Raw genomic sequence first — 57,278 nt, forward strand, 5'->3', positions numbered from 1 at the left:
TCCGGGCCGGCATGCGGGCCTCGGTCGTCGTCCGGGCCGGAACGTGGGCCTCGGCTGTCGTCCGGGCCGGGACGCGGGCCTTGGCGGTCCTCCGGACCGGAACGCCGGCGCCGCCTCCCGGTCGCCGCCGTGCTGCTCTGTGTCGCCGGGGCCGCGGTCTCCGCGGGGTCGCACGGGGCCGATGTGCGGCGCGGGCCGGTGCCCGGGCTGGCGCGGCAGTACGCCTTTGTGACCGCCGAGGTCGAGATCACCTCCGACCCCCGGCTCACGCGGCCCCGGATCAGGGGCGACCGTGCCATGCCGCCCTCCGTGCTGATGGACGCGGAGGTACGGCGCGTGGAGGAGGCGGACGGGACAGCGGTGGTCACACGGGCGCCGGTGCTGGTGATCGTCGACGTGGGGACGCGGACGGGAACGTCCGCCGTGGGGCCGGGCGGCACCGGCCCGGTGAGCGCTGCCGAAAAGCCGTCACCCTGGCTCGAGTTGCTGCCCTCCACGCGCCTGCGCATCCACGCCCGATCGGCGCCCGCCGCCGTCGGTGGCGACCGGATCGCGGGGGTGCTGCGGGTGCGGGGGCAGGCCGTGCCGGAGGTGGTGGCAGGGCCGTCGGGGGTGCAGCGGTTCGCCGGCCGATTGCGGGCCGGGCTGCGGGAGGCCACGGACGGGCTGACCGCGGATGCGCGTGCGCTGCTGCCCGGACTGGTCGTCGGGGACACCTCGCGGATCACCCCGGAGCTGGACGCGGCCTTCAAGGAGACCGACCTGGCGCACCTGCTCGCGGTGTCCGGAAGCAACCTCACCATCATCCTCGCCCTGCTCATCGGGCCGCCGGGCATGGCCCAGCTGGTGGAGCGGCGGGGGCTGGCGCCCCGGCTCGGCATCCCGCTGCGGACGACCGCTGTGCTCGGCGGCGCGCTCACGCTCGGCTTCGTGGTCGTGTGCCGCCCCGATCCGAGTGTGCTGCGGGCCGCGGCCTGCGGCAGCGTCGTACTGCTGGCCCTGGCGACCGGCCGCCGCAGGTCGCTCGTCCCTGCCCTGGCGACCGCGGTCCTGCTGCTGGTGCTGTACGACCCCTGGCTGGCCCGGAGTTACGGCTTCCTGCTGTCCGTGCTGGCCACCGGTGCCCTGCTCACGCTCGCTCCGCGCTGGAGCGAGGCGCTGCGGCGGCGCCGGGTGCCGCCGAGGCTCGCCGAAGGGCTGGCCGCGGCCGCCGCCGCGCAGGTGCTGTGCGCGCCGGTCGTGGCCGTGCTGTCGGCCCGGGTGAGCCTGGTGGCGGTGCCGTGCAATCTGCTCGCGGAGCTCGCGGTGGCGCCGGCCACGGTGCTCGGATTCGCGTCGCTGGCGACGGCGCCGGTGCTGATGCCGTTGGCCAAAGTGTGCGCGTGGTGCGCGAGTTGGCCCGCGGGCTGGATCGCGGACATCGCCCGCACGGGGGCCGCGCTGCCGGGCGGGGGAGTGGACTGGCCGGGCAGCTGGACCGGGGCGGCGCTGCTCGCCCTCGTCACGCTGGTCGTCCTCACGGTCGGCCGGCGGCTGCTGAGACATCCCTGGCTGTGTGCGGTCTGCGGGGTGCTGCTGGTGCTCGTCGTCGTGCAGCCAGCGCCGCTGACCAGGGTGATCACGGGCTGGCCGCCTCCGGGGTGGCGGCTGGCGATGTGCGACGTGGGGCAGGGCGACGCGACCGTGCTCGCGGCGGGGGACGGCAGCGGCGTCGTGGTGGACGCCGGACCCGATCCGGCACTGGTCGACCACTGTCTGCGCACGCTCGGCATCACCAGGATCCCGCTGATCGTGCTGACCCACTTCCACGCCGACCATGTGGCCGGGCTGCCCGGTGTGCTGCGCGGGCGCTCGGTGGGGGCGATCGAGACCACGGGCTTCGAAGAGCCCGCGGACCAGGCGCAGTTCGTACGGAAGGAGGCTGCGGCCCGGCACATCCCGCTCACTCGGGCCACGGCGGGGGAGCAGCGGCGTACCGGCGCGCTGAGCTGGCGGGTGCTGTGGCCTCCGCCGCGTCCGGCACCGGATCCGGACGGGCCGAACGACGCCAGCGTCGCCCTGCTGGTCAGATCGGCAGGACTGCGGTTCCTGCTGCTCGGAGATCTCGAACCCCCGGCCCAGCAGGAGCTGTTGAGGTCGCCGCAGGGGGCGCTGCTGGCCGGAGTGGACGTGCTCAAGGTGGCCCATCACGGTTCGGCGTACCAGGACCCGGAGCTGATACGCAGGGTGGCGCCGCGGCTGGCGTTGATCTCCTGCGGGCAGGACAACCCGTACGGTCACCCGGCTCCGAGCACGGTCGCGGCGCTGCGGGCCGAGGGTGCGGTGGTGCTGCGGACCGACCGGGACGGAGCGCTCGCTGTCGCGGGAGCGGGCAAGGAGCTGCGAGTGGCGACAGACTGAGGGCATGCATATCCGAGAGATCGACGGCTACCTCCTCCGCCTGGGAATCGGGCCCGAAGGGTGGCCGACCGCGCCCACCACCGACGTACTCCGCGATCTGCATCTGCGCCATCTGCGGACCGTGCCCTTCGAGAACCTCTCGATCCACCTCGGCGAGGAGATCGTGCTGGAGGAGGACCGGCTGGTGGACAAGGTGGTGGGGGCGCGGCGGGGCGGGTTCTGCTACGAACTCAACGGCTTGTTCGCGGTGTTGCTCGGCGCGCTCGGCTTCGAGGTCACCCGGCTCGCCGCGCGGGTGCACGGGGACGGAGGCCGGCTCGGGATCCCGTACGACCATCTCGCGCTGCGGGTGCGGACGGCGGACGGGGCCGAGTGGCTGGCGGACGTGGGCTTCGGGGCACACAGCCACTATCCGCTGGCGTTCGCGGACCGGGGTGAGCAGAAGGACCCGGGCGGAGTGTTCCGGATCGTCGAGGCGGGACCGGACCTGGACGTGGTGCTGAACGGCAGGCCGCAGTACCGGCTGGAGCTGCGGCCGCGCGAGCTCGGCGACTTCGTGGCCGGGGCGTGGTGGCACAGCACCTCGCCCAGGTCGCACTTCGTGCAGTCGCTGGTGTGCTCAAGGGTGACGGAGGACGGAGGGAGGATCACGCTCAGCGGGCGGACCTTCAAGGTGACGGAGGCCGACGGGGCGCGGGAGGAGCGGGAGTTGGGCACCGACGAGGAGGTGCTCGGGGTGTACCGGGAGCGGTTCGGGATCGCGCTGGACCGTGTGCCGACCGCGCGAAATCCGCACAGGGACTCCTGATTCGGTTCACAGGGGGCCAGTTGTCGCTACTCGTGCGTAGGCATCCCGATTTGCCTCGAAAGCCGCAACGGTGATCGAATATTTCTTCGTAAACCAATGATGCCGAGGAGCACTTGGGGTGGCGTAGATGTTCGGCCGCTGGCTGGGAAACCGATCGAGCAGGGTGCAACGGACGAGTCCCCTGGCGGCGGTGACGACCCCGCCGAGTGCCGGCGTGCTGAGCTGCCGGGTGCTGGATTCGGTCAACGACCCGGTGCCGCATGCCGAGTTCACGGTCAGCGACGCCATGGGGCGCAAGGTGGTCGGCGGGGAGACGGATCCCTACGGGTCGTTCGTGACGACGGTGCCCGCGGGCCAGTACCGGCTCGCGGTGTCGGCCGAGGGCTTCACGCCCTACCGTGCCGGCGCGACCGTCGCGGAGGACACGCTCTCCTCGCTGGGCGATGTGATGCTCCAGGTCGCGCGGCCGCCGCAGCTGCCGCCGGCGGGTGACTGGGAGGTCGAGCCGACGCACTCCTCGATCGGGTTCACCGCGCGGCACATCGGGCTGGCGCGGATCCACGGCCGGTTCAACTCCTTCGCCGGGGCGGTGCGGATCAGCGAGCCGGTGGAGCAGTCGGCGATGCATGTGGTGATGGACGCGGCCTCCATCGACACGAACGTCAGGATGCGCGACGACCATCTGCGATCCGCGGACTTCCTGGACGTGGAGCGCTTTCCGACGCTGGAGTTCTACAGCGACCGGTTCGTGCACAGAGGCGGGAACCGGTGGGCGGTCACGGGGGCGCTGTCGCTGCACGGCGTGACGCGGACGGTCACGCTGGACATGGAGTACCTCGGGCTCGGCAACGGCATGGAGGGCGAGGTGCGGGCGGCCTGCCGGGCCACCACGGAGCTGCACCGGGACGACTTCACGGTCAGCTGGCAGACGATGCTGGCGCGGGGGATCGCGGTGGTCGGGCCGAGCATCCGCGTCGAACTCGACGTGCAGATCGTGCGCAAGGGCTGACCTGCGTCCTGCCTCCGGCGAGGGTGCCGGAGAATGAGCTCGTGAGCGATGTGAGACATGTGCTGGTGCTGCCCGACCGCGATGCCGCGGAAGAGGTGGCCGAGGCGCTGGGGGAGCGGTTCGGGGTCGCCGAGGAGCCGCAGCTGGTGCGGGACGCGCTGGCGGGCGAGGATGACGCCGAGGACGCGCAGTGGCTGGTCGTGCTCAGCGACGAGAACGGGCGGCTGGACCCCGTGGAGCTGGACGCGTTCGCGGGGGAGTGGGACGGCTGGCGCGAGGAGCCGTAGCTCTCCGAGGGGAGCGCCGCCCCGTGGGTGCGGCCGTGCCGGCCTTGTTGTCAGTGGGCCGTGCCATGCTTTACGCGATGGCCAGGAAGACTGCGAATGACGACCCTCTCGCCCCGGTGACGCTTGCCGTGGGCCAGGAGGACCTCCTGCTCGACCGTGCCGTGCAGGAGGTGGTGGCCGCCGCGAGGGCCGCCGACGCCGACACGGACGTACGTGACCTGACGTCGGACCAGTTGCAGCCCGGCACGCTCGCCGAGCTCACCAGTCCCTCGCTCTTCGCGGAGCGCAAAGTCGTGGTCGTACGGAACTCCCAGGATCTTTCGGCCGACACGGTCAAGGACGTGAAGGCGTATCTGGGGTCGCCCGCCGAGGAGATCACCCTCGTGCTGCTGCACGCGGGAGGAGCCAAGGGCAAGGGGCTGCTCGACGCCGCGCGCAAGGTGGGTGCCCGGGAGGTGGCCTGCCCGAAGATGACCAAGCCGGCGGACCGGCTGGCCTTCGTGCGCGGGGAGTTCCGGGCCGCCGGGCGGTCGGCCACGCCCGAGGCCTGCCAGTCGCTGGTCGACGCCATCGGCAGCGATCTGCGGGAGCTGGCGTCCGCCGTCTCCCAGCTGGTCGCCGACGTGGAGGGGACCATCGACGGCGCGGTCGTCGGGCGGTACTACACCGGCCGGGCCGAGGCGTCGAGCTTCGAGGTCGCCGACCGGGCGGTGGAGGGGCGGGCGGCCGAGGCGCTGGAGGCGCTGCGGTGGGCGCTGTCGACCGGCGTCGCGCCCGTGCTGATCACCAGTGCGCTCGCGCAGGGGGTGCGGGCGATCGGCAAGCTGTCCTCCGCCCGCGGAGGGCGGCCGGCGGATCTCGCGCGGGAGCTCGGGATGCCGCCGTGGAAGATCGACCGGGTGCGGCAGCAGATGCGGGGGTGGACGCCGGACGGGGTGTCCGTCGCGCTCCGGGCGGTGGCCGAGGCGGACGCGGGCGTCAAGGGCGGCGGCGACGACCCGGACTACGCCCTGGAGAAGGCGGTCGTGACGATCGCCCGCGCGGCCCGCTCACGAGGCCGCACCTGACCCCACCGCCCGACGCTCCACCCCACCGCCCTCGCCCACCCCACTTCAGGGGCCTGCCACCCCTTCGCCGCTGTCCGGGGGCACCGCCTCCCGGCGCGCCCGTACATGCCGAGGGCCTCCGCCACCCCACACGCCAAAAACCCCGGCCCCCGCCCTGGGGAAGGGCGGGACACCGGGGTCCTCGGGTTGCTCGTTCGAGCCCGTACCCGCGTGGCGAACGCAGGCCGCGTACAGGCTCTGGGGGGCCGGTCGGGAGCGGATGAGAGAGGGCCCGCTCTGGGTCCTTCCGGCGATCAGATCGGAGAGATGTCAGCCCTCGACGGACGCGACCTTCTGAGCAAGCGCCGACTTCTTGTTGGCGGCCTGGTTCTTGTGGATGACACCCTTGGAGACGGCCTTGTCGAGCTGGCGCGCGGCAGCGCGCTGGTACTCGACGGCCTTCTCGCGGTCACCCGCGGCAGCGGCCTCACGGGCCTTGCGGATCGCGGTCTTCAGGGAAGACTTGACGGCCTTGTTGCGCAGCCGGGCCTTCTCGTTGGTCTTGATCCGCTTGATCTGGGACTTGATGTTCGCCACTGATTGAGCCTTTTCAGGTTCAGGCACAGGACCGCACGCGGCCCGTGCCAGGTGATTTCTTGAGTGCGCCTCGCGCTGAGAGGGCATGAGGCACAGCCACCCAGGCTACCAGTGGCCCGGCCCGTGGCCCAAAACGGTCCCAGGTCCCCGCCCATGGGACGATGGAGCCTACGTAACGATCCGACCCGAGGCATAAGGCGCCTCAAGAGACAGGACCCTGCGTGCCCGCGACCCCTAACAATGTGCCCGAGCCGAGCCGTACCGACCCGGCTCTGATCCGCAATTTCTGCATCATCGCGCACATCGACCACGGCAAGTCCACGCTCGCCGACCGGATGCTCCAGCTGACCGGCGTCGTCGAGCAGCGGCAGATGCGTGCTCAGTACCTCGACCGGATGGACATCGAGCGCGAGCGCGGCATCACGATCAAGTCCCAGGCGGTGCGCCTGCCGTGGGCTCCCACCCACGACAAGAACCACACGCACATCCTCAACATGATCGACACCCCGGGGCACGTCGACTTCACGTACGAGGTCTCGCGGTCGCTGGCCGCCTGCGAGGGCACCGTCCTCCTCGTCGACGCGGCCCAGGGCATCGAGGCCCAGACTCTCGCCAACCTCTACCTGGCGATGGAGAACGACCTCACGATCATCCCCGTGCTGAACAAGATCGACCTGCCGGCCGCGCAGCCCGAGAAGTTCGCCGAGGAGCTCGCCAACCTGGTCGGCTGCGACCCCTCCGACGTGCTCCGGGTCTCCGCGAAGACCGGTGTCGGCGTCGACGCGCTGCTCGACAAGGTGGTGGCGGAGATCCCGGCGCCGGTCGGCGTCGCGGACGCCCCGGCCCGCGCGATGATCTTCGACTCCGTCTACGACTCCTACCGCGGCGTCGTCACGTACGTCCGTGTCATCGACGGCCAGCTCAACAGGCGCGAGCGCATCAAAATGATGTCGACCGGTGCCACCCACGAGCTGCTGGAGATCGGCACGAACTCGCCGGAGATGCTCTCCGCGGACGGGCTCGGGGTCGGCGAGGTGGGCTACCTCATCACCGGTGTGAAGGACGTCCGCCAGTCCAAGGTCGGTGACACCGTCACCAGCCAGCACAAGGGGGCCACCGAGGCGCTCGGCGGCTACAAGGACCCCAAGCCCATGGTCTTCTCCGGTCTGTATCCGCTGGACGGCTCCGACTACCCGGAGCTGCGCGAGGCCCTCGACAAGCTCCAGCTCAACGACGCCGCGCTGGTCTACGAGCCGGAGACCTCCGCCGCCCTCGGCTTCGGCTTCCGCGTCGGCTTCCTGGGCCTGCTCCACCTCGACGTGATCCGCGAGCGCCTGGAGCGCGAGTTCGGCCTCGACCTGATCGCCACCGCGCCCAACGTGGTCTACCGCGTGCTCATGGAGGACGGCAGCGAGCACACGGTCACCAACCCGAGCGAGTTCCCCGAGGGCAAGATCAACGACGTGTACGAGCCCGTCGTACGCGCCACGATCCTCGCGCCCACCGAGTTCATCGGGTCGATCATGGAGCTGTGCCAGACCCGGCGCGGCACCCTGCTCGGCATGGACTACCTCTCGGAGGACCGTGTCGAGATCCGCTACACGCTTCCGCTCGCGGAGATCGTCTTCGACTTCTTCGACCAGCTGAAGTCGAAGACGCGCGGCTACGCGTCGCTGGACTACGAGCCCACCGGCGAGCAGACCTCCAGCCTGGTCAAGGTCGACATCCTGCTGCACGGCGACAAGGTCGACGCCTTCTCCGCGATCACGCACAAGGACGCGGCCTACGCCTACGGTGTGCGGCTCGTCGCCAAGCTGCGCGAGCTCATTCCGCGGCAGGCCTTCGAGGTGCCCATCCAGGCCGCCATCGGCTCCCGGGTGATCGCCCGCGAGACCATCCGCGCCATCCGCAAGGATGTGCTCGCCAAGTGCTACGGCGGTGACATCTCCCGTAAGCGCAAGCTGCTCGAGAAGCAGAAGGAGGGCAAGAAGCGAATGAAGATGGTGGGTTCCGTGGAGGTTCCGCAGGAGGCGTTCATCGCGGTGCTCTCCAGCGATGACAGCGCGGGGTCGGGCAAGGCCAAGAAGTAACCAGAGGTAACGACCGGTCGCGTCGTCAAACCGGACACAACAGGGGCTCGTCGTACGAAAATGCGGCGGGCCCCTACGCGTGCGTAACGTCGCTCTCTGTACGAAGTGACAGGCCGCCGCCTCTTACGAACCGGCCGGTCGGGCTCTACTCTGATCTCTGCTCCATAGTTACTCGCGAGTTAAACAACCGCCGCGAGTGAAACCAGCCGCACTGAGCCAGCCGCACTGCCGCGGGCCCCGGAGGATGTCGTGAGCGACACACAGACACTGATCGAGAACCGTCCGCCGAGCGTGGCGACTCTCTTCCTGGAACGCGTTGCCGCCACACCGGACGCCGAGGCATACCGCTACCCGGTGGCACCGGTCTCCGGTGACGGCCCCGACGAGTGGAAGTCGCTGAGCTGGGCGCAGGCCGCCGAGCGGGTCTACGCGATCGCGGCCGGCCTGATCGAGCTGGGCGTGCTGCCCGAGCAGCGCGTCGCGCTCGCCTCCTCGACCCGGGTCGAGTGGCTCCTCGCCGACCTCGGCATCATGTGCGCCGGCGCGGCCACGACCACCATCTACCCGCAGACCAACTCCGACGAGTCGGCGTTCATCCTCGCCGACTCCGAGAGCCGGGTGCTGATCGCGGAGGACGCGGCCCAGGCCGCCAAGGCGGTCGACAAGCGCGGCGAGCTGCCCGCCCTCACGCACGTCGTGGTGATCGACCCGGCCGGTGTCGAGACGAGCGACTGGGTGCTGACCCTCTCCGAGCTCGAGGCCCGTGGCGCCGCCCGGCTGGAGAAGGACCCCGACCTGATCAGGGAGCGGGTCGGCGCGATCGGCAGGGACCAGCTCGCCACCCTCATCTACACCTCCGGCACGACCGGCCGCCCCAAGGGCGTGCGCCTGCCGCACGACAACTGGTCGTACATGGCGAAGGCGATCGCCGCGACCGGGCTGGTCGGTGCGGAGGACGTGCAGTACCTGTGGCTGCCGCTCGCGCACGTCTTCGGCAAGGTGCTCACCTCCGGCCAGATCGAGGTCGGCCACGTCACCGCCGTCGACGGCCGCGTGGACAAGATCATCGAGAATCTGCCGATCGTGCAGCCGACGTACATGGCGGCCGTCCCGCGCATCTTCGAGAAGGTCTACAACGGGGTCGCGGCCAAGGCGAAGGCCGGCGGCGGCGCCAAGTACAAGATCTTCCAGTGGGCCGCGGAGGTCGCCCGCGAGTACGCCAAGGCCTCCCAGGACAACTTCCGGCGCACCGGCACGGCGTCCGTCCCGTTCGGGCTCGCCGCCAAGCACAAGGTGGCCGACGCCCTCGTCTTCGCCAAGATCCGCGAGGCGTTCGGCGGGAACCTGCGCGCCTGCGTCTCCGGCTCGGCCGCGCTCGCCCCGGAGATCGGCTACTTCTTCGCCGGCGCCGGCATCCACATCCTGGAGGGCTACGGCCTCACGGAGTCCTCGGCCGCCTCCTTCGTGAACCCCGGCGAGGCGTACCGCACCGGCACGGTCGGCAAGCCGCTGCCCGGCACCGAGGTGCGCATCGCGGACGACGGCGAGATCCTGCTGCGCGGCCCCGGCATCATGGAGGGCTACCACGGGCTGCCCGAGAAGACCGCCGAGGTGCTGGAGTCGGACGGCTGGTTCCACACCGGCGACATCGGCGAGCTGTCCCCGGACGGCTACCTGCGCATCACCGACCGCAAGAAGGACCTCATCAAGACGTCCGGCGGAAAGTACATCGCGCCGGCCGAGGTCGAGGGCCAGTTCAAGGCCGTGTGCCCGTACGTGTCCAACATCCTGGTGCACGGCGCCGACCGGAACTTCTGCACGGCGCTGATCGCGCTGGACGAGCCGTCGCTTCTCGAGTGGGCCAAGGACAACGGGCTGGAGGGCAGGTCCTACGCCGAGATCGTCGCCGCGCCCGCCACGGTCGCGCTCATCGAGGGCTATGTGAAGGAGCTCAACGAGGGGCTCCAGCGCTGGCAGACCATCAAGAAGTTCCGGCTGCTGCCGCGGGACCTCGATGTGGAGCACGGTGAGATCACGCCGAGCCTGAAGCTGAAGCGGCCGGTCGTGGAGCGGGAGTACAAGCACCTGATCGACGAGATGTACGCCGGTACGCGGGAGGCGTAGCCGAGGAGCAGGGGTCAGCCCGGGCGTCCCCTGTTCACCAGCTGACGGATCTCCCGGATCCGGGCACGCACCGTGTCTTGGTCCGGGGGATCCTCGCCGTCCAGGTCCGCCTCCAGTTCCGCCAGTCTGGCCCCCACCCCCCCGTGGTCCGCCCTGGTGTCCGCCTGCTCCTGCGCGAGCAGACGCCCCAGCTGGAGGTTCTTGCGGTGGAGGTCGAGGAAGACGGTGACCTTCGCCCTGAGCACCCACGGGTCGAAGGGCTTGGTCAGATAGTCCGCGGCTCCCGTGGCGTAGCCGCGGAAGGCGTAGCCCGAGTCGTCGTCCGCGCCGGTCAGGAAGATGATCGGGACGTCCTTGGTCTGGTCGAGCCGCTTGATGTTCGCGGCCGTCTCGAATCCGTCCATGCCGGGCATGCGCACGTCGAGCAGGACGAGGGCGAAGTGCTGCCGCAGCAGCGCCTTCATCGCCTCTTCGCCCGAACGCGCGCGTACCAGCGGCTCGTTGAGGGACCCCAGGACGGCCTCCAGTGCGATCAGGTTGTCCTCCATGTCGTCCACGAGGAGGATGCTGGCGCGCTCGTCGGTCGTTGCCTCAGCGCTCATGGTGACTGTGCCTCATGATTCGGTCGTCGGCGGAACCGCGGCTTCCCCTATCGCGCCGGGTTCTGTTGCAACGGTCGCGATGGTGTCGTCCACGCCTTCTGGATCCAGCAGTGCGCACACGACCGTCAGCAGGAGATCGACGTCCACCGGCTTCGGTACGTAGTCGTTCGCGCCCCGTGCGATGGACTTCTCCCGGTCCCCGGGCATCGCCTTCGCGGTGAGGGCGACGATCGGCAGGCCGGTCCAGCGGGGGGTGCGGCGGATGGCGGCGATGGTCTCGTAGCCGTCCATCTCCGGCATCATGATGTCCATCAGGACGAGTTCGACATCCGGATTGCGTTCCAGGGTCTCGATGCCCTCGCGGCCGTTCTCCGCGTACAGGACGGGCATGCCGACCCGGCCGAGGACATGGGTGAGGGCGAAGACGTTGCGGATGTCGTCGTCGACGATCAACACCCTTCGTCCGGGCAGCACTTGACCGGCCCGGCCGGTCTTCCACGCCTCGAGTTTGGTGGGCGTCGGCCAGGAGTCGTCCGCGTCGTGCGAAGCGGTGAACGGCTCGGTCGACAGCTGCTGGGGCACCGGCAGCGAGCGCTCCTCGGCGACCGGACCGGTCGCCGCGTGGCCAGGGCTGACGACGGGCACGTACAGCGTGAACGTGGACCCCTTGCCCGGCTCGCTCTCGGCGACGATACGTCCGCCGAGCAGTCCCGCGATCTCCCGGCTGATGGACAGGCCGAGGCCGGTGCCGCCGTACTTGCGGTTGGTGGTGCCGTCGGCCTGCTGGAACGCCTCGAAGATCACCGGCAGCTTCTCGGCCGCGATGCCGATGCCCGTGTCGGAGACCGAGAAGGCGATCACGTCGTCCCCGTCGTGGACGCTGAGGTGCTCGACGTTCTTGATCCGGCTCACCCGCAGCTCGACGCGACCCGTCGCGGTGAACTTGATCGCGTTGGACAGCAGGTTGCGCAGGATCTGCTGGAGCCGCTGCTCGTCCGAGTACATCTCGCGCGGCACGTTCTCGCCGACCGTCACCTCGAAGGCGAGCCCCCGGTCGACGGTGAGCGGGCGGAAGGTGGCGTGGACGTAGTCGAGCAGTTTGATCAGCGGCAGCTTCTTCGGGCGTACGTCCATCCGGCCGGCCTCGATCTTCGACAGGTCCAGGATGTCGTTGATCAGCTGGAGCAGGTCCGAGCCCGAGCGGTGGATGGTGGTCGCGAACTGCACCTCCTGGTCGGTGAGATGGCCGTCCGGGTTGTCGGACAGCAGCCGGGCCAGGATGAGCAGCGAGTTGAGCGGGGTGCGCAGCTCGTGCGACATGTTCGCCAGGAACTCCGACTTGTACTGGGAGGACGTCGCCAGCAGGGCTGCCTTCTCCTCCAGTTCGGCGTTCGAGCGCTGCAACTCGGCCTGCTGCATCTGGAGTTCGTCGGAGCGTTCCTGGAGCTGCATGGCCAGCCGCTGGGACTCGCCGAGCAGGGACTCCGTACGGGAGTTGGCGATGATCGTGTTGATGGCGACGGCGATGGTGTTCACGAACTGGTCGAAGAACGCCAGGTGTACGTCGGAGAAGCGGGAGAAGGACGCCAGCTCGATCACACCGAGGAGCTTGTCCTCGAAGAGGATCGGGATGATGACGACACTCGCCGGCGCCGCCTCGCCGAGCCCGCTGTTGATCTTGATGTAGTCCGGCGGGGCCTCCTCCACGAGGATCCGCTTCTTCTCCCGGGCCGCCTGCTGCACCAGGCCGTGCACCGGGAGGCCGCCGGTCTCGACGGTCGCGCCCTGTGCCGAGCCGTACCCGGCGATGAACGCGAGCCCCTTCGCGGGCACCGAGGTGCGCAGCGAGGTGCTGTCCTCGCCCGGGTCGGCCAGGAAGAACGCGCCGTACTGGGCGTTCACCAGCGGGGTCAGCTCGCGCAGCAGCAGGTCGGCGACCTCCATCAGGTCGCGGTGACCCTGCATCAGGGCGGCGAGACGGGCCAGGTTGGATTCCAGCCAGTCCTTCGCGCGGGTCGTCTCACGGAGGTTGGACACCATCAGGTTGATGTTGTCCTTCAGCTCGGCGACCTCGCCGCGCGTCTCGACCGTGATCGAGCGGGACATGTCGCCCTGGGCCACGGCGGAGGCGACCTCGGCGATCGCGCGGACCTGGGTGGTCAGGTTCGACGCCAGCTCGTTCACGTTCGTCGTCAGGCGCTTCCAGGTGCCGTAGACACCCTCCACCCGTGCCTGGCCGCCGAGTTGGCCCTCGGAGCCGACCTCGCGGGCGACGCGGGTGACCTCGGAGGAGAAGGAGGAGAGCGTGTCGACCATGGTGTTGATGGCGGTCTTCAGCTCCAGGATCTCGCCGCGGGCGTCCACGTCGATCTTCTTGGAGAGGTCGCCGTTGGCGACGGCGGTGGTCACCTGGGCGATGTTGCGGACCTGCGACGTCAGGTTGTCCGCCATGTAGTTGACGTTGTCGGTCAGGTCGCTCCACACGCCGGAGACCCCGAGCACCTGGGCGCGACCACCCAGTCGTCCGTCGGTGCCGACCTCGCGGGCCACGCGGGTCACCTCGTCCGCGAACGCGCGCAGCTGCTCCACCATCGTGTTGACGGTGTCCTTGAGCTCCAGGATCTCGCCGCGCGCGTCGACGGTGATCTTCTTCGAGAGGTTGCCGTTGGCGACGGCCGTCGTCACCTGGGCGATATTGCGGACCTGCGACGTCAGGTTCAGCGCCATGAAGTTGACGTTGTCGGTGAGGTCCTTCCAGACGCCGGAGACGCCTCGCACCTGGGCCTGGCCGCCGAGGTTTCCCTCGGTGCCGACCTCGCGGGCGACGCGGGTGACCTCGTCGGCGAAGGCGGAGAGCTGGTCGACCATCGTGTTGATCGTCGACTTCAGCTCCAGGATCTCGCCCTTGGCCTCGACGGTGATCTTCTTGCCGAGGTCGCCCTGGGCGACCGCGGTGGAGACGAGCGCGATGTTGCGGACCTGCGAAGTGAGGTTGTCCGCCATGAAGTTGACGTTGTCGGTGAGGTCCTTCCAGACGCCGGAGACGCCCCGCACCTGGGCCCGGCCGCCGAGGTTTCCCTCGGTGCCGACCTCGCGGGCGACGCGGGTGACCTCGTCGGCGAAGGCGGAGAGCTGGTCGACCATCGTGTTGATCGTCGACTTCAGCTCCAGGATCTCGCCCTGGGCGTCGACGGTGATCTTCTGGCTCAGGTCGCCGTTGGCGACGGCGGTGGTCACCTGGGCGATGTTGCGGACCTGCGAAGTGAGGTTCGAGGCCATGAAGTTGACGTTGTCGGTGAGGTCCTTCCAGACGCCCGACACACCCCGCACCTGGGCCCGGCCGCCGAGCTGACCCTCGGTGCCCACCTCGCGCGCGACCCGGGTCACCTCGTCGGCGAAGGCGGAGAGCTGGTCGACCATCGTGTTCACGGTCAGCTTCAGTTCGAGCAGTTCACCGGTCGCCTCGACCGTGACCGTACGGGTCAGGTCGCCGCGGGCCACGGCCGTCGTCACCAGCGCGATGTCACGCACCTGGGCGGTCAGCCGGGACGCCATCGTGTTGACGGCCTCGGTCACGGCCCGCCAACTGCCGGAAAGTCCGGTCACCTTGGCCCGCCCGCCGAGCCGCCCCTCCGTGCCCACCTCCCGCGCGACCCGGGTCACCTCGCCCGTGAACAGCGACAGCTGGTCGACCATCTTGTTCACCGCACGGCCCAGCCGCCGCAGGTCACCGCGTAACTGCCGGCTGCCGTCGTGCAGGTCGACCCGCTGGGTGAGGTCGCCGCCGGCCACCGCGTCCAGCACCCGCGTGGCGTTGGCCGCCGGGGCCACCAGGGCATCGAGGATCTGGTTGACGTCGTCGACCCGGGACGTCCACGCGCCCAGGCCCGGACTGGCCGAGACCCGCTCGTCGAGCCGCCCGTAGCGCACCAACTCGCGCTTCACGCGCTGCACTTCCCCGTTGAAATGCGTGCTCCGGTCCGAGATCTGGTTGTAGACCGCCGTCAGTTCGGCCACGATGCCGTGGCCCGTCTCGGGAACCTTCGTGAAGTCACCGTCCCGGGCCGCGATCATCGCGGCGAGCAGCGGGCGCAGCTCCGAAGCTCGGACTTGTTCCGCTTTTTGTCCGTCTTCGAGCGCACGTGTAGCACTGTTCTCACTCATGGCGGCCCACTTCGGTAACTCGGCGCTTATGGGCGTGGCCAGTCTGTCACTCTGTCGGCATCGACTGAGGCGTATTCGTCCGAACCGCTCGGGGAGCAATCCATGGGGGCCATTCCGACGCAACGGGAGACCGCTCCCTGTGCCTGCGGGGCGCCGGCGCATGGGCGTTCGACCGTACCCGGGGGCGCGGAACCCAGCGCGCGGACGGGCACGACGCTCCCCGGAAGCCCCCTCGCGCCCGGGTCCGCCCGCGCGCTCGTCCGGGCCGCGGCCGCCGAATGGACCGAGGCCCGTCTGCCCGGCACCGACCACCTCACCGACCGTCTCGTCGACGACGCCGTGCTCGTCGTCAGCGAACTCGTCACCAACGCCGTCGTGCACGCGGGCACCGAGGTCGTGCTGGAGTGCCGGCTGGAACAGGACGGGCGGGCCCTGGTCGTGGAGGTCGCCGACCACCACCCCTCCCGCGCGCCCCGGGACTCCGAGGCCGAAGGGCCGTACGAGACACCGGAGTACGGCCGCGGACTGCGCCTCGTCGCCACGCTCGCGGAATCCTGGGGCGTCACCTTCCGCAAGGGCACCAAGACGGTGTGGGCACGGCTGACCGCCGAGGCGTGCACGGCCGCCGGTCCGGAGGCGTACGGCGGCCGGCTCGCCCTGGAGCGCGGACTGCGCGCCGCGGAGATCCTCGCGCCCGACCCGCAGCGCGCCGAGCGCGACCGGGACTGGCTGCACCGGGGCGCCCTGTCCTTCCTCGCCGAGGCCTCCGACCTGCTCGCCGGGCAGCTCGACGAGAACCTGGTCGCCGCGCTCACGGGGCAGCTCATCGTGCCGCGGCTCGCGGACTGGTGCGCGGTGTGGCTGGAGGACGAGGCCATGGGCCGCGGCTGGGCCGACGGCACGATCGGGGCCGGCCCCCGGCTCGCGCGGGTCTGGCACGGCAGCGAGAACCGTATGGAGGAGCTGCGCCGGGCGCTGGAGAAGGACCCGCCGCACCCGGCCGACACGTTACGGTCCGGGCCCGTGCCGCACCCCTGGCCCGGCGAGGCGCTCGGGGTGCGCGACGAGCACGGCACGGCGCTCGCCTACCGCCTGATCGCGGGCGGCCGACCGCTCGGCACGCTCGTCATCGGACGGGCCGGGCTGCTGCGCTTCCCCGACGAGGTCACCGGGCTGATCGAGGACCTCAGCCGCCGGGTGGCGCTCGCCATCGGCGCGGCACGGCAGTACGCCCGCCAGGCCACCATCAGCCAGGTGCTCCAGCGCGGGCTGCTGCCCGCCGCCGTCGCGGAGATCCCCGGCGTGCGCAGCGCCCTCGTCTACGAGCCGTGCGACAAAGGCGGCCCCAGCGGCGACTTCTACGACCTCTTCCCGGCCGGCGACGGCCGCTGGTGCTTCGCCGTCGGCGACGTCCAGGGCAAGGGCCCGGAGGCCGCCGTGGTCATCGGCCTGGCCCGCCCCTGGCTGCGCCTGCTCGCGCGCGAGGGCTACCGCGTCGCCGACGTCCTCGACCGCCTCAACCGGCTGCTCCTCGACGACGCCACGGAGGCCGCGGACGCCGCCGCCCGCGCCCTGGTCAGGCCGCCCGCCCCCGGCGACGGCCCGCAGACCCGTTTTCTGTCCCTCCTCTACGGCGAGCTGACGCCCTTCGACGGGGGCATCCGCTGCGACCTCGCCTCCGCAGGACATCCGCTCCCGCTGCTGCTCGGTGCGCAGGGGGACGTCCGTGCGGCCGCGCGCCCGCAGACCCTCCTCGGGGTCGTCGAGGACGAGACGTACACCAGCGAGACCTTCGAGCTGCGGCAGGGCGACAGCCTGCTGTGCGTCACGGACGGGGTGACCGAGCGCCGCGACGGCTCCCGCATGTTCGACGACGCCGACGGGCTCGCGGACGTCCTCGCCGGGTGCGCGGGCCTGAGCGCGCAGCTGATCGCGGAGCGCATCCGGCGGCTTGTGCACGAGTTCGGAGGGAAGCCGCCGGAGGACGACCTGGCGCTGCTGGTGCTGCAGGCGGTGTGAGCGGGCGCGGGGACCGGTCCCGCCGGGGTGCTGGACAATGGAGGGCATGCCTTCCGCACTTCCCGACGGCGAGCCGGTCCCCGCCGACGGCGCCCTCCCCGTGTCCGCGCTCGCCGGGGCCGCCGACCGCCCCCTCGGGTTCTATCTGCACGTCCCGTACTGCGCGACCCGCTGCGGCTACTGCGACTTCAACACCTACACCGCCACCGAGCTGCGCGGCACGGGCGGCGTCCTCGCCTCCCGCGAGAACTACGCGGACACCCTGGTCGACGAGGTCCGCCTGGCCCGCAAGGTCCTGGGCGACGACCCGCGCGCGGTCCGCACGGTCTTCGTGGGCGGCGGCACGCCCACGCTGCTGGCCGCGGGCGATCTCGTACGGATGCTGGGCGCGATCCGCGACGAGTTCGGCCTCGCGCCGGACGCGGAGGTCACGACGGAGGCGAACCCGGAGTCGGTCGACCCGGCCTATCTGGCGGCCCTGCGCGAGGGCGGCTTCAACCGGATCTCCTTCGGCATGCAGAGCGCCAAGCAGCACGTACTGAAGATCCTGGACCGCACCCACACCCCGGGCCGACCGGAGGCGTGCGTGTCGGAGGCCCGCGCGGCCGGCTTCGAGCACGTCAACCTGGACCTGATCTACGGCACCCCGGGGGAGTCCGACGACGACTGGCGGGCGTCGCTGGAGGCGGCGATCGGCGCGGGCCCGGACCATGTGTCGGCGTACGCCCTGATCGTCGAGGAGGGCACCCAGCTGGCCCGGCGCATCCGCCGCGGCGAGATCCCGATGACGGACGACGACGCCCACGCGGACCGGTACCTGATCGCGGAGGACGTCCTGTCCGCGGCCGGCTTCGACTGGTACGAGGTCTCCAACTGGGCCACCGCTCCCGAGGCCCGCTGCCTGCACAACGAGCTGTACTGGCGCGGCGCCGACTGGTGGGGCGCGGGCCCCGGCGCGCACTCGCACGTCGGCGGGGTGCGCTGGTGGAACGTGAAGCACCCCGGCGCGTACGCGGCGGCACTCGCGCAGGGCCGATCCCCGGGTGCCGGCCGCGAGCTCCTGACGGACGAGGACCGCCGGGTGGAACGCATCCTGCTGGAGCTGCGGCTGCGGGAGGGCGTGCCGCTGGACCTGCTCCGGCCTGACGGCCTCGAGGCAGCCCGCCGCGCCCTGTCCGACGAGCTGCTGCAGAAGGCGCCGTACGAAGAGGGCCGGGCCGTGCTGACACTGCGCGGGCGGCTGCTGGCGGACGCCGTGGTCAGGGATCTGGTGGACTGAGCCGTGCTCGGCTGGATTGCGCGGCCGTGATCCTCGACGACGGGCCGAGCGGGAACGCGAGCGTGGTGCGGCCGGGGCGGCGGCAACTGCTGCCGGCGGTGCCGGTCTTCGTGATGTTCGGTGTCCTGTGCTGGTTCGGGCTGCGCTCCGTGATCGAGGGCGGCGACCCGGCCGACAGGGTTTTCCTGGCGGCCGGTCCGATCGGCGTGTGGGTGTTCCGGCGGGCCTGGCGGGAGCGTGGCGACGGCGTCGCCTTCGATGCCACCGGATTGCGGTGGCATCGGCGGGGTGAGGTGGTGCCGGTCCCCTGGGACTCCCTGGCCGGGATCGGTATCCGACGCGTGGGTTCGGGCAGAGGTGCACGGCATGTGCTGCGGCTGCATGTCCGCGACGGGAGCCCCGCGCAGAGCATCGACATCACCTTCTGCCACCTGGAGCGCGGGAGCGCCCTGCGGCGCTGGGCCCCGCGGAAGCTGCTGTCCGGGCAGGAGCCCCGGCCGTAGGAGCCGCGGGACCCCGTACCGTCAGGCCGGGGCCGTGACGAAGTCGATCAGTTCCTCGACCCGGCCGAGCAGCTCCGGCTCCAGGTCCTTGTAGGAGCCCACCCGCTTCAGGATCGCCTGCCACACCGCGCCGGTGTTCTCCGAGGGCCAGCCCAGCGCGCGGCACACACCCGTCTTCCAGTCCTGTCCGTGCGGGACGCGCGGCCAGGACCCGATGCCGAGGGCGGCCGGCTTCACCGCCTCCCAGATGTCGATGTACGGGTGTCCGACGATCAGGGCGTGCTCGCTGCTCACCGACTCGGCGATGCGCCACTCCTTCGTCCCCGGCACCAGGTGGTCGACCAGGACGCCGAGCCGGGCGTCCGCGCCGGGGTCGAACTCGGCCACGATCGACGGCAGGTCGTCGACGCCGCCCAGGTACTCCACGACCACGCCCTCGACGCGCAGGTCGTCGCCCCACACCTTCTCGACCAGTTCCGCGTCGTGCCGGCCCTCGACGTAGATGCGTCCGGCGCGCGCCATACGCGCGCGTGCGCCCGGGACGGCGACCGAACCGGATGCCGTACGGGTGGGGCGGACCGGGCCCGAGGACGGGCGTACCAGCGTCACCACCCGGCCCTCCAGCAGAAACCCGCGCGGCTCCAGCGGGAACACCCGGTGCTTGCCGAAGCGGTCCTCCAGCGTCACCGTGCCCGCCTCGCAGCGGATCACCGCGCCGCAGAAACCGGTGCCGGGCTCCTCGACCACCAGACCCGGCTCGGCCGCGACCTCCGGCACCGGCTTGGGCTTCTTCCACGGCGGGGTGAGGTCGGCGGAGTACTGGCGCATTCGGATGACGATAGGAGAACCGGCCGGGCGGCGGTCACGACACGCCGAAACGCGCCGCCAGCTCGTCCCGCTGAGCCCGCACGAACCGCGCGTCCACCACCGCTCCGTGACCGGGCACGTACAGCGCGTCCTCGCCGCCCAGCGCGAGCAGCCGGTCGAGCGCGGCCGGCCAGTGCGACGGCACGGCGTCGGAACCGGCCTGCGGCTCGCCGGACTCCTCGACCAGGTCGCCGCAGAAGACCACCTCGGGCGAGCCCGGCACCAGCACCACCAGGTCGTGGGCCGTGTGGCCCGGGCCCACGTTCGCCAGCAGGACCTGCCGGCCGCCGCCCAGGTCGAGGGTCCACTCGCCGGAGACGTGGTGCCGGGGAGCGGGCAGCGCGTCCACCGCCTCCTCGGCGGCGTGCGCGTCCAGGCCGTTGCCCACCGCGTCGGACCGCAGCTCCTCGCGCGCGTGCCGTGCCTCGAAGAGCGCGTCCATGCCCACCGCGCCGTACACCTCGGTGCCCGCGAACGCCGCCGCCCCGAAGACGTGGTCGAAGTGCGGATGCGTGAGGGCGAGATGGGTCACACGGTGGCCGGCGAGCTCCTGCGCCTCGGTGCGCAGCCGCGTGCCCTCCGCGAGGCTGGAGCCCGCGTCGACCAAGAGCGCCATGCCCTCGCCGACGACCAGCCCGGCCGTGCAGTCCCAGCGCGGAAGCCGGCAGCGCCCGACCCCGGCCGCCACCCGCTCCCACCCGAGCTCTTCCCAAGTCACCGTCATACGGCGACGCTAGCGGTACAAGCCGGTCCGGCCGGGACTGCCTTGCCCGGGGCGTACCCCACCGCCGTACACTGGGCCGGGGAACTCTGGCACTCGGACGGACAGAGTGCCAGGCGAAGCGCCCGGGGACGACTTTCTGGAGGTGTGCGCGATGCTGAGTGAACGACGGCTCCAGGTCCTGCGCGCCATCGTCCAGGACTACGTCGGCACCGAGGAGCCGGTGGGCTCCAAGGCCCTGACCGAGCGGCACGGCCTCGGAGTCTCCCCGGCCACCGTGCGCAACGACATGGCGGCCCTGGAGGACGAGGGGTACATCGCCCAGCCGCACACCAGCGCCGGGCGCATCCCGACCGACAAGGGCTACCGGCTGTTCGTCGACAAGCTCGCCGGAGTCAAGCCGATGACCGGGCCCGAGCGGCGGGCCATCCAGAACTTCCTCGACGGCGCCGTCGACCTGGACGACGTCGTGGCGCGGACCGTGCGGCTGCTCGCGCAGCTGACCCGGCAGGTCGCCGTCGTGCAGTACCCCTCGCTGACCCGCTCGACGGTGCGGCACGTGGAGCTGCTCTCGCTCGCTCCCGCGCGCGTGATGCTCGTGCTGATCACCGACACCGGCCGGGTGGAGCAGCGCATGGTCGACTGCCCGGCGCCGTTCGGGGAGGCCTCGCTGGCGGATCTGCGGGCGCGGCTGAACAGCAAGGTCGCGGGCCGCCGCTTCGCGGACGTCCCGCGACTGGTCGAGGACCTCCCCGAGGGCTTCGACGTCGAGGACCGGGGTACGGTCTCGACGGTGCTCTCCACCCTCCTGGAGACACTCGTCGAGGAGAACGAGGAGCGGCTGATGATCGGCGGCACCGCCAATCTGACCCGCTTCGGGCATGACTTCCCCCTCACCATCCGCCCCGTCCTGGAGGCGCTGGAGGAGCAGGTCGTGCTCCTCAAGTTGCTTGGAGAGGCGGGGGATTCGGGCATGACGGTGCGCATCGGGCACGAGAACGCCTATGAGGGACTCAACTCCACTTCTGTGGTGTCGGTGGGCTACGGTTCGGGCGGCGAGGCAGTCGCCAAGCTCGGCGTGGTCGGACCGACCCGCATGGACTACCCGGGAACGATGGGAGCGGTACGCGCAGTGGCACGGTACGTCGGACAGATCCTGGCGGAGTCGTAAGTGGCCACGGACTACTACGCCGTTCTAGGCGTGCGCCGCGACGCGTCGCAGGAAGAGATCAAGAAGGCCTTCCGGCGGCTCGCGCGCGAGCTGCACCCGGACGTCAATCCGGACCCGAAGACCCAGGAGCGGTTCAAGGAGATCAACGCCGCCTACGAGGTGCTGTCGGACCCGCAGAAGAAGCAGGTCTACGACCTCGGCGGCGACCCGCTCTCGCAGGCGGGCGGCGCGGGCGCGGGCGGTTTCGGCGCCGGTGGCTTCGGCAACTTCTCCGACATCATGGACGCCTTCTTCGGCACGGCGTCGCAGCGCGGTCCGCGCTCGCGCACCCGCCGCGGCCAGGACGCCATGATCCGGCTGGAGATCGAGCTCGACGAGGCGGCCTTCGGCACGACCAAGGACATCCAGGTCGACACGGCGATCGTCTGCTCCACCTGCAGCGGTGAGGGCGCGGCGCCGGGCACCACCGCCCAGACCTGCGACATGTGCCGCGGCCGCGGTGAGGTCTCGCAGGTCACCCGGTCCTTCCTGGGCCAGGTCATGACCTCGCGGCCGTGCCCGCAGTGCCAGGGCTTCGGCACCGTGGTGCCCAGCCCCTGCCCGGAGTGCGCGGGCGACGGCCGGGTCCGCTCCCGCCGTACGCTCACGGTCAAGATCCCCGCCGGTGTGGACAACGGCACCCGCATCCAGCTCGCGGGCGAGGGCGAGGTCGGCCCCGGCGGCGGCCCCGCAGGCGATCTCTACGTCGAGATCCACGAGCTGCCGCACTCGACGTTCCAGCGGCGCGGCGACGACCTGCACTGCACGGTCACGATCCCGATGACGGCGGCGTCCCTCGGCACCAAGGTCCCGCTGGAGACGCTGGACGGCATGGAGGAGGTCGACATCCGGCCCGGTACCCAGTCCGGCCAGTCGATCCCGCTGCACAGCCGGGGCGTGACGCATCTGCGGGGCGGCGGCCGCGGCGACCTCATCGTGCACGTCGAGGTCCAGACCCCCAACAAGCTCGACCCCGACCAGGAGCGCCTCCTGCGCGAACTGGCCAAGCTCCGCGGCGAGGAGCGCCCGACAGGGCAGTTCCAGCCGGGTCAGCAGGGACTGTTCTCGCGGCTGAAGGACGCCTTCAACGGACGCTGAGTCACACGCGTCACGGCCGCCCGTACGAAGGGCGCGGGCGGCCCATGTGAAGGGGACGGGTGGATTCGGACTTGTTCGGAGGACGTGACAACATGCCGTCATGTCCTCCGCGCTGACCGATCTCTTCCGTCATCCGATCGTGCAGGCCCCCATGGCGGGCGGCGTCTCCGTACCCCATCTCGCGCAGGCCGTGTCCGAGGCGGGCGGGCTGGGGTTCCTGGCCGCCGGGTACAAGACGGCCGACGGCATGTACCAGGAGATCAAGCAGCTCCGCGGGCTGACCACCCGCCCCTTCGGCGTGAACCTGTTCCTGCCGCAGCCCGACCACGCCGACCCCGGCGCGGTCGAGATCTACGCCCACCAGCTGGCCGGCGAGGCCGCCTGGTACGAGACCGAGCTCGGCGACCCGGACACCGGCCGCGACGACGGCTTCGACGCCAAGCTCGCCGTGCTGCTCGACAACCCCGTGCCGGTGGTCTCCTTCCACTTCGGTGTGCCGAGCCGCGAGGTGATCGACTCCCTGCACCGCGCCGGAACCTTCACCCTGGTCGCCGCGACGACCGCGGAGGAGGCCCTCGCGGTGGAGCGCGCCGGCGCCGACGCGGTCGTGGCGCAGGGCGTGGAGGCCGGCGGCCACCAGGGCACGCACCGGGACGGCCCGGAGAACAACGGCGCCGGTATCGGCCTGCTGTCCCTCGTCGCCCAGGTGCGCGAGACGGTGAGCATCCCTATCGTCGCCGCCGGCGGCATCATGCGCGGCGGGCAGATCGCCGGGGTGCTGGCGGCGGGCGCGAGCGCGGCCCAACTCGGCACGGCGTTCCTCGCCACCCCGGAGTCCGGCGCGAACGCCGTCCACAAGCAGGCGCTGACCAACCCCCTGTTCGTACGTACGGAGTTGACCCGTGCGTTCAGCGGCCGCCCGGCCCGCGGCCTGGTCAACCGCTTCATGCGCGAGCACGGCCCGTACGCCCCCGCCGCCTACCCGGAGGTCCACCACCTCACCGCGCCGCTGCGCAAGAAGGCCGCCGCGTCCGGCGACGCGCAGGGCATGGCGCTGTGGGCGGGCCAGGGCCACCGCATGGCGCGCGAACTTCCGGCCGGTCAGCTGGTGGAGGTCCTCGCCGCCGAGCTCGACGCGGCCGCGACAGCGTTGTCGGCCAAGGGGGACATGCGATGACCGCGCCCGTGTTCGTGATCGGTTCGCTGGAGGGCGTGACGGCCGGGACGGTCGTAGAACTGGACGGCCCCGAGGGACGGCACGCGGTGTCCGTACGGCGGCTCGAGCCCGGCGAGGGCGTGGTGCTGACGGACGGCCGGGGCCGGGGCGCGGCCGGCGCGGTGGTCCGGGCGGAGGGCAAGGACCGGCTGTTCGTCGAGCTCTCCGAGCTGCCGTTCGAGCCCGAGCCGGCGCCCCGTGTCACCGTCGTCCAGGCCCTGCCCAAGGGCGACCGCGGTGAACTGGCCGTCGAGACGATGACCGAGACCGGCGTCGACGCGATCGTCCCCTGGTCGGCCTCCCGCTGCATCACCCAGTGGAAGGGCGAGCGGGGCCTGAAGGCACTCTCGAAGTGGCGTGCCACGGCCCGCGAGGCGGGCAAGCAGTCCCGCCGACTGCGCTTCCCGGAGATCGCGGACGCGGCAACGACCAAGCAGGTTGCCGCACTTCTGGCCAAAGCCGACTTCGCCGCCGTACTGCACGAGGACCGCGCGTACACCAGCGAGCCCCTGGCGACCGCCGAACTGCCCGCCGAGGGCGAGATCGTGCTGGTCGTGGGCCCCGAAGGGGGTGTCTCCGAGCAGGAGTTGGCGCTCTTCGAGGAGGCGGGCGCGAAGGCGTACCGGCTCGGGCGTAGCGTGCTGCGTACATCGACCGCGGGTACCGCGGCGACCGCTCTACTCCTCGGCCGTACCGGCCGCTGGTCCTGAAAGCCCCAGGGGGAACATCGTGGAACTTGCCCAGGTCAGGCTTCTCGTCAGCGACTTCGCCGCCTGCTACCGCTTCTACTGCGAGGTCCTCGGCCTCAAGCCGCAGTCGGGCGCGACCGAGGGGCCGTACGAGAAGTTCAGCCCGGCCACCGGCTCGGCGGGGATCGCCCTGCAGGACCGGTCGATGATGGCCGAGGTCCTGAACGAGCTGGGCGACACGGCGACGGGCCACCGCTCCCTGCTGGTCCTGCGGGTCGACGACCTCGACACCTACTGCGAGCAGATCGCCACCCGCGGCGCGACCCTCCTGCACGGCCCGTCCCCCATGACGGAACGCATGCGGGTGGCCCACCTCAAGGACCCCGAGGGCAACTTGGTGGAGCTGCAGGAGTGGCTGCTGCTGCGCGGCTGAACCGGCGCGCACGGGCGCTTTCGTGACCGTATGCGCTCTACCGCCGGACGGCGGCTGGTGGCAGTCTGCCGTCCATGGGGGCGTTGAGGCAGATCTGGCGGCGGCCGCGGGGACGGCGGGTCGCGGCTGCGACGGCCTGTGTGGTGGCCGCCGTGGGCGGGGCCGTGGCGTGTGACCCCAATGGGCTGAACTCCGCGTCGGTGGCGTACACGACCGATCGGACCGCGACAGCGGCACTGAAGGCGCAGCACGTCGACGTGCAGTGGCTCAGCTGCACCGCCAACTACGGAAACAACAACCAGTCGTCGAGCCAGGCACCTTCGGCGAGCGCGACCACCATCGCCAACGTCGACTGCCAGGGGCAGACGAAGGACGGGCAGGACATCACCGTCACCGGCAAGGTCACGCGGACCGTCGACGGCGCCTGTGTGCGGGGTGATCTGACCGCCAAGGTCGGCAACAAGGTCTGGTTCCACGTGAGCGGGCTCGGCAACTGCAACTCGACGCCGTCGCCCGTCAACAACCCGTCCGACGGACAGCCGCCGGGCGCCACCGTCACCGTGACGGTCACCAAGACCATCTGGTGCAAGGGCGATCCGCAGTGCTGGCCCGTGGAGGGCAAGTGATCGAAAGGCCTGGTTGCGCGGGCGGCCCTTGCCTAAGGTGATCGGGTGACTCAGCCCGCCTCCCCGGCATCCGCAGCCTCCGCAGCCTCGTCGGCATATGTTCGATTCCCGCATGTGCACGGCGAGTTGGTGACCTTCGCCGCAGAGGACGACATCTGGCTCGCCCCTCTCGACGGCGGCCGGGCCTGGCGGGTCAGCACCGACGACGTGCCGGTCTCCGCGCCGCGCATCTCGTCCGACGGCACCACCGTCGCCTGGACCTCCGCCCGCGACGGCGCCCCCGAGGTGCACATCGCGCCGGTCGACGGCGGGCCGTCCAGGCGGCTGACGCACTGGGGGAGTTGGCGCACCCAGGTGCGCGGCTGGACCCCCGAGGGCCAGGTCCTGGCGATCACCACCCACGGCCAGGCCAGCCTGCGCCGCTCCTGGGCGCACACCGTCCCGCTCGACGGCGGACCGTCGACCCCGCTGCCGTACGGACCCGTCGGCGGTGTCGCCTACGGGCCGAGCACCGTGCTGCTGTCCGCGCCGATGGGGCGGGAGGCGGCCTGGTGGAAGCGCTACCGGGGCGGTACGGCCGGGAAGTTGTGGATCGATCGAGAGGGCCAGGGCGAGTTCGTACGGCTGCACGAGGACCTGGACGGGAACCTCGAGTTCCCGGTGTGGGCGGGCGAGCGCATCGCCTTCCTCTCCGACCACGAGGGTGCCGGTGCGCTTTACTCCTCCCTCGCCGACGGATCCGAGCTGCGACGGCACACCCCGGTCGACGGCTTCTACGCCCGGCACGCCGCCGGGGACGGCACCCGGGTCGTCTACGCGTCCGCCGGTGAGCTGTGGATCCTCGACGACCTGGACGGGGCCGAGCCGCGCCGGATCGACGTCCGGCTCGGCGGACAGCGCAACGACCGGCAGACCTTCCACCTGGAGGCCTCCCGCTGGTTCGGCTCCGCCGCGCCCGACCACACCGCGCGCGGCAGCGCGGTCGCCGTCCGTGGCGCCGTGCACTGGGTCACCCACCGCTCGGGCCCCGCCCGCGCGCTCGCCGCCGCACCCGGTGTACGGGCCCGGCTGCCGCGCACCTTCCGGGCGGAGGGCGAGGAGTGGGTGGTGTGGGTGACGGACGCGGAGGGCGACGACGCCCTGGAGTTCGCGCCCGCCACCGGCCTCGCGCCCGGCGCCACCCCGCGCCGGCTCGCCGCGGGACAGCTCGGCCGGGTCCTCGCTCTCGCCATGGCACCCGACGGCAGCAGGGCCGCGGTCGCCGCGCACGACGGCCGGGTGCTGCTCGTCGAGCGCGAGACCGGGGAGGTCCGCGAGGTCGACCGCAGCGACGACGGCGACGTCTCCGGGCTGGTCTTCTCACCCGACTCGGCCTGGCTCGCCTGGTCCCACCCCGGCCCGCGCCCGCTGCGCCAGCTCCGCCTCGCCAACACCACCGACCTGTCGGTCACGGAGGCGACCCCGCTCCGCTTCCAGGACTACGCACCCGCCTTCACCCTCGACGGCAAGCACCTCGCGTTCCTGTCCAACCGCTCCTTCGACCCGGTCTACGACGAGCACGTCTTCGACCTGGCCTTCGTGGTCGGCGACCGCCCGCACCTGATCACGCTGGCCGCCACGACCCCGTCGCCCTTCGGGCCGCAGCGGCACGGCCGTCCCTTCGAGGCGCCCGACAAGGACGAGACCCCCGACAGCGAGGGCGCCCCGGCCACCCGCATCGACCTGGAGGGTCTCGCCGACCGGATCGTGCCCTTCCCGGTCGAGGCCGCCCGCTACTCCAACCTGCGCGCGGCCAAGGACGGCGTGCTGTGGCTGCGCCACCCGGTGCAGGGCGTCCTCGGCTCCTCCCGGGCCACCCCGGACGACCCCGACCCGAGGACCGAGCTGGAGCGCTACGACCTCGCGCAGCACCGTCTGGAGCATCTGGCGGCCGACGCCGACCACTTCGCGGTGAGCGGCGACGGCAAGCGGGTGCTGCTGTGGACGGACGGCCGACTGAAGGTCGTGCCCAGCGACCGGCGGGCCTCGAACGACGACGACAGCGACACGAACGTCACCGTGGACCTCTCCAGGGTCCGGCAGAGCGTCGACCCGTCGGCCGAGTGGCGGCAGATGTACGAGGAGACCGGCCGCATCATGCGGGACCACTTCTGGCGGCCCGACATGAACGGCGTCGACTGGCCGGGCGTCCTCGACCGCTACCGGCCGGTGCTGGAGCGGGTCGCCACCCACGACGACCTCGTCGACCTGCTCTGGGAGGTGCAGGGCGAGCTCGGCACCTCCCACGCCTACGTCGTCCCGCGCGGCGGCCATGGCCACGGGCCCCGGCAGGGACTGCTCGGTGCGGACATCTCCCGCCACGAGGACGGCAGTTGGCGCATCGACCGCATCCTGCCCACCGAGACCTCCGACCCGGCGGCCCGCTCCCCGCTCGCCGCACCCGGCGTCGCGGTGCGGGCCGGTGACGCGATCGTGGCGGTGGGCGGCGTCCCGGTGGACCCGGTCACCGGGCCCGGCCCGCTGCTCGTCGGCACGGCAGGCAAGCCAGTCGAGCTGACCGTCTCCCCGGCCGGCGGCGGCGAGGCACGGCACGCGGTGGTCGTCCCGACGGCCGACGAGGAACCCCTGCGCTACCACGCGTGGGTGACGGACCGGCGCGCCCACGTCCACGAACGCTCCGGCGGCCGCCTCGGCTACCTCCACGTCCCCGACATGCAGGCCCCGGGCTGGGCCCAGATCCACCGCGACCTGCGTGTCGAGGTGGCGCGTGAGGGCCTGGTCGTCGACGTCCGGGAGAACCGCGGCGGCCACACCTCCCAACTCGTGGTGGAGAAGCTGGCGCGGCGCATCGTCGGCTGGGCCCTCCCCCGCGGCATGCGCGCCTACAGCTACCCGCAGGACGCGCCGCGCGGCCCGGTCGTCGCCGTGGCCAACGAGTTCTCCGGCTCCGACGGCGACATCGTCAACGCGGCGATCAAGGCCCTGGGCATCGGCCCGGTGGTCGGGACGCGGACCTGGGGCGGCGTGATCGGCATCGACAGCCGCTACCGGCTGGTCGACGGCACGCTCATCACCCAGCCCAAGTACGCGTTCTGGCTGGAAGGTTACGAGTGGGGGGTGGAGAACCGCGGCGTGGACCCGGACGTGGAGGTGATCCAGCGCCCCCAGGACCACGCGGCGGGCCGGGACACCCAGCTCGACGAGGCGATCCGCATCGCCCTCGCGGCCCTGGCGGAGACCCCCGCCAAGACACCACCGAGCCTGGACTGACACCCCTCGATACGATGCCCCCGTACGCGATCAGCCGCCTTGAGGAGAGCACATGCCAGGGGAGCCGCAGGACGACTGCCTGTTCTGCAAGATCGTCGAAGGTCATGTCCCGGCGACGATCGTGCGGGAAACGGAAACCACCGTCGCCTTCCGGGACATCAACCCCCAGGCACCCACCCACGTCCTGGTGATCCCCAAGGCGCACTATCCGAACGCCGCGGCGATCGCCGCCGCCGAACCGGTCCTCGCCGCGGACCTGCTGCGCGAGGCCCAGGAGATCGCCGACGAGGACAAGCTGGATAGCTACCGCATCGTCTTCAACACGGGCGCGGGCGCCGGCCAGACCGTCTTCCACGTGCACGCCCACGTCCTCGGCGGCCGCGGCCTGCAGTGGCCCCCCGGGTAACCAGCCGTGTCCGTACGTGAATTGGTGGTCCTCGGCACCGCCAGCCAGGTCCCCACCCGGCACCGCAACCACAACGGCTATCTGCTGCGCTGGGACGGCGAGGGCCTCCTCTTCGACCCCGGCGAGGGCACGCAGCGCCAGATGCTGCGGGCCGGGGTCGCCGCGCACGACCTGAACCGGATCTGCGTCACGCACTTCCACGGGGACCACTCGCTGGGCCTGGCCGGCGTCATCCAGCGCATCAACCTCGACCGGGTGCCGCACGAGATCAGCGCGCACTACCCGGCCTCGGGGCAGCGCTTCTTCGACCGGCTGCGGTATGCGACGGCGTACCGGGAGACGGTCGCGCTCACCGAGGCACCGGTCGACGCGGACGGCGTCCTGGCCGTCACGGGCTCGTACACCCTCGAAGCGCGCAGACTCTCCCACCCTGTCGAGTCCTACGGCTACCGCCTCGTCGAGCCCGACGGCCGCCGCATGCTCCCCGAGCGGCTGGCCGCGCACGGCATCAAGGGCCCGGACGTCGGGCGCCTCCAGCGGGAGGGCTCGTACAACGGCGTCTCCCTGGCGGACGTCAGCGAGGTCCGGCGCGGCCAGCGGTTCGCCTTCGTCATGGACACCCGGCTGTGCGACGGCGTGCACGCGCTCGCCGAGGGCTGCGACATGCTCGTCATCGAGTCGACCTTCCTCGACGAGGACACGGACCTCGCGACCGAGCACGGCCACCTCACCGCCGGGCAGGCGGCGGCCGTGGCGCGCGAGGCGGGCGTACGGCATCTGGTGCTCACGCACTTCAGCCAGCGCTACACCGGCTCGGAGGAGTTCGAGCGGCAGGCCCGGGCCGCCGGCTTCGAGGGGGAGCTGACCGTCGCGCACGATCTGCTGCGGGCACCGGTTCCGAAACGCCGGTAAAACACCCGTACGATGCTTCGATGCCCATCCCCAAAGCTGAACTGCACCTCCACATCGAAGGCACCCTGGAACCGGAGCTGGCCTTCGAGCTGGCCGCGCGCAACGGCGTCGAGCTGCCCTACGCCGACACCGGCGAGCTCCGCACGGCGTACGACTTCGAGGACCTCCAGTCCTTCCTGAACCTGTACTACGGGCTCATGGCCGTGCTGCGCACCGAGCGGGACTTCGAGGACCTCGCCAACGCCTACCTCGCCCGCGCCGCGGCGCAGGGCGTGCGGCACGCGGAGATCTTCTTCGACCCGCAGGCGCACCTGTCCCGGGGCGTGGGGATGGGCACGGTGGTGGACGGGCTGTGGCGGGCGCTGGGCAGCAGCGAGGCGAATCACGGCGTCTCGACGCGGCTCATCCTGTGCTTCCTGCGGGACGAGTCCGCCGGGTCGGCCCTGGAGACCCTGCACGCGGCGAAGCCGTACCTGGACCGGATCACCGGTGTCGGCCTGGACTCGGCCGAGGTGGGGCACCCGCCGGCGAAGTTCCGCGAGGTGTACGAGACCGCCGCGGCACTCGGTCTGCGCCGGGTGGCGCACGCCGGCGAGGAGGGCCCGCCGGAGTACGTCACCGAGGCCCTGGACGTGCTCGGCGTCGAGCGCGTGGACCACGGGCTGCGGTGCATGGAGGACCCGGCGCTGGTTGCGCGGCTGGTCCGGGACCGCATCCCGCTGACCCTGTGCCCGCTGTCCAACGTCCGGCTGCGCACGGTCGACACCCTCGCCGACCACCCGCTTCCCGCGATGCTCGACGCCGGTCTCCTGTGCACGGTCAACTCCGACGACCCGGCCTACTTCGGCGGCTACGCCGGCGACAACTTCACCGCCGTGCGCGCCACCCTGGGCCTGTCCGAGGACCGCCTGCGCGAGTTGGCCCGCAACTCCTTCGTCGCGTCCTTCCTGGAGGACGACGAGGAGCGGCGGGCCAGGTATCTCGCGGAGGTGGAGGCCTACGAGTTCTAGGCCGCGGTGGTGTCGTAGGAGCTCGGGACGGACGTCTCCACCGGGATCTCGACGACCGGGAGGGTGATCCTGCCGACGCGCAGCGCGACCGCCGTCATCGGTACGGCGATCACGAGGAGGCCGACGGCGAGGACGACGCCCATCACCGTGAAGCCGGCCTGCGCGGCGAGCACGCTGCCGGTCAGCGGGCCCGCCGCCGTCCCCAGCGAGGACGCCGAGCCGACCAGGACCGCCCACCGGCCGCGCGGGTCCAGGAGGGCGGCGAGGCCGATCACGTACGACAGCACGACCGGGTAGAGCAGGTTCCAGGCGATCTCGCCGCCCGCGAAGGACTTGAGGTCGGTGGCGGACGCGCTGAGCACGATGCAGCCGGCGATGACGGCGGTACCGGCGCCGACCGGGACGGCCCGCCCGAACCGCGGGCCGATCGCGCCCGCGACCGTCAGGCCCAGCAGCCCGGCGCCGAGCGCCACCGCGAAGACCACGCCGACGGTCGTCTCGGGCAGATGCGCCTGCGCCAGGCCGATGCGTCCGCTGACCCCCCACAGGGAGTTCTGCGCGAGGGACCAGCACAGCAGCGCGAGGGCGAGGACGAGGCCGGAACGGAAGTGGGGGAGACGGGGGCCGTCCAGGGCGGACCGCTGGGCGGCCGTCCGCAGCGGCAGGCGGCCGGTGAGCGGCCAGACCACGAGCGCGGTGAGGGCGATCGCGGCCAGCGGCTGGCCGTGGCCCGCACCGAGGTGGGGCACGGTCAGATAGACGGCGCCCGCGAGCGCGGAGACGCCGAGCAGGCCGACCGTGGTGGTGCGGTGCGGGTCGGGCTGGGCGGCGATCCCGGTGGCGGCCACGGTCGTGGCCGTACCGGAGCCGAAGCCGCCGACCAGCGCGCCGAGGACGACGGCCGGGACGGCGTGGGTCAGCGCGGCGGTGCCGTAGCCGAGCACGGCGAGTGTGAGTCCGATCCGGGCCAGGGTCCTGGCCCCGATCCGTTCGACGCGCGAGGCCAGCAGGAAGCCGGCCGACGCGGAACTCAGCAGCAGCACGCTGCCGACGGCACCCGCCTGTGTGGCGGTCAGTGGCAGCCCCGAATCCAGTCGGCCCACGGTGGTGGGCAGCAGGTAGGGGGCGAGGTAGCCGGCCGTGAAAAGGGCGACGAGGGGCCAGGGGATGGTGGTGCGAGGGGCGAACACGGGCGTTCCCAGGGCATGCGAAAGGAGCGGCACAAGAAAGGGGTTTTGGGGCGCAGGCCGTCGACGGACAGGAACGCGCGAGCAAGTTGTATCAAGCACGCGGTTTGCGAAAGAAGCCCAGGGGGTGTGATGTGGCACACGTTCTGTTTGGGGTGCCTGAGGTCGGGTAAACGCGCGGCCCGCATCGGGTGAACAAGCGCCCCTTCGCCCGCGGCGGAAGCGCGGCTAACGCCAGTGCGCCGAGCCCCCCGCACCAGGTGCGCCCGACTCGATCTTCAGCCGGATCTCCCGCATCACCGCGACGATCCGCTCCTGGTGTTCGGGCGTCAGCCGGGCCACCGGGACCGAGCAGCTGATGGCGTCCTGCGCGGGAGTCTCGTAGCGGAGCGCGAAGCCGAAGCCGACGATGCCGGCGACGCCCTCCTCGCGGTCGATCGAGTAGCCGCGGGCGCGGATCTCGGCGAGATCGGCGGCGAGGGCCTCCCTGCCGGTGTGCGTGTTCGAGGTCATCGCCTCGTACGGCCCCTCGGGCAGTTCCTCGTCGCCCCGCTCGGCCAGCAGCGCCTTGCCCAGCGCGCCGACGTGGGCCGGCAGCCGGCGGCCGACCCGGCTGATGGTGCGCAGGTACTCGTGCGACTCCCGGGTCGCCAGGTACGCCACGTCCCGGCCGTCCAGCCGCCCCAGGTGGATCGTCTCGCCCAGGGCGTCGGACGCCTCGTCGAGATACGGCCGCACGATGCGCACGCGCGGGTCGGAGTCCAGGTAGCTGGTGCCGGTGAGCAGGGCGTGGATGCCGATGCCGTAGAGCGACCCGGTGATGTCCGTGCGCACCCAGCCCCGGCCGATCAGGGTCTGCAGCAGTGCGTACATCGAGCTGCGCGGAACGCCCAGCTCGTCCGCCAGCTCCTGCAGCCGCGCGGGCCGGTCGCCGCGCGCAGCGAGCAGTTCCAGCAGCTCGACCGTCCGTGCGGCCGACTTCACCTCGCGGACGCCGCCATCTGTCTCCGACATGGGCCGATGGTAATCGGCCGGCACCGGACCGTTGACGCCCGCTGTTCGCATACCTAAGCTCTGTCTTCATACATAGACAACATCTACATGGGGAGATGCTGTGACTGGGACGGAGACAGCAGCGCAGAGGCTGCGGAACGGGATGGCGAAAGGGGTGCTCTCCTTCCCGCTGACCTCGTTCCACGAGGACGGCTCGCTCGACCCGGAGAGCTGCCGCACCCATGTCGCGGCCCAGCTCGAAACCGCGCCCGGCGCCGTCTTCCCGGCCTGCGGCACCGGCGAGTTCTTCTCGCTGGACGAGGACGAGTACCGGCAGGTCGTGACCATCGCGGTCGAGGAGGCGGGCGGCCGCGTGCCCGTCGTCGCCGGAATCGGCTACGGCTGGGCGCAGGCCGTACGGTTCGCGCGCATCGCGGAGGAGGCCGGCGCCGACGCGCTCCTCGTCCTGCCGCACTACCTGGTCGCCGCCCCGCAGGACGGCCTGGTCGCCCAGCTGGAACAGATCGCGGCCCGCACCCGGCTGCCGCTCATCGCCTACCAGCGCGGCCAAGTCGCCTTCACCGCCGACTCGTTGCGGCGCATCGCCCGGATCCCGAACGTCATCGGCCTCAAGGACGGGCACAGCGACCTCGACCGCCTCCAGCGCCTCACCCTCGCCGCACCGGAAGACTTCCTGTTCTTCAACGGCGCCTCCACCGCGGAGATCCAGGCCCGCGCCTACGCCACCGTCGGCGTTGCCGCCTACTCCTCCGCCGTGCACGCCTTCGCCCCGGAGATCGCGAACGCCTTCTTCACGGCGCTGCAGAAGGAGGACCTGGCCACGGTCGAGACGTTGCTGCGCGACTTCTACGTCCCGCTCGTCGAACTCCGCGACCGCGTACCGGGATACGCCGTGTCGCTGGTGAAGGCGGCGGCCCGGCTGCGCGGCCGCCCCGTCGGCCCCGTGCGCGCCCCGCTCACCGACCCCTCGGCCGCCGACCTGGCGGACCTCAAGACCCTCCTGACCACCGGACTCGACCTCGTAGGAGCCTCCCTGTGAACCTCACCATCACCGACGTACGGCTGACGCCGATCCTGGTCGCGGACCCGCCGCTGCTCAACACGCAGGGCGTGCACCAGCCGTACACCCCGCGGCTCATCGTGGAGGTGGTGACGGCCGACGGGATCACCGGTGTGGGCGAGACGTACGGCGACACCAAGTACCTGGAGCTGGCGCGGCCGTTCGCGCAGAGGCTGATCGGCCGTCAGGTCGGCGACCTGAACGGGCTGTTCACGGTCGCCGACGAGGTCGCCGTGGACTCCGCGCGGGTCGAGAACCAGGTCGACGTCGGCGGGCTGCGCGGCGTGCAGACCGCCGACAAGCTGCGGCTGTCCGTCGTCTCCGGCTTCGAGGTCGCCTGCCTCGACGCCCTCGGCAAGGCGCTCGGCCTGCCCGTGCACGCGCTGCTCGGCGGCAAGGTGCGCGACGCGGTCGAGTACAGCGCCTACCTCTTCTACAAGTGGGCCGGCCACCCCGAGGGCGTGGCCTGCGAGAAGGACGACTGGGGAGCCGCGGTCGACCCGGCCGGGGTCGTCGAGCAGGCCCGGCTGTTCACGGAGCGGTACGGGTTCCGGTCGTTCAAGCTCAAGGGCGGTGTCTTCCCGCCGGACGAGGAGATCGCCGCGATCCGGGCGCTGGCCGAGGCGTTCCCCGGGCACCCGCTGCGCCTGGACCCCAACGGCGCCTGGTCCGTTGCGACTTCGCTGAAGGTGGCCGCGGAAATCGGCGACGTCCTCGAGTACCTGGAGGACCCGGCGCTCGGCACCCCCGCGATGGCCGAGGTGGCCGCCGCCACGGGAGTGCCGCTGGCCACCAACATGTGCGTGACGACGTTCGCCGAGATCCAGGAGGCGTTCACCAAGGGCGCCGTCCAGGTCGTCCTCTCCGACCACCACTACTGGGGCGGACTGCGCAACACCCAGCAACTCGCCGCCGTCTGCCGCACCTTCGGCGTCGGCGTCTCCATGCACTCCAACACCCACCTGGGGATCAGCCTGGCCGCGATGACCCATGTCGCGTCCACCGTCCCCGGCCTCCACCACGCCTGCGACTCCCACTACCCCTGGCAGTCGGAGGACGTGCTCACCGAGCGGCTGACCTTCGTCGACGGCAAGGTCACCGTCTCCGACGCGCCGGGCCTCGGCGTCGAACTCGACCGCGAGAAGGTGCAGTTGCTGCATCAGCGGTGGCTCGAGGACGACGGCGCCCTGCGCGAGCGCGACGACGCGGCGGCCATGCGCGTCGCGGACCCCGAGTGGGTCACCCCGGCCGTCCCCCGCTGGTGACGTCGGCCGGCAACTCCCCTTCCCCTGCCCACGATCGGAGCCGCTCGTGTCAGCAGCAGTACCCGAACTCCACCCGCCGGCGGTCGAGTCCGCCATCCGCAAGATCTTCCGCCGTGTGGTCCCGCTGTTCTTCGTGATGTTCGTCGCGAACTACATGGACCGCGTCAACCTCGGCTTCGCGCAGGACCAGCTGCGCGCCGACGTGGGGCTGTCGGCGGCCGCGTTCGGTCTCGGCGCCGGGATCTTCTTCATCGCGTACGCCATCTTCGAAATCCCCTCCAACATGCTGATGGAGCGCTTCGGGCCCAAGGTCTGGCTGACCCGGATCATGATCAGCTGGGGTGTGGTGGCGACGGCGATGGCCTTCGTGAACAGCCCCGGCACGTTCTACGCCCTGCGCTTTCTGCTCGGCGTCGCGGAGGCGGGCTTCTTCCCGGCCGTCATCTACTACTTCTCCCGCTGGCTGCCCGACTCCCACCGCGGCCGGGCCACCTCGATCTTCCTGATGGGTTCCGGTACGGCGACGGTGATCGTCGGCCCGATCTCCGGCGCGCTCCTCGAAATGCACGGCATCTGGGGCCACTCCGGCTGGCAGTGGATGTTCTTCGCCGAGGGCGTCTTCTCGATCGTGCTCGGGTTCGTCGTCTTCCGCTTCCTCGACTCGGGCGTGGAGAACGCGCGCTGGCTGACGGAGGAGGAGAAGCGGGAGCTGGTGGCGGTCATCGACGCCGAGCAGACCGTCCGTGACGAGCAGCGCGGCACCGGGACCCACGTCTCGCGCTGGAAGCTGCTCGCCGACCCGCAGATGCTGCTCTTCCTCTGGATCTACTTCGCGATCAACGTCGCCCTGTACGCCGTGACGTTCTGGCTGCCGTCGATCGTGGACGACATCGGCGGGCTGAGCGACTTCCAAGTCGGTCTGCTGACGGCGGTGCCGTGGCTGTGCGCGATCATCGCGGTCTACGTCGCCGGGCGGATCTCCGACCGTATCGGCAAGCGGCGCCCGGTCCTGATCGCCCTGCTCGTCCTCGGTGGCTGCGGCACCCTGCTCGCGGTGTTCGTCTCGCCCTGGGTGAGCCTGGGCGCCCTGTGCCTGGCCGCCATGGGCTTCAAGCCGGCCTCCCCGATCTTCTGGACGATCCCCCAGAGCTACCTGGACGCACGGGCGGCGGCTCCCGGCATCGCCCTCGTCAACTCCATCGGAAACCTCGGCGGTTTCGTGGCCCCGACGGCCTTCGGCATCATCGAGGACACCACGGGTTCCACGAAGGCCGGACTGGTGGGCCTGACGGTCGTCGGCTTCCTGGCCGCCCTGAGCGTGCTGCTGGTACGCGGCGGCGGCCGCAACGACCGCGCCCGTACACGCACGGCACCTCCCGTGGCGGCGGCCCCGGCACCGAAGGCGACCCCGGGGGCGGCGCGTACGGGGCAGTTGGGGGGCAGCGCGGCCTGAGAGGACCGGGCGAGCGCGGCGAGCCGGGGGCGGGCGGCGGTTTCCGGTCGTCCGGTGTGCCCCCCGGCGGCGCGTACGGCGTCCGCGGGGGCCGGGGGCCGCCCGCGCGGCGCACCCGGGATCTGCTGCGGTCCGAGCGGGCGGAGCCGGACACGGGAGCGGCGGCGCGCTGTCGGTGGGGTGGTGCACACTGGCCTGATCCGCACCATGTCAGGGAGTGCACCGTGATCACGCCCACCGGGAAGGGACCGTCGCCCATCACCGAAGGACCGCAGTGCCAGGCCGAGGTCGACCCCCTGGCCGTGCTGCGCAGTCCGGACGATCCGCCCTGGGACGTCTATCTCACCGGCACCGTCTTCCTCGACATCATCTTCACCGGGCTCGACTCCGCCCCGGTGCGCGGGACGGAGTCCTGGGCGCGCGGGATGGGGTCGAGCCCCGGCGGCGTGGCGAACATGGCCACCGCACTGGCCCGCCTCGGCCTGAGGACATCGCTCGCCGCGGCCTTCGGCGACGACCACTACGGCGAGTACTGCTGGGACGCGCTGGAGCAGGGCGAGCACATCGACCTCGCGACGTCCCGCACCGTCCCCGGCTGGCACTCCCCGGTCACCGTCTCCATGGCGTACGAGGGCGAGCGCACGATGGTCTCCCACGGCCACGAACCGCCCTTCGAGGCCGTGCACGACCAGGCCGGCAGCCACGACCGCACGCCCCGCGCCCGTGCCGCCATCGCCGCCCTCACCCCCGGCAGAAGCGCCGCCTGGATCGCCGAGGCCGCCGCCCACGGCACCCGCATCTTCGCCGACGTCGGCTGGGACGACACCGGCGCCTGGGACCTCGCGGGCCTGCCCGACCTCGAACACTGCGAGGCCTTCCTGCCGAACGCGGAGGAGGCGATGCGGTACACCGGCGCGGCCTGCCCCCGCGCCGCCGCCCACGCCCTCACCGAACACGTACCGCTCGCGGTGGTCACCCTCGGCGCCGAGGGCGCGTACGCCGTGGACCGCCGCACCGGCGAGACCGCCGAGGTCCCCGCCATCGCGGTGGAGGCCCTGGACCCGACCGGCGCCGGCGACGTCTTCGTGGCCGGCTTCGTCACCGGCACGCTCGCCGGCTGGCCGCTCGCCGACCGCCTCGCCTTCGCGGGCCTCACGGCGGCCCTGTCGGTGCAGGAGTTCGGCGGCTCCCTGTCCGCGCCGGGCTGGTCCGAGATCGGCGCCTGGTGGCGCAAGGTGCAGTCGGTGCGCGGCCAGGACCCGGCCGCCCTGCGCCGGTACGCGTTCCTGCAGCGGCTCGTGCCGGAGCGGGAGGCACGGCCGTGGCCGCTGCGCCGGGCCGTGCCGACGATCGGTTTCCGGTCGGCGTAGCGGGCGCCGCCTGTGAAACACAGGGCACGGAAAAGCCCTACGGCGTTGTCACTGCCCCGGCGTACCCTGGAAAACGCCAGGCAGCCCGAGCGGCCAGCGTGCCGTAACGAGGAGGACGAGCAAGGCCTACGAGCCGGCCCATGACTCAGACACCCACAGCTCACGGCCCCGCGCAGGGGCAGGCACGAGCAGAGTTCACCGTCCCCGCCCAGCACCCCATGGTCACCGTTCTGGGGTCCGGCGACTCCCTTCTGCGCGTGATCGAGACGGCCTTCCCGGCGGCCGACATCCATGTCCGGGGCAACCAGATCAGCGCGGTCGGCGACTCGAAGGACGTCGCCCTGATTTCGCGCGTGTTCGACGAGATGATGCTGGTGCTCCGCACCGGGCAGCCGATGACGGAGGACGCAGTGGAACGCTCGATCGCCATGCTGAAGGCGAGCGAGAACGGGACGAGCGACGGCCAGGAGACCCCGGCCGAGGTACTCACGCAGAACATCCTGTCCTCCCGCGGCCGCACCATCCGCCCCAAGACCCTCAACCAGAAGCGGTACGTCGACGCGATCGACAAGCACACGATCGTCTTCGGCATCGGCCCCGCCGGCACCGGGAAGACCTACCTCGCCATGGCCAAGGCGGTGCAGGCCCTGCAGTCCAAGCAGGTCAACCGCATCATCCTGACCCGTCCGGCGGTCGAGGCCGGAGAGCGGCTCGGCTTCCTCCCGGGCACGCTCTACGAGAAGATCGACCCCTATCTGCGCCCGCTCTACGACGCGCTGCACGACATGCTCGACCCGGACTCGATCCCGCGCCTGATGGCCGCCGGGACCATCGAGGTCGCGCCCCTCGCCTACATGCGCGGCCGTACGCTCAATGACGCCTTCATCATCCTGGACGAGGCCCAGAACACGAGCCCCGAGCAGATGAAGATGTTCCTCACCCGGCTCGGCTTCGACTCGAAGATCGTGATCACCGGTGACGTGACGCAGGTCGACCTGCCCAGCGGCACCAAGTCGGGACTGCGCCAGGTCCAGGACATCCTGGAGGGCCTCGACGACGTCCACTTCTCCCGGCTCACGTCCCAGGACGTCGTACGGCACAAGCTGGTGGGCCGTATCGTCGACGCGTACGAGAAGTACGACAGCCAGCACGGCACCGAGAACGGCGGCCACAAGGGCGGCCGGGGCAGGCAGTCCGGGCACAAGGGGCTGTGACATTTAAAAGCGGGAGACCGAGCAGCAGCATGTCGATCGACGTCAACAACGAGTCCGGTACCGAGGTCGACGAGCAGGCGATCCTCGACATCGCCCGCTACGCACTGGCGCGGATGCGCATTCACCCGCTCTCCGAGCTCTCGGTGATCGTCGTGGACGCCGACGCCATGGAGCAGCTGCACGTTCAGTGGATGGACCTGCCGGGGCCCACGGATGTCATGTCCTTTCCCATGGACGAGCTGCGTCCGCCGTCGAAGGACGAGGAGGAGCCCCCGCAGGGGCTCCTCGGCGACATCGTGCTGTGTCCCGAGGTCGCCAAGAAGCAGGGCGACGAGGCGCCGACGGAGCACTCCATGGACGAGGAGCTCCAGCTCCTGACCGTCCACGGAGTGCTGCATCTCCTCGGATACGACCACGAGGAGCCCGACGAGAAGGCCGAGATGTTCGGCCTCCAGGCGGCCATCGTGGACGGCTGGCGCGCGGAGAAGGGCCTGACCGGCCCGTCCCCGGCCCCGACCGTCTCATGAGTGCGCAGATCGTCGCGGGCGCGATCGCCCTCGTCGTCGTGGCGTGGCTCGCCGCCTGCGCGGAGGCGGGCCTCGCGCGCGTCTCCAGCTTCCGCGCGGAGGAGGCGGTGCGCTCCGGGCGCCGCGGCAGCGCGAAACTCGCGCAGATCGCCGCCGACCCCACGCGGTATCTGAACGTCGCGCTGCTGGTCCGCGTCGCCTGCGAGATGGCGGCCGCGGCGCTGGTGACGTACGCCTGCCTCCAGGAGTTCCCGGGTACCACCCGCGCCCTGCTGGTGGCGATCGGCGTGATGGTCCTGGTGTCGTACGTCGCCGTCGGCGTCTCGCCGCGCACCATCGGCCGCCAGCACCCGCTGAACACGGCGACGGTGGCGGCGTACGTGCTGCTGCCGCTGGCCCGGATCATGGGCCCGATCCCGAACCTGCTGATCCTCATCGGCAACGCGCTCACCCCGGGCAAGGGCTTCCGCCGCGGACCCTTCGCCTCCGAGGCGGAGCTCAGGGCGCTGGTCGACCTCGCGGAGAAGGAGTCGCTGATCGAGGACGAGGAGCGTCGCATGGTGCACTCGGTCTTCGAGCTGGGCGACACGCTCGTGCGGGAGGTCATGGTCCCGCGCACCGACCTGGTCGTCATCGAGCGCTACAAGACGATCCGTCAGGCCCTCACCCTCGCGCTCCGCTCGGGCTTCTCGCGCATACCGGTCACCGGTGAGAGCGAGGACGACATCGTCGGGATCGTGTATCTGAAGGACCTGGCGCGCAAGACGCACATCAGCCGCGACGCCGAGTCGGAGCTCGTCTCGACGGCCATGCGGCCGGCCGCGTTCGTGCCCGACACCAAGAACGCGGGCGACCTGCTGCGCGAGATGCAGCAGGAGCGCAACCACGTCGCCGTCGTCATCGACGAGTACGGCGGCACGGCCGGCATCGTCACCATCGAGGACATCCTCGAGGAGATCGTCGGCGAGATCACCGACGAGTACGACCGCGAACTCCCGCCCGTGGAGGACCTCGGCGAGGACCGCTACCGCGTCACCGCCCGCCTCGACATCACCGACCTCGGCGAGCTCTACGGCCTCGACGAGTTCGACGACGAGGACGTGGAGACCGTGGGCGGCCTCCTCGCCAAGGCCCTCGGCCGCGTCCCCATCGCCGAGGCGTCGTCGGTCGTCGGACTTCCCGACGGCCGCGAACTCCGCCTGACCGCCGAGTCCGCGGCGGGCCGCCGCAACAAGATCGTCACCGTGCTCGTGGAGCCGATCGACCCGGCGTACCCGCCCGCGGAGGAGGCGAAGGAGGAGTGACACAGGCCGACGGCGGACCGGTGGCGCGGATGCGCGTGACCAACCGGGGCACGGACCTGCTGGAACTGATCCTCGAGCCCTACGGCAGCGACCACTGGCTGCGCCCCGCAGAGACCTTCGTGGTCGTGACGTACGGCTTCGGCGACGGCGACCCCTTCGAGGTCGAACATGAACCGGCGACGGTGATCGTGCAGCTCGACGGCCACGGATACGTGACCGACCTGCACGGCAACGAGATCGAGTGCGCCCACGGCCGCCCGGCGACCGGCGAGGAGACCACCGCATGACCCCGCAGGAACTGCGCGAGCTCTGCCTGTCCTTCAACGCCGCCGTGGAGGACTTCCCCTTCAACCCCGACACCTCCGTCTTCAAGGTGCTGGGGAAGATGTTCGCCCTCAGCCACCTGGACGGGCGACCGCTCACCGTGAACCTCAAGTGCGAGCCGGAGGACGCGGTGCGGCTGCGCACCGAGTACGAGGGGCTGATCAGCCCCGGGTATCACATGAACAAGCGCCACTGGAACACCGTCACGGTCGACGGCGAGCTCCCGGACCGGCTGGTCCGGGAGCTCGTGGAGGACTCGTACGACCTGGTGGTGGCCGGTCTACCGCGCGCGGAGCGGCTGCGGCTCGACCGTCCCTGAGCGGACCCTCAGGCCCACGGCGACCAGCGCCGCCGCGATCAGGACGACCGCCGCGTCGATCGCCAGCACCGTGTGGACGCCGGACAGCAGGTCGTGGGAGGTCGTGGCCAGCACGCCGAGGAGCGGGATGCCGACCGTGAGGCCGATCTGCTGGGTCGAGGTCACCAGGCCGGTGGCCAGGCCCTGTTCCTCGTCCGGGACGCCGGAGGTGACGGTCAGGCCGTAGGAGATGATCGCGCCCAGGTGGCACATGCTGGACAGGGAGACGGCGGTCACCGCGAGCCAGACCGACCAGCCTTGGGCGTCCAGGCCGAGCAGGGCGGCGATCAGGGTGCCCTGGCCGGTCAGCGAGGCGACCAGGGTGCGGCGCGCGCCGATCCGGCCGATGACCCTCGGGGCCCAGGCGCCCGCGACCGCCGACAGCACTCCCTGGACACCGAAGACCAGGCCGGTCTCGAAGGCCGACAGGTGCAGGATCTCCTGCAGGTACAGGGTCAGGACGAAGACGACCGTCGACATCATCGAGAAGGTGACCAGGCCACCGAAGTTGCCCCACGCCACGGTGCGGCGGCGCAGCATCGGGAGCGAGACCAGGGGAGCGGTCGTACGGGACTCGATGGTCACGAACGCCGCGAGGAGCACGATGCCCGTGGCCAGGGTCGCCGCGACGTCGGTGCGGGCGAAGCCGTGGTCGGCGGCCGTCGACAGGGCGTAGATCAGCGAGAGCAGGCCCGCGGTGACCGTGATCGCGCCGGGGACGTCCAGGCGCGGGCGCTCCGGGGTGCGTGACTCCGGCAGCAGGGCGGGCGCCAGCGGCAGCACGATCAGGGCGAACAGGGTGAGCAGCGCCATCGTGGAGCGCCAGCCGAACGTGTCGGTCAGGACACCGCCGGCCACCATGCCGACCGTGAAGCCGAGCGAGAGCAGCGTGCCCGAGATGCCGAGCGCACGGTCGCGGGCCGGGCCCTCCGGGAACGTCGTGGTCAGCAGGGACATGCCGGTCGGCACGATCGCCGCCGCGCCGAGGCCCTGCAGCGCGCGCCCGGTCAGGAACGACGCCGGGTCCCAGGCGAGCGTCGCGAGCAGCGAGGCCGCGCCGAACAGCGCGAGGCCGGTCAGGAACAGCTTCCGGCGGCCGTAGAGGTCGCCGATCCGGCCGAACAGGAGCAGGAAGCCGCCGGAGGGCAGTGCGAACGCGGTGACCGCCCACTGCAGGGCCGACCGGCTCATGCCCAGGTCGCTCCCGAGGGCGGGCAGCGACACGTTCAGGACGGAGAAGTCCAGGGCGACCATGAACTGGGCCGCGCACAGGACGAACAGGACGAGCTTGTCGCGCGTCGACAACCGGGGGGTGTCGAGCGGTTCGGTGGGAGTCACGGGTGAGGTGGTGTCGATCGCCATGGACAAGAGACTGCGGGAGCCGGAATAGCCGTGGGGAGCCGGAAGTTGTCCTGGTGGTGGCACCACCAGGCACGCTGACGGGGGAGTTGGACAGGTGGCGGACGTAATCGAGACGGCGGCGGGCAAGGAGCACCGGCTGCGGGAGCTGCGTGAGTTCCTGATGAGCCGGCGGGCGCGGATCTCACCGGGCGAGGCGGGCCTGCCGGACGGCGGGGCCCGGCGGCGCACGCCCGGGCTGCGTCGCGAGGAGGTCGCCGTGCTCGCGGGCGTCGGCGCGTCCTGGTACCAGTGGCTGGAACAGGGTCGGGACATCTCGGTCTCCCCGCAGGTCCTCGACTCCGTGGCGCGGGTGCTGAAGCTGAGCGGCGCCGAGCGCCGGCACCTGTATCTGCTGGCGGGGCTGAACCCGCCGCCGCCCGAGACCGAGCCCGACAAGCGGGACATGTACGAGGGGCTGCGGCGGCTGATCGACACCTGGATGCCGTATCCGGCGCACATCATGGACCCGTACTACAACTGCGTGCTCTACAACGACGCCGCCTCGGCGGTGCTGGGCATGCGGCCCGGCAACACGCAGAACTGCGTCGTCGACTTCTTCACGGACCCCCTGTACCGGTCCCGCTCCAAGAGCTGGGAGCACAACGCGCGCACGGTCGTCGCGCAGTTCCGGGCCGCGAGCTCGGCCCGGCCCGACGACGAGGGCTTTCAGTCACTGCTGGCCCAGCTGATGGACGCGAGCGAGGAGTTCGCCGCGATGTGGGCCGAGCGGGACATCGAGGACGCCGGGCAGATCCGCAAGGAGCTGGAGCATCCGCTGGTCGGGCTCCTGGTCGTGGAGTCCACGGCGATGCGGGTGCCGGCCCGGCCCGACCTGACGATCGTGCTGCACACGCCGCTGGACGAGGCGAACACCGCGGCGAAGCTGGAGTGGCTGGCGTCTCCGGAGGGCCGCCGCGGGGCGATGTACCCCGTGGCCGGATAGCGGCCCCGGTGCTCCGTATGCTCGGCCCATGACCGACAGCAGCGCGCTTGACCCCGAGGACCGCAAGATCGTCACCCTGGCCCGTTCCGCGCGGGCCCGCAACGCCGTGCCCGAGGGGGCGGCCGTACGGGACGAGACCGGGCGTACGTACGTCGCAGGGACCGTCGATCTTCCGTCGCTGAAGCTGAGCGCGCTGCGCACGGCGGTCGCCATGGCGGTGGCCTCGGGCGCGAAGTCCCTGGAGGCGGCGGCCGTGGTGACCGAGGCCGGGTCGGCCGCGGACGAGGACCGGGCCGCGGTGGCCGACCTGGGCGGCCCGCAGACCCCGGTGCTGGTGGCCGGGCCGGACGGAGCGGTTCGGAGCACCGTCACCGCGGGTTGAAAATCGGCCGCTTCAGAGTCGTCCGGAATTCGTCCTTGCCGTATCTCCGCCCCACGCGCATCAATGGAACCGGTAGTTCCGACGGGCCGTCAGATCCGATCCGCCACCCCCCACCCGGCGTACCGCACCACGCCGACCCGACGGCCCGTCCGGACCTCTCCCCACCATCCCCACATGGCAATTCCCAGACACGGGAAGGGAGTCGGATCTCCATGAGAGCCAGACGAATCAGCACCGGTGCGGCAATGGCGGTGGGGGCCCTCGCGGCCGCCTCGCTCGCGTTCGCCCCCAGCGCCCTCGCCGTCACCCCGCAGTCGGCGACGATCACCGCCGACTGCGGCAGCTTCGGCGGCGGGGGCGCCACCCTCACGGCCACCCAGGACGGCACGTCGGCCACCATCACCCTCACGTCGTCCGCGATCACCGCCCCGATCGCCCTGTCGCAGGACTCGATCTCCTCCACGCTGACCATGGTCAAGGCGAGCGGCGGCACGACCGCCTTCACCGGCACCAAGAACCCGGCGATGGCGGCCGGTGACCCCGTCAGCGTCGGTCCGCTCAGCGGCACCGTGGCCTCCGGCGACAGCCTGGAGGCCAACGGCGGCTCGCTCCAGATGACCGTCTTCGGCATCACCATCACCTGCACGGCGACCGGGCCGCAGTCACCCGGACCGTTCGTGTTCGACTGAACCGGCGCGACCGACAGGCGCTGAACACCCCTGCGCGGACCGTCAGTTCCCGAACCTGTGGAACTGACGGTCCATCAGTTCAGTTCGGGCATCTCCATTGACTTCTCACGCGATCCACACATCAATGCCCCCAGTGAGCGCACCAGAGAGGGGGCACCACCATGGATCCGACCACCCGAAGGCCAACCCGCAGAGCAGGCCGAAGACGCCGCTGGGCCGCGCTGCTCGGCGCGACCGCGCTCGCGGTCTCCACGGGCGCCGCGCTGGCCTGTCCGGCCGGCGCCGCCACGAACGTGGACTTCGCCACGCACTGCATCCCGCCCGCCGTCGCCGGCATCCCGCCGATCGACGGCACCACCACCGCCACCGTCGCGGTGGACAACGCCAGTCCGAAGGTCGGTGACACCGTCACCGTCACCTACACCGTCGTCAAGCCCGCCGCCAGCAATCCCACCGCCATCGCCCTGCCGGCCGACATCATGACGCCCACCGGCAAGGTCACGCTCGGCGGTGCCCAGACCGGTGACGTCACCGTCGCCGGCCCCAAGAAGAACGACCCGGTGCCGGGCAACGGCGCCTTCCCGTCGTTCTCCATGACCGGCACCTTCAAGGTCACCGCACCCGGCGCGATCACGCTCTCGCCCGGCGACTACAACATCCACACCAGCTACATCCTCGAACTGGACACCCCGTGCACGGTGACCAACCCACCCGCACCGGTCTCGGAGACGGTCACCGCGACCGACGCCAACCCCGCCAACAACCGGGCCATCTCCCTGAGTTCGGCCTCCGGCAACGCGGGCGACAGCGTCACGGTCAACGGCAGCAACTTCACGCCGGGTGCGCCCGTCACGCTCGCCGGGCGCGCCGGTGACACCCAGACCGCGGACACGGCCACGGTCACCGCGGGCACCGACGGCGCCTTCAGCGGCTCCCTCGTCGTGAGCGACAAGACGACGACGGGTGTGGTGGCGTACGAGGGAAGCACGTGGAACGCGGACAAGGGCGCCGGGCCCGCCGCCTACGTCGTCAACGACAACACCCCCGTCCCCGACGGGAGTCAGAAGCTGACGACCACGGTCAAGGCCGGCACGCTGTCCATGTCCCAGGCCGGGGACTCCGTCGCCCTGTCGGCGGTCGACTTCGGCAAGGGCGGGGCCTCGACCGGCGCCCTGAACTCCGTCACCGTCAAGGACTTCCGCGGCGGACCCGCGGGCTGGTCCCTGACCGGCAAGGTCACCGACTTCACCGGCCCCGGCGCCAAGATCGATGCCGGGAAGCTGAGTTGGACCCCCGCCTGCGCCACGAAGGCGGGCAGCCCGAGCACCTGCCGGGCCGGTTCGGCGGGCACGGTGGGCAGCTCGGGGGCGACCCTCGCGTCCACCCCCGACGGCACGCTCACCGGCGGTGAGTTCACCGCGGACGCGGGACTCTCCCTGGACGTCCCGGCGTTCACGCCTCCGGGCTCGTACGCGGGCGTGCTCACCCTCACGCTCACCTGACCGCACGGGCGCCCGCACCCGCCCGTCCAACTCCTCGCTGTGGGGGGTCCGCACCCATGCGCAAGCCGTACGTCCTCGTCCTCGGCCTTCTCCTCGCCGCCTTCTCCGGCCTCGCGGCCCTCTCCGCACCCGCGCACGCCGCCGACAACGGCAGCTGGTCCGTCTACCCGGCGGCCTCGCAGATCGCCGCGCGCCCGTACTTCTACCTCTCCGCAGATCCCGGGACGACCGTCGAGGACAAGGTGGTCGTCGCCAACAAGACCGGGAAGCCGCTGACCTTCCGGCTGTACGCCGCGGACGCCTACAACACCGCACGGGACGGCGGATTCGCCGTGAAGACCATGGCCGAGAAGCAGCGCGGCGTCGGCGCGTGGGCGAAGCCCGCCACATCGCACGTCACCGTCCCCGCGCACGGCAAGGTCACCGTGCCCTTCACGCTGCACGTGCCCGAGGGCGCCGAACCGGGCGACCACCCGGGCGCGTTGGTGGCACTGGACGAACACGTCGACAAGGGCTCCGGCTCACTCGCCCTCGGCGTGCGACGGGCCGTCGGCGCCCGCGTCTACCTCCGCGTCAGCGGCCCTACCCTCCCCGCGATCGCCGTGGAGAACGTCCACGTCGTCCACCACCAGCCCCTCGTCCCCGGCCTCGGCGACAGCACGGCGACGATCTCCTACACCCTCCACAACACCGGCAACGTCACCCTGAACCCCAAGGTGGAGCTGCGCGCGGAGGGCCTGTTCGGCCGCACCCTGCTCTCCCGCGACCTGACCCGCATCCCCGCCGAACTGCTCCCCGGCCAGCGCGTGAAGCTCACCGAGCCATGGCGGGACGCACCCCAACTCGATTGGGGAGACGTGAAGTTGACGGCGAGCGCGCCGCACACCCGGCAGTCGGCGAGCGCGTCGTTCTTCGCGCTGCCGTGGGTGGTGGCCGTGGTGCTGCTCGTGGTGGTGGTCGTGGGGGCCGTCCTGGTGGTCAGAGGGCGTCGGGACCGCGTTCGCCCGTCCGAACCCGTACGACCGTCTCGACCGGCACCGCCCACACCTTCCCGTCCCCGATCTTCCCCGTCTGCGCGGCCTTGACGATCGCGTCGATCACGGCGTCGGAGTCCGCGTCCTCGACGACGACCTCGATCCGCACCTTGGGCACCAGGTCGACCTGGTACTCGGCGCCGCGGTACACCTCGGTGTGCCCGCGCTGCCGCCCGTACCCACTGGCCTCGGTCACGGTCAGCCCGTGCACACCGAGCTCCCGCAGGGCGGTCTTCACCTCGTCGAGGCGGTAGGGCTTGACGATCGCGGTGATGAGCTTCATGCCTGGCTCTTGACCTTCTGGGCGGGGGAGAGGATGGAGGACGAGACCGGGGCGCCGTGGCCCAGGACGCCGTGATCGTATGCCGTCTCGGCGTGCACCGTAAGGTCCAGGCCGTTGTGCTCGTGCTCCTCGCTCGCCCGCAGGCCCATGGTCTTGTCGATGACCTTGGCGATGCCGTACGTGACCAGGAAGGCGTACGCGGCCACCGCCGCCACGCCGACCAGCTGCTTGCCCAGCTGGATGAGCCCGCCGCCGTAGAGGAGGCCCTCCACGCCGCCGGTCATCGCCTTCTGTGCGAAGACGCCGATCAGCAGGGTGCCGATGATGCCGCCGACGAAGTGGACGCCGACCACGTCGAGCGAGTCGTCGTAGTTGAGCTTGAACTTCCAGCCCACGGCGTACGAGCAGACGACACCCGCGGCGAGGCCGACGACCAGCGCGCCGATCAGGGAGACCGAGCCGCAGGACGGGGTGATCGCGACCAGGCCCGCGACCGCGCCGGACGCGGCGCCCAGGGTGGTGGGGTGGCCGTCGCGCTTCTGCTCCACGAAGAGCCAGCCCAGCAGGCCGGTGCAGCCGGCGGCGAGGGTGTTGAGGAAGGCGGCCGCGGCGAGGCCGTTGGCGCCGAGGGCCGAGCCCGCGTTGAAGCCGAACCAGCCGAACCAGAGCAGGCCCGCGCCCAGCATCACCATGGGCAGGTTGTGCGGGCGCATCGCGTCCTTCTTGAAGCCGAGCCGCGGGCCGAGGACCAGGCAGAGCGCCAGGCCCGAGGCGCCGGAGGTGATCTCGACGGGCATGCCGCCGGCGAAGTCGAGCGCGCCGAGCCGCTCCAGCACCCAGCCGCCCGGGCCCCACACCCAGTGCGCGACGGGAACGTATACGAGCAGCGCCCAGACGGGTACGAAGACCAGCCAGGCGGAGAACTTCGCGCGGTCCGCGATCGCGCCGCTGACCAGCGCCGCCGTGACGATCGCGAAGGTGAGCTGGAAGGTCGCGAAGAGGAGGGTGGGGACGGTGCCGTGCAGGCTGGACGGGCCGAGACCGGCCATCCCCGCGTGTTTCAGATCACCGATCAGCCCGCCGCCGGCGTCGTCTCCGAAGGCCAGCGAGTAGCCGCCGGCCAGCCAGACCACCGTGACCAGGGCGATCGACACGAAGCTCATCATCAGCATGTTGAGGACGCTCTTCGTGCGGACCATGCCGCCGTAGAAGAGGGCCAGGCCCGGCGTCATCAGCAGGACCAGGGCGGTGGCGGCGAGCAGCCAGGCGGTGTCGCCGGTGTCGGCGTGCTGGGCGGCGAGGGTCACGGGCGTCTCCGTCGCGGTGGGGGCACGTCCCCTCGGGGCGGGGGCTCGTCAGAGCGTCACCGCCGTGCGTTTCCGGTTGTGCACGGGTGTGTTTCCGCGGTGTTTCGTTGCGTGAGGGTTTCGGAAAGCTCACCGCGGCGGCGGTGTGTGGGGCGTGGTACGGCGGTGTCTCGTGGATCAGGGAGAATGTTGGGTATGAGCGTTCGTACCCAGTCATCCGAGGCGTCCGGCGAGACCGTCCACCGGTCCGGCTTCGCCTGCTTCGTCGGCCGCCCCAACGCGGGCAAGTCCACCCTCACGAATGCTCTGGTCGGGCAGAAGGTGGCGATCACCGCGGACCAGCCGCAGACCACGCGGCACACCGTGCGGGGGATCGTGCACCGGGAGGACGCCCAGTTGATCCTGGTCGACACTCCTGGGCTGCACAAGCCGCGCACGCTGCTGGGGCAGCGGCTGAACGACGTCGTCCGCACGACGTGGGCGGAGGTCGACGTGATCGGCTTCTGCCTGCCCGCGAACGAGAAGATCGGCCCCGGTGACCGGTTCATCGCCAAGGAGCTGGCGGGGATCAAGAAGTCCCCGAAGGTGGCGATCGTCACCAAGACCGACCTCGTCGACTCCAAGGCCCTCGCCGAGCAGCTGATCGCGATCGACCAGCTGGGCAAGGAGCTCGGGATCGAGTGGGCGGAGATCGTGCCGGTGTCGGCGGTCGGGGACAAGCAGGTGAACCTGCTGGCGGACCTGCTGGTCCCGCTGCTTCCCGAGGGGCCTGCGCTCTATCCCGAGGGCGACCTGACCGACGAGCCCGAGCAGGTCATGGTGGCCGAGCTGATCCGGGAGGCGGCGCTGGAGGGTGTCCGCGACGAGCTGCCGCACTCCATCGCGGTGGTGGTCGAGGAGATGCTGCCGCGCGAGGACCGGCCCGCGGACCGGCCGCTGCTCGACATCCACGCCTACCTGTACATCGAGCGGTCCAGCCAGAAGGGCATCGTCATCGGGCCCAAGGGCAAGCGGCTGAAGGACGTCGGGATCAAGTCCCGCAAGCAGATCGAGGCACTGCTGGGCACGCCTGTCTTCCTGGATCTCCACGTCAAGGTGGCCAAGGACTGGCAGCGTGACCCGAAGCAGCTACGGCGTTTGGGTTTCTGAGTTTGGGGCGGCCGGGGGTGTGGCTACGGTCGGGCAGGTCGCGGCTTTCCTCGCACGCCCGCCGTGCGGCGGTAGCCGCGTATCGATGCAGTCTCGACCTCCACGTCAAGGTGGCCAAGGACTGGCAGCGGGACCCGAAGCAGCTACGGCGTCTCGGCTTCTGACGGGGTCAGGTCCTGCAGGCCCACCACCCGCAGCAGCTGCAGCCGCTCGTAGGACTCCGTGCCCGGGCGGGCCGTGTGGACCACCAGCTGCTGGTTGTGGTCGGAGTTGACGAGGACCTCGCAGTCGAGTTCGAGGACGCCGACCATGGCGTGCCGGAAGCGCTTGGTCGAGGCGCGCCGGACGGCGACCTCGTGCTCGTCCCAGAGACCCGCGAACTCCTCGCTGCCGGCGCGTAGTTCGGCGACCAGTGCGGCGGGCTCCGGGTCGGTGGGGCGGGCCGCCGCCACCGCGCGCAGGCTCGCCACCTGCTCGCGGGCGCGCTCCGGGCGGTCCTCCGGCGGGAAGAGCGCCTGGGCCGCGGGGTCCAGGAAGAAGCGGCGGAGCATGTTGCGCTCGCGGGGCGGGCGGGCCAGGAGGTCCCCGCTCAGCGCCCGCGACATGGCGTTCTGGGCCAGGACCTCGCCGCAGTCGGTGACCACCAGTGCGGGACAGTCGTGCAGCCGGTCCAGGACCAGCAGGAGTCCCGGCCGCACGTGCGTGCTCGTCGCCTCCCGGCGGGGCGGTTCCTCGCCGGTCAGGTGGAAGAGGTGGTCGCGTTCGTCCTCCGTCAGGCGCAGTGCGCGGGCCAGCGCGGTGAGCATCTGGCGGGACGGGCGCGGGCCCCGGGACTGCTCGAGGCGTGTGTAGTAGTCCACGGACATGCCGGCCAGCTGGGCCACCTCCTCGCGGCGCAGTCCCGGCGTACGGCGCCTGGCCCCGGCCGTGAGGCCCACGTCGGAGGGGTCCAGGCGGGCGCGGCCGCGGCGCAGGAAGTCGGCGAGTTCGGCTCGGTTCACCTCTCCAGGGTGCGGGAGACCGGCCGGCTTATCCAGGGACTGCCGATCCCCTGATGAAGAGGTCTCTCCCGGTCGCGCCCGGCCCGTCCGAGGCTGTTCGCAGACGACGGACATCCGCATCCGGCGGACGCGAGAGCTCGTGAGGAGCACATCATGCTGACTTTGGTGACCGGTACGACGGGACAGGTCGGGCGCCGCTTCGTGCCGAGGCTGCTGGCGCAGCAACAGCCGGGGGAGCAGGTGCGGGTCCTGGTGCGGGACGCTGCCCGCGGTGAGCCTTTCGCGGAGCTGGGCGCCCAGGTGGCCGTAGGGGACATGCGGGACGAGGAGACGCTCGGCAAGGCGCTTGCGGGGGTGGACGCCGTCGTGAACGTCGCCGCCTCCTTCCGCGGGGTGCCGGACGAGGAGGCGTGGGCCGTCAACCGGGATGCGGCGGTGGCGCTGGGCCGGGCCGCGCAGACCGCGGGCGTGGAGCGGTTCGTGCAGGTCAGCACCGGCAACGTGTACGGCATCGGCCGGGGCCGCCCGCTGACCGAGGAGGACGAGAGCCGGCCCGGCGGCGAGATGTGGGGCGCCTACCCGGAGTCCAAGGCCGAGGCCGAGCGTGAACTGCTCGCCATGGAGGGCCTGGACGTACGCATCGGACGGCTCCCCTTCGTCTACGGCGAGGGCGACCCGCACCTCGCCAACGCCCTGCACTGGGCCCCGAACTGGGCTCCGCACCAGCGCCTGCAGATGGCGCATCACGCGGACGTCGCCCAGAGCCTGATGCGGCTGCTGTACGCGCCGGGCATCGGCGGCCGGATCTACAACGTCGCCGACGACGCCCCCGTCACGACGGTCGAGCTGTACCAGCTCAACGGCGTCGAGGTGCCCGCCGGGCTGTACGAGAACACCGACCGCGACCCGTGGCACGGGATCATGTCCAACCGGCGGATCCGCCGGGAGCTCGGCTTCCGGCCCATCTACCCGAGCGTGTGGACGGCCCGGGACGCCGGCGCCCTGTAGCGGGCGAGAGGTGTCACTCCACGCCCTTGATCCGCCCGACCAGCACCGCCCCCGCCAGCCCGATCACGGCCGCCACCAGGTACAGCACCCGGTAGCCGCCGAGGTACGTCACGATCGGTGCGGCGAGGGCGGGCGCCGCGACCTGGGGCAGCGCGTTGGCGACGTTGATCACGCCCAGGTCCTTGCCGCGGTCCAGGGCCTTCGGCAGGACGTCGGTCATGAGCGCGAAGTCCACCGAGGTGAACACCCCGAAGCCGACGCCGAGGACCGCCGCCGCGACGATCGCGCCGGGCCAGGTCTGCCAGCCGGCCAGGGCCGCCGTCGCCACCGCCATCAGTACGCCGGACCAGATCACGAAGGGCTTGCGGCGCCCCGTGCGGTCCGACCACACGCCGGCGACGACGACCGTGGCGAGCAGGGTCACGCCGTTCACGGCGGTCAGGATCAGCACGCCCTCGTCGGGATCGCCGTAGTGCAGGCGGTCGCGGAGGTAATACAGCAGGTAGAGCAGGACGAGCGCGTTGCTGAGGTTGATCAGGAAGCGGGTCAGCCAGGCCCAGCCCAGGTCCGGATGGCGGCGCGGGCTCAGCCAGAACCCGGCCAGGAAGCCCCGCCACGACCAGGGCGGCCGGTCCGCCGCCGCGAGCCGCAGGTCCTCGTACCGGACGACGTACGGCAGCACGCCCACCGCCGTGAACACCGCGCACGCCGCGTAGCCGGCCCCGATGCCCCCGGCCGCCGTCGCGAGTCCCGTGCCGCCGACCACCCCGAGGATCTGGGCCGCGCCCAACCAGCCGCCCACCGAGCCTCGTTGGAGCCGCGGCACCCGGTCCGGCACCGCCGCGGTCACCGCCGCGAACGCCGCGTTCAGGGTCAGCTGGACCAGGCACCAGGCCGCCGCCATCGTCCACACGCCGTCCGCGCCCGCGAGCAGCAGCAGCGACAGGGCGCCGCCCGCAGCGCCGGCCACGATCCACGGTGTACGGCGGCCCCGGCGGGAGGTGGTGCGGTCCGAGAGCGCGCCGAAGACGGGGTTGGCGACCAGCGAGACCGCAGCGCCCGCGGCCGTCACCCAGGCCAGCATCGTCTCCTTGGACATGCCGGAGCCCGGTGCGAAGTCCTTCGCCTGGGAGGCCAGCAGGATCTGCAGCGGGCCGTACCAGCCCACCCAGATCGCCCCGTTGGCGAGCGAGAGGGACGCCGTCCAGCCCCGTCCCACCCGCTCGACGGGCTCGGCGAGCGCCGCCGGGGCGTCGCGCTCCAGGGAGGTCATCCCTGCGCCCGCAGCACGCCCCGCAACCAGTCGTACGACGCCTTCGGTGTGCGCTTCTGGGTCGTGTAGTCCACGTGCACGAGCCCGAACCGGCGCTCGTACCCCTCCGCCCACTCGAAGTTGTCCAGCAGCGACCACACGAAGTACCCGCGCACGTCGACGCCCGCCTCCGACGCCCGGTGCAGCGCGCGGAGATGGCCGTCCAGGTACGCGATCCGCTCCTGGTCGTCGATGCCCTCGTAGCTGCATCCGTTCTCGGTGATGACGACCGGCGGGAGGCGGTCGCCGTAGCGGTCGCGGAAGCCGGTGAGCAGTTCGGTCAGGCCCTCGGGTACGACGGGCCAGCCGAAGTCCGTCACCGGTACGCCCTCGATCTGCCGTACCGAGAAGGGGAGTTCGGCCGGGATGGTGAGGCCGCCGAAGTCGATGTCCTCACCCTGCGGGGCGCCCACCCGGGTCGGTGCGTAGTAGTTGACGCCGTACCAGTCGATCGGTTCGGAGATGACCTTCAGGTCGGACTCGACGTCGCCCGGCATCAACTCGCCCAGTCCGTCCGGGTACCGGCCGAGCAGCAGGGGATCGGCGAACAGGCGGTTGAGCAGCAGGTCGTAGAAGCCCGCCGCCTCCACGTCCGCCGGTTCCCGGGAGGCCGGCCAGGTCGGGCCGTGCGAGTTGGCGATCCCGATGTCCGTGGCGCCCGCCGCGCGCAGGGCCCGTACCGCCAGACCGTGGGCGAGCAGCTGGTGGTGCGCGACCGGGAGCGCGTCGAACATCAGGTGCTTGCCCGGTGCGTGCGCGCCCAGGGCGTGGCCCAACAGCGTATGTTCCGCAGGCTCGTTGAGGGTGATCCACTTCTGCACGCGGTCGCCCAGCCGCTCGGCCACGACCGAGACGTACTCCGCGAACCGCGCCGCCGTGTCCCGCTCCAGCCAGTCCAGCGCGAGGGGCAGGTCCCAGTGGAAGAGGGTCGGGACGGGCCGTACGCCTGCCGCGCACAGCTCGTCCACGAGCCGGTCGTAGAAGTCCAGGCCGCCCTCGGAGCGGACCCGGGGCCAGGAGATCGAGAAGCGGTACGCGTCCACGCCGAGGCCGGCCAGCAGGGCCACGTCCTCGCGGTAGCGGTGGTAGTGGTCGCAGGCGACCTCCGCCGTGGAGCCGTCCTTCACCCGTCCCGGCTCAGCCGTGAAGGCGTCCCACACGGACGGCTCGCGCCGGTCCACCGCGCCCTCGATCTGATGGGCCGAGGTGGACACACCCCACAGGAAGCCGGCCGGGAAACGGGGCATCGGGTTCGCCGCATCGAACGGTTCAGTCGCCATGCGCGGATCATCCGTACCACCGGTAACAGAAGTCAACGCCCGCGCATGGACGACCTGTTACGAGCTCAGGCTCCCTCCTTCAGCACCCTGGAGATCAGCGTCCGCTGCTCCTCGGTGAGCTGGGGATCCGCGGCGTAGAACGTCCTGCCGTCCACCGTGATCTCGTAGCTGAACCCGTCCGGGACGCCGGCGGGCGGCTTGCTGTGCCCGCCGGCCACGGCCTGTTCGGCCAGGGCGTGCCACTCCCCGGCGTCGGGCCGTCCCGAGGTGTCCACCTCGGCCCGCCGCTCGATGCCCGCGAATCCACCCGTACGCCGTACTCGAATACGCATGGGTCCGTGTCTAGTACGGAACTACGAGGTCCGCACCCCGACCCGTTCCCAGGCCTTCAGGACGGCCTGAAATTCCTCCCCCTCGCTGAAGCGGGCCTTGGCGGCCGCGACCGTGAGGTTCGCGAAGTCCACGAACAGGGCGTCCTTCTTCAGCCGGCCGCCGGTCAGGACGTCGTACCAGACCTGTCCCGCCTTCTCCCAGGCGTTGCCGCCGAGCGCGGTCGCGGCCAGGTAGAAGGCGTGGTTGGGGATGCCGGAGTTGATGTGGACGCCGCCGTTGTCGCGGCCGGTGCGCACGAAGTCGTCCATGGTCGCGGGCTGCGGGTCCTTGCCGAGGACGTCGTCGTCGTACGCCGTGCCCGGCTCCTTCATGGAGCGCAGCGCCTTGCCGGTGACGCGCGGGGCGAGGAGCCCAGCGCCGATCAGCCAGTCGGCCTCGGCGGCGGTCTGGCCGAGCGTGTACTGCTTGATCAGCGAGCCGAAGACGTCGGACAGCGACTCGTTGAGCGCGCCGGACTGGCCGAAGTAGGTGAGGTTGGCCGTGTACTGCGTGACGCCGTGGGTGAGTTCGTGGCCGATGACGTCGATCGGGATGGTGAAGTCGAGGAAGATCTCGCCGTCGCCGTCGCCGAACACCATCTGCTCGCCGTTCCAGAAGGCGTTGTTGTAGTCGTTGTCGAAGTGGACCGTCGCGTCGAGGGGCAGCCCGCCGCCGTCGATCGAGTAGCGCTCGTACGCCTTCATGTACAGCTCGAAGGTGGCGCCGAGGCCCGCGTAGGCGCGGTTGACGGTGGCGTCCTTGCCCGGGTCCGAGCCCTCCGAGCGGACCTTCCTCCCCGGCAGGTCCGTGTGGTGGCGGGCGTCGTAGATCGTGCGGTGCGGCTGGTCGGTCGCCGCGCCGGCGGGCGGGGCGACGGTCGGAGCGCCGATGACCGTGGTCAGCCGGCGGTGGGTGCGCTCGTAGGCGTCGCGCTCGAGTGTCTTGCGCGCGGTCGCGGCGAGTGCGGAGTCCTCGTGCTGGGCCAGCTTGTCGAGGATGTGCGGAGGTACGACGGTGCAGAAGACGGGCTCGAAGCCCCCGTTGGTCTTCGTCATGTCCGGAACCATTGCACTGAGTTATGTCGGTGTCACTACCCGCAACCATGATTGGTGAAATATGGGGACAGCGGCCTGCACGCTCCGTGACGGAGTGG

Annotated in this window: 51 protein-coding genes; 36 read left to right on the forward strand and 15 right to left on the reverse strand. The window is 71.4% G+C overall.

Translation table 11 applies throughout. The features are described 5' to 3' along the window. Window positions 1-54 precede the first annotated feature (54 nt). The 5 genes from ACGFYN_RS06825 (at window position 55) to holA (ending at window position 5,571) form a co-directional block, all read left to right on the forward strand. Window positions 55-2,400, forward strand: coding sequence for a ComEC/Rec2 family competence protein (locus tag ACGFYN_RS06825; protein ID WP_393864872.1), 2,346 nt, complete (start codon window positions 55-57; stop codon window positions 2,398-2,400). Window positions 2,401-2,404: 4 nt separating this feature from the next. Then, entirely contained in the window at window positions 2,405-3,208 is an 804-nt protein-coding gene (locus tag ACGFYN_RS06830) for an arylamine N-acetyltransferase (RefSeq protein WP_393864673.1), read from the forward strand. 127 nt (window positions 3,209-3,335) lie between these two features. Further along, a complete protein-coding gene (locus ACGFYN_RS06835) occupies window positions 3,336-4,217 on the forward strand; it encodes a YceI family protein (RefSeq protein WP_393864674.1) in 882 nt (293 codons plus the stop codon). Window positions 4,218-4,258: 41 nt separating this feature from the next. Then, on the forward strand, window positions 4,259-4,504 hold the full coding sequence (locus ACGFYN_RS06840; RefSeq protein ID WP_393864675.1) for a hypothetical protein: 246 nt from the start codon (window positions 4,259-4,261) through the stop codon (window positions 4,502-4,504). Between the two features lie 77 nt (window positions 4,505-4,581). Continuing rightward, window positions 4,582-5,571 carry a DNA polymerase III subunit delta gene (holA, locus tag ACGFYN_RS06845; RefSeq protein ID WP_393864676.1) on the forward strand — a complete coding sequence of 330 codons (990 nt, stop codon included), beginning with the start codon at window positions 4,582-4,584 and terminating at the stop codon, window positions 5,569-5,571. 309 nt (window positions 5,572-5,880) lie between these two features. On the opposite strand, the gene rpsT is transcribed toward holA, so the two are convergent. After that, window positions 5,881-6,147 (reverse strand): 30S ribosomal protein S20, encoded by a 267-nt coding sequence (gene rpsT, locus ACGFYN_RS06850; protein ID WP_393864677.1) that lies wholly within the window; start codon window positions 6,145-6,147, stop codon window positions 5,881-5,883. Window positions 6,148-6,368: 221 nt separating this feature from the next. On the opposite strand from rpsT, the gene lepA reads away from it, so the two are divergent. Together lepA and ACGFYN_RS06860 are read left to right on the forward strand one after the other, a co-directional pair. After that, window positions 6,369-8,237 carry a translation elongation factor 4 gene (gene lepA / locus ACGFYN_RS06855; protein WP_393864678.1) on the forward strand — a complete coding sequence of 623 codons (1,869 nt, stop codon included), beginning with the start codon at window positions 6,369-6,371 and terminating at the stop codon, window positions 8,235-8,237. 249 nt (window positions 8,238-8,486) lie between these two features. Then, window positions 8,487-10,361, forward strand: coding sequence for an AMP-dependent synthetase/ligase (locus ACGFYN_RS06860; protein ID WP_393864679.1), 1,875 nt, complete (start codon window positions 8,487-8,489; stop codon window positions 10,359-10,361). 14 nt (window positions 10,362-10,375) lie between these two features. Here ACGFYN_RS06860 and ACGFYN_RS06865 read toward each other — a convergent pair whose 3' ends face one another. Both ACGFYN_RS06865 and ACGFYN_RS06870 read right to left on the reverse strand, forming a co-directional pair. Continuing rightward, a complete protein-coding gene (locus tag ACGFYN_RS06865) occupies window positions 10,376-10,963 on the reverse strand; it encodes a two-component system response regulator (protein ID WP_393864680.1) in 588 nt (195 codons plus the stop codon). Between the two features lie 12 nt (window positions 10,964-10,975). Further along, on the reverse strand, window positions 10,976-15,127 hold the full coding sequence (locus tag ACGFYN_RS06870) for a HAMP domain-containing protein (protein ID WP_393864681.1): 4,152 nt from the start codon (window positions 15,125-15,127) through the stop codon (window positions 10,976-10,978). 102 nt (window positions 15,128-15,229) lie between these two features. On the opposite strand from ACGFYN_RS06870, the gene ACGFYN_RS06875 reads away from it, so the two are divergent. The 3 genes from ACGFYN_RS06875 to ACGFYN_RS06885 are packed head-to-tail and all read left to right on the forward strand — an operon-like array spanning window position 15,230 to window position 18,928. Next, entirely contained in the window at window positions 15,230-17,146 is a 1,917-nt protein-coding gene (locus ACGFYN_RS06875; RefSeq protein ID WP_393864682.1) for a SpoIIE family protein phosphatase, read from the forward strand. Window positions 17,147-17,192: 46 nt separating this feature from the next. Continuing rightward, complete coding sequence (gene hemW, locus ACGFYN_RS06880) at window positions 17,193-18,425, forward strand: radical SAM family heme chaperone HemW (RefSeq protein ID WP_393864683.1); 1,233 nt, start codon at window positions 17,193-17,195, stop codon at window positions 18,423-18,425. Window positions 18,426-18,451: 26 nt separating this feature from the next. Further along, window positions 18,452-18,928 carry a hypothetical protein gene (locus ACGFYN_RS06885; RefSeq protein WP_393864684.1) on the forward strand — a complete coding sequence of 159 codons (477 nt, stop codon included), beginning with the start codon at window positions 18,452-18,454 and terminating at the stop codon, window positions 18,926-18,928. A gap of 21 nt (window positions 18,929-18,949) precedes the next feature. Here the strand turns inward: ACGFYN_RS06885 and ACGFYN_RS06890 are convergent, their stop codons facing one another. Both ACGFYN_RS06890 and ACGFYN_RS06895 read right to left on the reverse strand, forming a co-directional pair. Then, window positions 18,950-19,756, reverse strand: coding sequence for a DUF3097 domain-containing protein (locus tag ACGFYN_RS06890; RefSeq protein ID WP_393864685.1), 807 nt, complete (start codon window positions 19,754-19,756; stop codon window positions 18,950-18,952). Window positions 19,757-19,790: 34 nt separating this feature from the next. Continuing rightward, complete coding sequence (locus ACGFYN_RS06895; protein ID WP_393864686.1) at window positions 19,791-20,519, reverse strand: MBL fold metallo-hydrolase; 729 nt, start codon at window positions 20,517-20,519, stop codon at window positions 19,791-19,793. Window positions 20,520-20,670: 151 nt separating this feature from the next. Between ACGFYN_RS06895 and hrcA the strand changes: the two genes are divergently transcribed. The 10 genes from hrcA (at window position 20,671) to ACGFYN_RS06945 (ending at window position 31,386) form a co-directional block, all read left to right on the forward strand. Continuing rightward, window positions 20,671-21,687 carry a heat-inducible transcriptional repressor HrcA gene (gene hrcA, locus ACGFYN_RS06900; protein WP_393864687.1) on the forward strand — a complete coding sequence of 339 codons (1,017 nt, stop codon included), beginning with the start codon at window positions 20,671-20,673 and terminating at the stop codon, window positions 21,685-21,687. Then, window positions 21,688-22,824: a molecular chaperone DnaJ gene (gene dnaJ, locus ACGFYN_RS06905; protein ID WP_393864688.1), complete on the forward strand. Its 1,137-nt coding sequence runs from the start codon at window positions 21,688-21,690 to the stop codon at window positions 22,822-22,824. Window positions 22,825-22,924: 100 nt separating this feature from the next. Next, window positions 22,925-24,001: a nitronate monooxygenase gene (locus ACGFYN_RS06910; protein WP_393864689.1), complete on the forward strand. Its 1,077-nt coding sequence runs from the start codon at window positions 22,925-22,927 to the stop codon at window positions 23,999-24,001. Then, window positions 23,998-24,750: a 16S rRNA (uracil(1498)-N(3))-methyltransferase gene (locus tag ACGFYN_RS06915; protein WP_393864690.1), complete on the forward strand. Its 753-nt coding sequence runs from the start codon at window positions 23,998-24,000 to the stop codon at window positions 24,748-24,750. Before ACGFYN_RS06910 ends, ACGFYN_RS06915 begins: the two co-directional genes overlap by 4 nt. A 19-nt stretch (window positions 24,751-24,769) precedes the next feature. Then, window positions 24,770-25,162, forward strand: a complete 393-nt coding sequence (locus tag ACGFYN_RS06920) for a VOC family protein (protein ID WP_393864691.1) — start codon at window positions 24,770-24,772, stop codon at window positions 25,160-25,162. A 74-nt stretch (window positions 25,163-25,236) separates the two neighbouring features. After that, on the forward strand, window positions 25,237-25,788 hold the full coding sequence (locus ACGFYN_RS06925; RefSeq protein ID WP_393864692.1) for a hypothetical protein: 552 nt from the start codon (window positions 25,237-25,239) through the stop codon (window positions 25,786-25,788). Window positions 25,789-25,833: 45 nt separating this feature from the next. After that, complete coding sequence (locus tag ACGFYN_RS06930; RefSeq protein ID WP_393864693.1) at window positions 25,834-29,058, forward strand: S41 family peptidase; 3,225 nt, start codon at window positions 25,834-25,836, stop codon at window positions 29,056-29,058. Between the two features lie 52 nt (window positions 29,059-29,110). Beyond that, a complete protein-coding gene (locus ACGFYN_RS06935) occupies window positions 29,111-29,464 on the forward strand; it encodes a histidine triad nucleotide-binding protein (protein ID WP_393864694.1) in 354 nt (117 codons plus the stop codon). A 6-nt stretch (window positions 29,465-29,470) separates the two neighbouring features. Then, the gene (locus ACGFYN_RS06940) at window positions 29,471-30,376 is read left to right on the forward strand and encodes a ribonuclease Z (protein ID WP_393864695.1); all 906 of its coding nucleotides are present in this window, start codon (window positions 29,471-29,473) and stop codon (window positions 30,374-30,376) included. A 20-nt stretch (window positions 30,377-30,396) separates the two neighbouring features. Then, a complete protein-coding gene (locus ACGFYN_RS06945; RefSeq protein ID WP_393864696.1) occupies window positions 30,397-31,386 on the forward strand; it encodes an adenosine deaminase in 990 nt (329 codons plus the stop codon). Here the strand turns inward: ACGFYN_RS06945 and ACGFYN_RS06950 are convergent. Beyond that, window positions 31,383-32,576 carry an MFS transporter gene (locus ACGFYN_RS06950; RefSeq protein ID WP_393864697.1) on the reverse strand — a complete coding sequence of 398 codons (1,194 nt, stop codon included), beginning with the start codon at window positions 32,574-32,576 and terminating at the stop codon, window positions 31,383-31,385. The genes ACGFYN_RS06945 and ACGFYN_RS06950 overlap by 4 nt on opposite strands. 225 nt (window positions 32,577-32,801) lie before the next feature. Next, the gene (locus tag ACGFYN_RS06955) at window positions 32,802-33,587 is read right to left on the reverse strand and encodes an IclR family transcriptional regulator (protein ID WP_393864698.1); all 786 of its coding nucleotides are present in this window, start codon (window positions 33,585-33,587) and stop codon (window positions 32,802-32,804) included. 142 nt (window positions 33,588-33,729) lie between these two features. Here ACGFYN_RS06955 and ACGFYN_RS06960 point away from each other — a divergent pair, with 142 nt between their 5' ends. The 9 genes from ACGFYN_RS06960 (at window position 33,730) to ACGFYN_RS07000 (ending at window position 42,423) form a co-directional block, all read left to right on the forward strand. Beyond that, entirely contained in the window at window positions 33,730-34,626 is an 897-nt protein-coding gene (locus ACGFYN_RS06960; RefSeq protein ID WP_393864699.1) for a 5-dehydro-4-deoxyglucarate dehydratase, read from the forward strand. Then, the gene (locus tag ACGFYN_RS06965) at window positions 34,623-35,912 is read left to right on the forward strand and encodes a glucarate dehydratase family protein (RefSeq protein ID WP_393864700.1); all 1,290 of its coding nucleotides are present in this window, start codon (window positions 34,623-34,625) and stop codon (window positions 35,910-35,912) included. The genes ACGFYN_RS06960 and ACGFYN_RS06965 overlap by 4 nt, the downstream gene beginning before the upstream one ends. 46 nt (window positions 35,913-35,958) lie before the next feature. Beyond that, a complete protein-coding gene (locus ACGFYN_RS06970) occupies window positions 35,959-37,365 on the forward strand; it encodes an MFS transporter (protein ID WP_393864701.1) in 1,407 nt (468 codons plus the stop codon). A 224-nt stretch (window positions 37,366-37,589) separates the two neighbouring features. Further along, window positions 37,590-38,735 carry a carbohydrate kinase family protein gene (locus tag ACGFYN_RS06975; protein ID WP_393864702.1) on the forward strand — a complete coding sequence of 382 codons (1,146 nt, stop codon included), beginning with the start codon at window positions 37,590-37,592 and terminating at the stop codon, window positions 38,733-38,735. Between the two features lie 140 nt (window positions 38,736-38,875). Continuing rightward, window positions 38,876-39,949, forward strand: coding sequence for a PhoH family protein (locus ACGFYN_RS06980; protein WP_393864703.1), 1,074 nt, complete (start codon window positions 38,876-38,878; stop codon window positions 39,947-39,949). A gap of 29 nt (window positions 39,950-39,978) precedes the next feature. Further along, the gene (gene ybeY, locus ACGFYN_RS06985) at window positions 39,979-40,476 is read left to right on the forward strand and encodes an rRNA maturation RNase YbeY (protein ID WP_393864704.1); all 498 of its coding nucleotides are present in this window, start codon (window positions 39,979-39,981) and stop codon (window positions 40,474-40,476) included. After that, complete coding sequence (locus ACGFYN_RS06990) at window positions 40,473-41,780, forward strand: hemolysin family protein (protein ID WP_393864705.1); 1,308 nt, start codon at window positions 40,473-40,475, stop codon at window positions 41,778-41,780. The genes ybeY and ACGFYN_RS06990 overlap by 4 nt, the downstream gene beginning before the upstream one ends. Beyond that, window positions 41,777-42,067 carry a hypothetical protein gene (locus ACGFYN_RS06995; protein WP_393864706.1) on the forward strand — a complete coding sequence of 97 codons (291 nt, stop codon included), beginning with the start codon at window positions 41,777-41,779 and terminating at the stop codon, window positions 42,065-42,067. The genes ACGFYN_RS06990 and ACGFYN_RS06995 overlap by 4 nt, the downstream gene beginning before the upstream one ends. Further along, window positions 42,064-42,423 (forward strand): MmcQ/YjbR family DNA-binding protein, encoded by a 360-nt coding sequence (locus ACGFYN_RS07000; protein WP_393864707.1) that lies wholly within the window; start codon window positions 42,064-42,066, stop codon window positions 42,421-42,423. Before ACGFYN_RS06995 ends, ACGFYN_RS07000 begins: the two co-directional genes overlap by 4 nt. On the opposite strand, the gene ACGFYN_RS07005 is transcribed toward ACGFYN_RS07000, so the two are convergent. Further along, on the reverse strand, window positions 42,385-43,824 hold the full coding sequence (locus ACGFYN_RS07005) for an MFS transporter (RefSeq protein ID WP_393864708.1): 1,440 nt from the start codon (window positions 43,822-43,824) through the stop codon (window positions 42,385-42,387). The two genes, ACGFYN_RS07000 and ACGFYN_RS07005, sit on opposite strands and share 39 nt — an antisense overlap. Window positions 43,825-43,918: 94 nt before the next feature. Between ACGFYN_RS07005 and ACGFYN_RS07010 the strand changes: the two genes are divergently transcribed. From ACGFYN_RS07010 to ACGFYN_RS07030, 5 genes are all read left to right on the forward strand, one after another. Beyond that, window positions 43,919-44,806 (forward strand): helix-turn-helix transcriptional regulator, encoded by an 888-nt coding sequence (locus ACGFYN_RS07010; protein WP_393864709.1) that lies wholly within the window; start codon window positions 43,919-43,921, stop codon window positions 44,804-44,806. A 28-nt stretch (window positions 44,807-44,834) separates the two neighbouring features. After that, complete coding sequence (locus ACGFYN_RS07015; RefSeq protein ID WP_393864710.1) at window positions 44,835-45,188, forward strand: cytidine deaminase; 354 nt, start codon at window positions 44,835-44,837, stop codon at window positions 45,186-45,188. A 212-nt stretch (window positions 45,189-45,400) separates the two neighbouring features. Continuing rightward, entirely contained in the window at window positions 45,401-45,877 is a 477-nt protein-coding gene (locus tag ACGFYN_RS07020) for a hypothetical protein (RefSeq protein ID WP_393864711.1), read from the forward strand. A gap of 161 nt (window positions 45,878-46,038) precedes the next feature. Next, entirely contained in the window at window positions 46,039-47,379 is a 1,341-nt protein-coding gene (locus ACGFYN_RS07025; protein WP_393864712.1) for a beta-xylosidase, read from the forward strand. 56 nt (window positions 47,380-47,435) lie between these two features. Further along, window positions 47,436-48,464 carry a WxL protein peptidoglycan domain-containing protein gene (locus ACGFYN_RS07030; protein ID WP_393864713.1) on the forward strand — a complete coding sequence of 343 codons (1,029 nt, stop codon included), beginning with the start codon at window positions 47,436-47,438 and terminating at the stop codon, window positions 48,462-48,464. Here ACGFYN_RS07030 and ACGFYN_RS07035 read toward each other — a convergent pair. After that, window positions 48,358-48,696: a P-II family nitrogen regulator gene (locus tag ACGFYN_RS07035; RefSeq protein ID WP_393864714.1), complete on the reverse strand. Its 339-nt coding sequence runs from the start codon at window positions 48,694-48,696 to the stop codon at window positions 48,358-48,360. The genes ACGFYN_RS07030 and ACGFYN_RS07035 overlap by 107 nt on opposite strands. Continuing rightward, a complete protein-coding gene (locus ACGFYN_RS07040) occupies window positions 48,693-50,003 on the reverse strand; it encodes an ammonium transporter (RefSeq protein ID WP_393864715.1) in 1,311 nt (436 codons plus the stop codon). The genes ACGFYN_RS07035 and ACGFYN_RS07040 overlap by 4 nt, the downstream gene beginning before the upstream one ends. A gap of 195 nt (window positions 50,004-50,198) precedes the next feature. On the opposite strand from ACGFYN_RS07040, the gene era reads away from it, so the two are divergent. Next, entirely contained in the window at window positions 50,199-51,152 is a 954-nt protein-coding gene (gene era / locus ACGFYN_RS07045; protein WP_393864716.1) for a GTPase Era, read from the forward strand. Window positions 51,153-51,295: 143 nt separating this feature from the next. Here the strand turns inward: era and ACGFYN_RS07050 are convergent, their stop codons facing one another. Continuing rightward, window positions 51,296-52,153 (reverse strand): helix-turn-helix transcriptional regulator, encoded by an 858-nt coding sequence (locus ACGFYN_RS07050; RefSeq protein ID WP_393864717.1) that lies wholly within the window; start codon window positions 52,151-52,153, stop codon window positions 51,296-51,298. Window positions 52,154-52,306: 153 nt separating this feature from the next. On the opposite strand from ACGFYN_RS07050, the gene ACGFYN_RS07055 reads away from it, so the two are divergent. Further along, complete coding sequence (locus ACGFYN_RS07055) at window positions 52,307-53,161, forward strand: NAD-dependent epimerase/dehydratase family protein (protein ID WP_393864718.1); 855 nt, start codon at window positions 52,307-52,309, stop codon at window positions 53,159-53,161. A gap of 13 nt (window positions 53,162-53,174) precedes the next feature. Here the strand turns inward: ACGFYN_RS07055 and ACGFYN_RS07060 are convergent, their stop codons facing one another. From ACGFYN_RS07060 to ACGFYN_RS07075, 4 genes are all read right to left on the reverse strand, one after another. Then, entirely contained in the window at window positions 53,175-54,434 is a 1,260-nt protein-coding gene (locus ACGFYN_RS07060) for an MFS transporter (RefSeq protein ID WP_393864719.1), read from the reverse strand. Next, window positions 54,431-55,753: a GH1 family beta-glucosidase gene (locus tag ACGFYN_RS07065; RefSeq protein WP_393864720.1), complete on the reverse strand. Its 1,323-nt coding sequence runs from the start codon at window positions 55,751-55,753 to the stop codon at window positions 54,431-54,433. Before ACGFYN_RS07065 ends, ACGFYN_RS07060 begins: the two co-directional genes overlap by 4 nt. A gap of 65 nt (window positions 55,754-55,818) precedes the next feature. After that, window positions 55,819-56,085 carry a protealysin inhibitor emfourin gene (locus tag ACGFYN_RS07070; protein ID WP_393864721.1) on the reverse strand — a complete coding sequence of 89 codons (267 nt, stop codon included), beginning with the start codon at window positions 56,083-56,085 and terminating at the stop codon, window positions 55,819-55,821. Window positions 56,086-56,106: 21 nt separating this feature from the next. After that, a complete protein-coding gene (locus tag ACGFYN_RS07075; protein WP_393864722.1) occupies window positions 56,107-57,180 on the reverse strand; it encodes a M4 family metallopeptidase in 1,074 nt (357 codons plus the stop codon). Between the last annotated feature and the right edge of the window lie 98 nt (window positions 57,181-57,278).

Source organism: Streptomyces sp. NPDC048419 (genome assembly GCF_043200415.1).
Lineage (GTDB): Bacteria > Actinomycetota > Actinomycetes > Streptomycetales > Streptomycetaceae > Streptomyces.

Coding starts and splice junctions, on each gene's coding strand:
- ACGFYN_RS07035 (WP_393864714.1), bottom strand. CDS start 48,696: ATGAAGCTCATCACCGCGATCGTCAAGCCCTACCGCCTCGACGAGGTG.
- hrcA (WP_393864687.1), top strand. CDS start 20,671: ATGCTGAGTGAACGACGGCTCCAGGTCCTGCGCGCCATCGTCCAGGAC.
- ACGFYN_RS06835 (WP_393864674.1), top strand. CDS start 3,336: ATGTTCGGCCGCTGGCTGGGAAACCGATCGAGCAGGGTGCAACGGACG.
- ACGFYN_RS06935 (WP_393864694.1), top strand. CDS start 29,111: ATGCCAGGGGAGCCGCAGGACGACTGCCTGTTCTGCAAGATCGTCGAA.
- era (WP_393864716.1), top strand. CDS start 50,199: ATGAGCGTTCGTACCCAGTCATCCGAGGCGTCCGGCGAGACCGTCCAC.
- ACGFYN_RS06910 (WP_393864689.1), top strand. CDS start 22,925: ATGTCCTCCGCGCTGACCGATCTCTTCCGTCATCCGATCGTGCAGGCC.
- ACGFYN_RS07075 (WP_393864722.1), bottom strand. CDS start 57,180: ATGACGAAGACCAACGGGGGCTTCGAGCCCGTCTTCTGCACCGTCGTA.
- hemW (WP_393864683.1), top strand. CDS start 17,193: ATGCCTTCCGCACTTCCCGACGGCGAGCCGGTCCCCGCCGACGGCGCC.
- ACGFYN_RS07000 (WP_393864707.1), top strand. CDS start 42,064: ATGACCCCGCAGGAACTGCGCGAGCTCTGCCTGTCCTTCAACGCCGCC.
- ACGFYN_RS06990 (WP_393864705.1), top strand. CDS start 40,473: ATGAGTGCGCAGATCGTCGCGGGCGCGATCGCCCTCGTCGTCGTGGCG.
- ACGFYN_RS06830 (WP_393864673.1), top strand. CDS start 2,405: ATGCATATCCGAGAGATCGACGGCTACCTCCTCCGCCTGGGAATCGGG.
- ACGFYN_RS06925 (WP_393864692.1), top strand. CDS start 25,237: ATGGGGGCGTTGAGGCAGATCTGGCGGCGGCCGCGGGGACGGCGGGTC.
- ACGFYN_RS06890 (WP_393864685.1), bottom strand. CDS start 19,756: ATGCGCCAGTACTCCGCCGACCTCACCCCGCCGTGGAAGAAGCCCAAG.
- ybeY (WP_393864704.1), top strand. CDS start 39,979: ATGTCGATCGACGTCAACAACGAGTCCGGTACCGAGGTCGACGAGCAG.
- ACGFYN_RS06955 (WP_393864698.1), bottom strand. CDS start 33,587: ATGTCGGAGACAGATGGCGGCGTCCGCGAGGTGAAGTCGGCCGCACGG.
- ACGFYN_RS07030 (WP_393864713.1), top strand. CDS start 47,436: ATGCGCAAGCCGTACGTCCTCGTCCTCGGCCTTCTCCTCGCCGCCTTC.
- ACGFYN_RS07025 (WP_393864712.1), top strand. CDS start 46,039: ATGGATCCGACCACCCGAAGGCCAACCCGCAGAGCAGGCCGAAGACGC.
- ACGFYN_RS07070 (WP_393864721.1), bottom strand. CDS start 56,085: ATGCGTATTCGAGTACGGCGTACGGGTGGATTCGCGGGCATCGAGCGG.
- ACGFYN_RS07020 (WP_393864711.1), top strand. CDS start 45,401: ATGAGAGCCAGACGAATCAGCACCGGTGCGGCAATGGCGGTGGGGGCC.
- ACGFYN_RS07015 (WP_393864710.1), top strand. CDS start 44,835: ATGACCGACAGCAGCGCGCTTGACCCCGAGGACCGCAAGATCGTCACC.
- ACGFYN_RS06870 (WP_393864681.1), bottom strand. CDS start 15,127: ATGAGTGAGAACAGTGCTACACGTGCGCTCGAAGACGGACAAAAAGCG.
- holA (WP_393864676.1), top strand. CDS start 4,582: ATGGCCAGGAAGACTGCGAATGACGACCCTCTCGCCCCGGTGACGCTT.
- ACGFYN_RS07055 (WP_393864718.1), top strand. CDS start 52,307: ATGCTGACTTTGGTGACCGGTACGACGGGACAGGTCGGGCGCCGCTTC.
- ACGFYN_RS07060 (WP_393864719.1), bottom strand. CDS start 54,434: ATGACCTCCCTGGAGCGCGACGCCCCGGCGGCGCTCGCCGAGCCCGTC.
- ACGFYN_RS07005 (WP_393864708.1), bottom strand. CDS start 43,824: ATGGCGATCGACACCACCTCACCCGTGACTCCCACCGAACCGCTCGAC.
- ACGFYN_RS06875 (WP_393864682.1), top strand. CDS start 15,230: ATGGGGGCCATTCCGACGCAACGGGAGACCGCTCCCTGTGCCTGCGGG.
- ACGFYN_RS06945 (WP_393864696.1), top strand. CDS start 30,397: ATGCCCATCCCCAAAGCTGAACTGCACCTCCACATCGAAGGCACCCTG.
- ACGFYN_RS06865 (WP_393864680.1), bottom strand. CDS start 10,963: ATGAGCGCTGAGGCAACGACCGACGAGCGCGCCAGCATCCTCCTCGTG.
- ACGFYN_RS06980 (WP_393864703.1), top strand. CDS start 38,876: ATGACTCAGACACCCACAGCTCACGGCCCCGCGCAGGGGCAGGCACGA.
- ACGFYN_RS06915 (WP_393864690.1), top strand. CDS start 23,998: ATGACCGCGCCCGTGTTCGTGATCGGTTCGCTGGAGGGCGTGACGGCC.
- ACGFYN_RS07065 (WP_393864720.1), bottom strand. CDS start 55,753: ATGGCGACTGAACCGTTCGATGCGGCGAACCCGATGCCCCGTTTCCCG.
- ACGFYN_RS06895 (WP_393864686.1), bottom strand. CDS start 20,519: ATGACGGTGACTTGGGAAGAGCTCGGGTGGGAGCGGGTGGCGGCCGGG.
- ACGFYN_RS06960 (WP_393864699.1), top strand. CDS start 33,730: ATGGCGAAAGGGGTGCTCTCCTTCCCGCTGACCTCGTTCCACGAGGAC.